Raw genomic sequence first — 44,691 nt, forward strand, 5'->3', positions numbered from 1 at the left:
CGGCGAACAGGTTACCTCCGGCCTGCTGGCGATCGCGCTGCAGGCCGTCGGCATCCAGGCGCGCTCCTGGCAAGGCTGGCAGATCCCGATCAAGACCTCGGATGCCCACGCTTCGGCCCGTATCCTGGAGATTGACGGCAGTGAGTTGATCTCCCGCTTCCAGGATCGCAAGGAGGTCGCGGTCATCGCCGGCTTCCAGGGCCTCCATGTCGACACCAACCGTATCACCACGCTGGGGCGCGGCGGATCAGACACCTCGGCGGTGGCGATCGCGGTCGCGATCAAGGCCGACCGCTGCGATATCTACACCGATGTCGATGGCGTCTACACCACCGACCCGCGCGTGGTGCCGAAGGCGCGGCGGCTCAATAAAGTGGCGTTCGAGGAAATGCTGGAACTGGCGTCGCAGGGCGCCAAGGTGCTGCAGGTCCGCTCCGTGGAAGTCGGCATGGTGCACAATATGCCGATTTTCGTGCGCTCAAGTTTCGACAAACCCGAAGACATCGACCCGCACGGCACGCCGCCGGGCACGCTGATCTGCAGCGAGGAGGAAATCATGGAAAGCCACGTCGTTACAGGCATCGCATTTTCGAGGGATGAAGCACAGATTTCGGTGCGCCAGATCGAAGACAAGCCGGGGGTCGCCGCCTCGATCTTCGTGCCGCTGGCCGAGGCCAACATCAATGTCGACATGATCGTGCAGAACGTTTCAGAGGACGGCAAGACGACCGACCTCACCTTCACGGTGCCGGCCCCCGACTATGCCCGTGCCAAGGAGACCATTACCTCGGCCAAGGCCAAAATCGGCTATGCTCGAATCGACAGCGCAACAGATGTGGCCAAGGTCTCAGTGATCGGTTCCGGCATGCGCAGCCATGCCGGCGTCGCCGCGCAGGCCTTTGCTGCTCTATCCGAGCGCCAGATCAACATCCGCGCCATCACCACCTCGGAGATCAAATTCTCGGTGCTGATCGATGCCGCCTATACGGAACTGGCGGTTCGCACCCTGCATACGCTGTACGGGCTCGACAAGGCGTAGAAAATTTCTCCTGAAACAGTCGTTATTTTGATGTGAACGACGCGTTTGGCATCTGGCAGGCGTTTTGCTTGGCAAAACAAGCTTCAATTGGCTATACGGCCTGCATGGGCAGCCGTCGCGGTTGAGGGCGCCGTTTCGGACAATCTGATTCGTTCGGGTTCCGCGCCGGTTGCGGCGTGCGGGCGAAAATTCTATTTTTTCTGGGGCTTAGTGCTGGCGCACGAAATTTGGTCGATGCCAGCCACGTTGGGAGGGGTCGGCTAATGCGGAGCGCGTCGGGTGGCCCCCGCGTCTTGCTGAGACGGCTCCGCGAAACCATGGCGGAGCAGGTCTCCGCCCAGGAGCGCCTCGACAAGATCGTGGTGCTGATCGCCGCCAATATGGTGGCAGAGGTCTGTTCGACCTATGTGCTGCGCGTCGATAACACCCTTGAACTCTATGCCACCGAAGGCCTGAACCGCGACGCGGTGCATCGCACCGTGCTGAGCGCCCATGAGGGCCTGGTCGGCCTGGTGTCGTCCGAAGCGACGCCGCTGAATCTCAACGACGCCAAGAGTCATCCGGCGTTCTCGTTCCGGCCGGAGACCGGCGAAGAAATCTACCACTCCTTCCTCGGCGTGCCGATCCTGCGCGCCGGCAATACGCTTGGCGTGCTGGTGGTGCAGAACCGCGCCAAGCGGACCTATGTCGAGGAGGAAGTCGAGGCGCTGCAGACCACCGCGATGGTGCTCGCCGAGATGATCGCCTCCGGCGAATTGTCGGCGCTGGCGCAGCCCGGCGAAGAGCCCGCGGCGCGACATTCGCTGCACAAGACTGGCGCCATCCTGTCGGACGGTATCGCGCTCGGCCATGTGGTGCTGCACGAGCCGCGCGTGGTCATTACCAATTACATCGCCGAGGATCTGCCGAAGGAGATCAAGCGGCTAGACGTGGCGCTGGCCAAACTGCGCGCCGACCTCGACCGCATGCTGGAACGCGGCGATGTCGCCGAGGGCGGCGAGCACCGCGACGTGCTGGAAGCCTACCGGATGTTCGCCAATGACCATGGCTGGTCGCACAAGCTGCATGAGGCGGTGGCCACCGGCCTGACCGCGGAGGCGGCGGTCGAACGCGTGCAGTCCGACACAAGGGCGCGGATGCTGCGCTCCACCGATCCCTATCTGCGCGACCGGCTGCACGACCTCGAGGACCTCGGTCACCGCCTGATGCGGCAGTTGCACGGCAAGGACCACGCGCCCTCGCGCGACCAGAAGCCTGAAAACGCCATCCTGATCGCGCGCGCGATGGGGCCCGCGGCCCTGCTCGACTACGACAGGAAAAGACTGCGCGGGCTGGTGCTGGAGGAAGGCACCGCCAATTCCCATGTCTCGATCGTCGCGCGTGCGCTCGGCATTCCCGCGATCGGCGAAGTGCCGAACGCGCCGGGCCTCGCCGATCCCGGCGACGCCATCATCGTCGATGGCACCTCGGGCTCAATCTATATCCGGCCTTCGGCGGAAATCGAATCGGCCTATGCCGAACGGGTCCGGTTCCGGGCGCGGCGACAGGCGCAGTATTCGGCGCTGCGTGACCGGCCCTGCGTCACCAAGGACGGCCAGCCGATCGACCTGATGATCAATGCCGGCCTGATCATCGACCTGCCGCATATCGACGATACCGGTAGCGCCGGCATCGGCCTGTTCCGTACCGAGTTGCAGTTCATGGTCGGCGAGAGCCTGCCGCGATCCAGCGACCAGCTGGCGCTGTACCGCGCAGTGCTGGATGCCGCCGGCCGCAAGCCGGTGACCTTTCGCACGCTGGATATCGGCGGTGACAAGGCGCTCCCTTACATGGAGACCATCAGCGAGGAGAACCCGGCGCTGGGCTGGCGCGCGATCCGGCTCGGCCTCGATCGTCCAGGCCTGCTGCGCGGCCAGATTCGCGCGCTGCTGCGCGCCGGCGGCGGCCGCGCGCTGCGGATCATGTTCCCGATGATTTCCGAGGTGGCCGAATTCGACCAGGCCAAGGGCATCATCGAGCGCGAATTGACCTATCTGCGCCAGCATGGCCATTCGCTGCCGGAGCGTATCGATGTCGGCACCATGGTCGAGGTGCCGGCGCTGCTCTACCAGATGGATGAGCTGCTGAAGAAGGTCGACTTCGTTTCAGTCGGCTCCAATGACCTGTTCCAGTTCCTGTTCGCGGTCGACCGCGGCAATGCCAAGGTGTCGGACCGCTTCGATACGCTGTCGGCGCCGATTTTGCGGGTGCTGCGCGAGATTGTGCAGAAGGCCAACGCCGCCGGGAAGTCCGCGTCGCTATGCGGCGAGATGGCCTCGCAGCCGCTCGGTGCGCTGGCGTTGATTGCGATGGGCTATCGCTCGCTGTCGCTGTCGGCGACCGCGCATGGCCCGGTGAAGGCGCTGATCCTCGACCTCGACGCCGGCAAGGCCGCGGCCATGATGGCGCCGCTGCTCGACGCGCCGTCCGGCAGCGTCTCGATTCGCCAGAGACTGAAGGAATTCGCCGAGGCCGAGGGGTTGTCATTGTAGCGAGGCCGTCCCGATAGCGGCTCCGCCGCGATGCGCCCTTCCCTTCCGTGATGCCGAGATCTGCCATGTCCATTCTGCCCGAAGCCAAACTCGATATTCTGCTGGCGCATCATGCCTCGCTGGAATCCCAGCTGCAGAGCCAGATGAGCGCCGAAAACTACGTCCGCTTGACGCGCGAATTCGCCGAACTCAATCCGCTGATCGACGCCGTGAAGACCTATCGCGCGGCGACCAGGGAGATCACCGAGATCGATGCGATGATCGCGGATGCCACGACTGACGCCGAGATGCGCGAGATGGCAGAGGCGGAGCGGCCGGCGCTTGAGACGCGCGCCACCGAGCTGGCGCAGGAAATCCGCGTCGCGCTGCTGCCCAAGGACGCGATGGACGAGCGCAACGTGGTGCTGGAAATCCGCGCCGGCACCGGCGGCGATGAGGCTTCCTTGTTCGCCGGCGACCTGTTCCGGATGTACGAGCGCTTTGCCGCCTTGCAGGGCTGGAAGGCCGAAGTAGTCTCCGCCTCGGAAGGCACGATGGGCGGCTACAAGGAAGTCATTGTCGAAATTCAGGGCCGTGGCGCCTTCGCCAAGCTGAAGTTCGAATCCGGCGTGCACCGCGTGCAACGCGTGCCCGACACCGAGACCCAGGGCCGCATCCATACTTCGGCCGCCACGGTGGCGGTGCTGCCGGAAGTCGAGGAAGTCGATGTCGTGATCCGCGACGACGATTTGCGCATCGACACCATGCGCGCGCAGGGCGCCGGCGGCCAGCACGTCAACAAGACGGAATCAGCGATCCGCATCACCCATCTTCCGACCGGCATCGTGGTGATGATGCAGGACAGCCGCTCGCAGCATAAGAACCGGGCATCGGCGATGAACATCCTGCGCTCGCGCATCTATGACGCCGAGCAGCAGCGCATCGATTCGGTGCGCTCCGCCGAGCGCCGCGAAAAGGTCGGTTCCGGCGACCGCTCTGAGCGCATCCGCACCTATAATTTCCCGCAGGGCCGCGTCACCGACCACCGCATCAACCTGACACTGTACAAGCTGCCGCAGGTGATCGCCGGTGAGGCGCTTGGCGAGCTGGTCGATGCGCTGACCACCGAGCATCAGGCCGCGCAGCTGGCGGCGCAGGGCAACGCGTGATCTCGTACCTCCCATCCCCCCAAGCAAAGCGTTGCAGGGCGGGAGAGGGAAAAGAAAGCAAGTTGTGACTGACACCCTCGTCGGGCAAAGCATTGAGACCGCGCGGCGTCGCGTGGCCACACAGTTGCGTACGCATGAGATCGAATCCGCGGATCTTGATGCACGCCTACTGATTGGTGCCGTGCTCGGACTGGATCTGACCGGGCTGATGGTCCAGGCCAAACGTCTCGTTACGGCCGACGAAGCCGCCCATCTCCAGGCGCTTGCCCACCGGCGCCTGAGGGGCGAACCGGTCGCGCGCATTCTTGGCGTCAAGGAATTCTGGGGCCTCTCGCTGGCGCTGTCGGCCGATACGCTGGTGCCACGGCCGGATACCGAAACGGTGGTCGAGGCGGCGCTGGAGCTGCTCGATGCGGGCGAGCTGCGCGGCCGTGCCTGGCGCATTGCCGATCTCGGCACCGGCTCCGGCGCGATCCTGCTGGCACTGCTCTCCGAACTACCCCATGCTTTTGGCATCGGCACCGACATCAATCTCGCAGCGCTTGCCACGGCGCGAAGCAACGCCAGCCGACTCGGCCTGGCACAGCGCGCCGGCTTCGTCGTTTGCGACTATGTTTCCGCGCTCGCCGGGGACTTTGACCTCATCGTCTCCAATCCGCCTTATATACAATCGGCGGAGATCGCCGGCCTGGCGGCCGAGGTGCGCGAACATGATCCGCTGCGCGCGCTGGACGGCGGTGCCGACGGCCTTGATGCCTATCGCCGAATCGCGCCCGCGGCCGCCGCGCGGCTGGCACCGGGCGGGCTGCTGGTCGTCGAGGTCGGGCACGATCAGAGCGACGACGTCGCGCGGTTGATGCTGGCGGCGGGGTTAACCCTCTCCGGACCAGCCCGGACCGATCTGGCCGGCATCCGGCGGGTAGTTTCCGGGCACAGATCGCCCCGATAAAGCCGGCCGAGCTGAAAAAACGCTTGGAATATCGCCGGCAACCGACTACGTTCGTGTCACAACATCGGTTCAGGGTTGGCGCGCCCCGTGGTTTGACGGCTGGACGCCAGGAATTCTCGCTAGAGAGCCCGTCCGAGAAATGGTTCCAACAGGCAGGTCAGATTGAGCGCGATGGCTGAAAGAGCTGCGCTGCTTGCGACCGCAAAGCGAACGAAAGCCTGATATTGCGCTTCGACAATCACACGCAAACTCCCAGCCTGATTGCGGCGGGTTGAACGATTTGGTCCGACCAGCGATTTTGGCTGGCGGTTGGGGAACGCGTCTTTTGTTGAACGCGAACGACGATGGCATCGGTGCAGCGATGATCTGCATGGCGATTGGGCGCATGGCGCGCTCCTTATCGCCCAAATCCTCTGTGACACTAAAGATACCAAGCTCTCTGCGATAATCCTGGATCGGTAGTAAAGGCGAGACATGAGAAACGGTCAGAATAACAATAACAAGCGGATGCGGAACAATAACAACCGCAGCAGCAATAACGGTGGCGGCAACAACAATAACAATAACAACAACAACCGTCGTGGCCAGAACCCGATGACCCGGGTGTTCGAGTCCAACGGTCCGGACATCAAGATTCGCGGCACCGCCTCCCACGTAGCGGAGAAATATGTGCAGCTGGCGCGCGACGCGCGCTCTTCCGGCGACCCGGTCGCCGCCGAGAACTATTATCAGCATGCCGAACACTACTTTCGCCTGATCGCCGCGGCGCAGGAACAGTTTCGCCAGAACCAGCCGCAGCCGCGGACCGAAAACGAAATGCCGTCCGAGGATGGCGATGATGACGGCGAGACGTTCTCGAACTTCGGCGCCGAGCCGGGCTTCGTGCCGGTGCAGCCGCAGCCCTTCGTGCCACGTGATCCGCAGCCGCCGCGCGAACAACCGCAGCGCGAGAGTCAGCCCTACCAGCCGCGCGAGAATCAGCCCTATCAGCCGCGCGAAAACAACGCACCGCGCGAGCATAACGGGCCGCGCGAAAACAACGGACCGCGTGAGAACAACCATCGCGAGCCGCGTCCGCAGCACCAGCCACAGCCGCAATTCCAGCCGCAGCCCCAGCCGGCGATGCCGGTTGCCGACAGCGTCGACCGGCTGCCGTCGTTCATCACCGGACCGCAGCCGCAGGTCAACGGCCCGGCCCCGTTCGATGCCGCCGCCGGCGAACGTTTCCCGCCGCGCCGCCGTCGCCGCCCGCATGCCCCGCGCCCCGATGGCGTGGCCGCGGCGCCGGTGACTCCGGGTGACGATTTCAATCCCGGCAATTCGTAAACAGCCTTAGCCACCGGTGCTGACCTTTCCTCTCCCTGTGCAAAAGGGAGAGGAGAGGTAGATGGCCGACTTTCAAAGTTCAGACGCGTGAGTTCGGCTGTATCAGAAGCGCTACGGCGTAGACGGATGCCGCCGCTTAACAGCAGACTTTATATTGCCCCCGCGGCGCGGAGCAGAAGACCGGCGATACATGCGCCGGCAAGCACCGTCAGCATCCCGACATTGAAGCGAAAGATCGCGATCGCCGCCGCCACGGCCAGGATCAGCGCGGCCGGATCAACGCTGGCCAGCACCGGCATTTCGAACGACAGGCCAAAACCGCGGATCGGCAGCACCTCCCGAAAAATCGTATGGACGGCGAACCAGATTGACAGATTGAGGATGACGCCAACCACCGCCGCCGTGATCGCCGACAGCGCCCCGGCGAGCGCCTTGTTTCCCTTCATGACTTCGATGAAAGGGGCGCCGAGGAAGATCCAGAGAAAGCAGGGGGTGAAGGTGACCCAGGTGGCGAGAAGGCCGCCGAGCGTTCCCGCCACCATCGGTGACAGCGAACCGGGATCCCGGAACGCGGCCATGAAGCCCACGAACTGCAGCACCATGACGAGGGGACCGGGCGTGGTCTCCGCCATGCCGAGACCGTCCAGCATCTCGCGCGGCTGTACCCAGTGATAATGTTCGACCGCTTGCTGGGCCACATAGGCCAGAACCGCATAGGCGCCGCCGAACGTCACCAATGCCATCTTGCTGAAGAACACGGCAATCTGGCTGAACACGTTCGCCTCGCCATACACGGCCAGCAACGTGACTACCGGGACCAGCCACAACAGCAGCCAGACGGCACTGACGCGCAGCGCGCGTCCAACGTTGGGCCGCACGTGGTCGGGCAATTCGTCGCTCATCATGCTGTCGACCGTCGCGGTCGATGCCGGCCCGCCGTGGCCGCCACCGGCGGCGAATTCCGGACGTTCCGCCCTGGCTCCCAGATAGCCGATCAATCCGGCGGCAAGGATGATCGCCGGAAACGGCACATTGAAGAAGAAGATGGCAATGAAGGCCGCCGCCGCCAGCGCCCGCATCACATTGTTGCGTAGCGCCCGCTTGCCGACCCGAACAACGGCCTGAATGACGATGGCAAGCACCGCGGCCTTGAGGCCAAAGAACAGCGCCTCGACGAATCCGACATTGCCATAGGCCGCGTAGACGTAGCTCAGCGCCATGATGCTGACGACGCCGGGCAGGATGAACAGGCAACCCGCCACGATGCCGCCGACGGTTCGATGCAGCAGCCAGCCGATATAGGTCGCGAGCTGTTGCGCCTCCGGTCCGGGCAACAGCATGCAGTAGTTCAACGCGTGCAGGAAACGGCTTTCCGAGATCCAGTTCTTTTCCTCGACGAGGATGCGGTGCATGACCGCGATCTGCCCGGCGGGACCACCGAAGCTGAGCAGCGCGATCTTCAGCCAGACACGGAACGCCTCCGCGAAACTGATGCCATGAGAAGCTTCGCCGGAATCGATCGCGCGCTCGGCGGGAACGTCGGTCATCAGGATTTTCCCTTGCTGGTCGGCCAATTATGGGTTTCGCCGGTCGCGTCGCGGCACCATCGATAGAAGGCGTCGTAGATCAGCATGCCAGCGTTCAGTTGGGCGAGATCGTCGTCGAACATGCGGGAAAGGCCCAGCGAGGCAGCCATCAGGCCAGGCGCTTCCGGCGACAGGTCAAGCCGTCCGGTATCGGCCGCCCGCACCATCGTCGCCAGCCGGTCGAGCGGCGGCGTCGACAGGCCGAACTCCTCGATCATGACGTCGAACGTGCAGAGATCGCCGCGGTGGCTCCAGAACACGTGCTCGATGTCGAATGGCACCGCGCCGAATCGCTCGCCGACGGCTTCGACCTCCGACGGCGCGACGAACAGGAATACCGCCTCGGGGTCGATGAATCGCCGAATCAGCCAGGGACATGCGATGCGGTCGATCTTGGGCCGCGAGCGGGTGACCCATACGGTACGGCCCTGCGCGTCCGGCGCCGGCAGCTTGGCGACCGGCACGGTCGGCAGCTTCGCGGCCTTCCATGCCTCAAACCCACCGTCGAGCGTTTCGGCCGCGGCGCCGGCATGGCGCAGCCAGGCAGCCGCGCCTTCGCTGAGCTTCAGGCCTTTCTGGCAGATGACGATGACGGACCGGCCCGCAAAGGATGTTGCCCAGGCTGCCGCGGTTTCGTGCGGACGGCGCAGCGCGCCAGGAATCATGCGCGGATCGGCTGCGAAATCTTCGGCAGTCCGCACATCGATGAGTATCGGCGTGGTGGCGGTACCGATCAGCCGGGATAATTTATCGACAGAAATGGAGGTGTATGACGACATGACTGCGCCCTCGTTGTGAACGGGACGCGATACTTCAGCTGTCGCCTCGTGGGGAGATCGCGGCCCCCATGCTTTAATTTCAATCCGAACCGCCCCGCCGTGTCAAGCGGCGGCGCGTCTGCATGATCAGCATCGCCAACCGCGTCGAACGATCAATTCCTTCTTTGCCGGCCCGCAGCCGCAGGTGAACGGCTCGCACCCTGTTGAACAACTAGAACGCCGCGGCCAGATCTTTGGCGCCCGGCAGGTTGCTGTTGCTGTCCATCCGCGAATTGGTGATGGCCAGCAGCTTGGCGACCGTATTGTGGCGGATCGCCACCGGATTGCGCTCGTAACCCCCGCGCTGGAAGAAGTTCGCGGTCGGCACCTGTTCGCGCATGGCCAGAGGCATGGTCACCATATCGAGGCCGGTGCCGTCGCCAGTGAGATTCATCATCTCCAGTTCGGCGGCGCTGAGCGGGCGGCTAAAACCCTTGTTGCTAGCGAAGATCACCGACGTCAGCAGCTTGTGGACCTGCAGTTGCGGGCCGACGTCGATATCCAGCACCATCGCATGCACGGCCCAGCCCTGCGGCGTCGCCGCGAGCTTCTCATGATCGCTCCAGGTGTCCGGCACGGTGCGCGAGAACGCGTACATCCGCTTGAACACCGCGATCTTCTGATCCATCGCCTTGCGCGATGCGCCGGACAATTGCGCGGCCTTGTCGGTCAGCACCTTGAGGATCTGGTGCCCCTGCTCCGCGACCAGCTCGACGCTGTTGGTGGTGAGCAGCTGGTTATAGCCGATCGCGGTCGAGATCGCGCGCGAGCCGGGGCGCGAGGCGCTGAGGCCGGACTGCATGTCATAGCCGCCATTGCCGCCGGTCTCGAACGAATACACCCGTACCGCCTGCTCGCGCGTCAGGCCCGAGCTCAGCACGGCGCGGGCATACGCCCGCTTGAACTCCATTTCATTGGCCGGACGCTGTGGCGAGAACTGGAAGTGTTGCTGCGCCGCCTGGATGAAATCGGCAACCACCGGCAGTTCCCGGCGGCTCCGCGGCGTGCCCTCTTCAGGCTCGGGATTCGAAGGGCGTTTCGGCCCGTCATAGAGCGGCGCCTGCTCCAGCACGTAATCCTCGAGCGTAATGGCCTGGCGATCGCGACGCTTGGCATTGCGGATCTTGCGCCGCTCATAGACCGCGTTCCAGTAGGGCTTGGCCTCGGCGTCGAAGGCGGCACGGGCTTCTTCATATTCCGCGAGCTTGCGGCGGTAGTCCGCGATCGCCTGGGGCGACGCGCTTTGCGCCCTTGCATTGGCGACCCCCGAGGAAAGCGCGATGACATCGCGCGCCTGCGCCGGCGACGCGCCGATCAACAGCGCGAGCGTAACCATGGCGGCCGACGAACGAAGCAAATGAATTGGCATGGATCTGTTCAATTCCTGATTGGCGCGATCCGGTCGCGCCTGACATGTCGGGAATGACGCCGCATATTGGCCGGAAAATCCGTCCAGACGAAGTCGGTCTAACGTCACAAATCTTGGCGCAGCATGGTGAAGAATGTGTTGCCAATATTGGTTGCGATCGTCGCAGGCATCGGCCCAGCGGCAATAGCCGAGCGTCCGGATTGCAATGGGTTCCCGGATTTTCGGGCGCGCATGTGTTGCCATGACGCGGTGTCCTGGGCTCTGCCCGAGCCTGAATCACTGAACCCGTCCGTCACTTCCACGCAAAAACAGGCTGTTCCAGCTCGGCGACGCGCGTCGAGCGACCGGCCAGCAACTCGCTGAACTGATAGATCAGCGCCGCGGTAGGGGCGTGGATGTAGCTGCCAGCATGCCGATAGCGGATGACGCGACGGTCGCTCTCGGGAATGGCGACAAAGTCGAACGCATCGGCGGACGCGACCGCTGACAGCGCGATGCGGTGGACCGAGGCGACCTCGTCCGGATTGGGCGCCAGCTTAGAGCTGTCCTGCGCCCACATCAGCACCGGCGTGATCAAATAGCCGGAGCGCGTCGGATAATCGTCGAGAATGCCGATCACATCGGCTGGCGCAAGCTGCAGCCCGAGTTCCTCGTGCAACTCGCGCAGCGCCGCCTCGGTTGGCGTCTCGCCGGGATCGCAGCGCCCTCCCGGCAGCGCCCATTGATTGCTGTGCGCGCGCAGTCCCGCGGCGCGCAAGGTCAACAACAGCGAGGTGTCGCAGGCGTCGGATGCCTCCACCAGCGCGACGGCCACGGCGGCGCGCTTTAGTCCGGATACAGATTCACCATCGGCCAGCCGCGCGAAGGCGGCGCCCCGCCCGGCGATCATTTGCCGTGTGACGGCATTGAACGGATACATCATCGGGAATGAGTATAGGAGCCTCGCGGCGGCCGCACTAGGCACCCCGCTTGTGCTTTTGTATGAACGAGGCTCGGCCCGCGTCGCGGCGCCTCGATTGTCTCCTCTTGCGCGAGAACGGCCATGGATTATCGCTCGCTCGGCCGCTCCGGCCTGAAGATTTCGCCGATCTGCCTTGGCTCCATGATGTTTGGCGGCGCCACCGACGAACCGACCTCCGCCCTGATCATCGACAAGGCGCGCGACGCCGGCATCAATTTCATCGATACCGCCGACGCCTATTCCGGCGGTGGATCGGAACAAGTGGTCGGCCGGGCCATTACCAGGCACCGCCAGCACTGGATTCTGGCCACCAAACTCGCCAATCCGATGGGCACTGATCCCAACCGTGCCGGACTATCGCGGCGCTGGGTGATGCAGGCCGCCGAGGAAAGCCTGAAGCGGCTCGGCACCGACTATCTCGACATCTACTATCTGCACAAGGAAGACCATTCGACGCCACTGGAAGAAACCGTGCGCGCGATCGGCGATCTCATTCGCCAGGGCAAGTTGCGCTATTTCGGGGTTTCCAACTACCGGGCATGGCGCGTCGCCGAAATCTGCAACATCTGCGACCGGCTCGGCATCGACCGGCCGATCGTCAGCCAGCCTTATTATAACGCCATGAACCGGATGCCGGAGGTCGAGCACTTTCCGGCCTGCGGTCATTACGGCATCGGCATCGTGCCCTACAGCCCGCTGGCGCGCGGCGTGCTGACCGGCAAGTACCAGCCCGACGCGGCGCCCGACAAGGACAGCCGCGCCGGGCGCAACGATGCGCGGATGATGCAGACCGAATGGCGACCGGAATCGCTTGTTCTGGCGCAGCGGATGCGCGCGCATGCCGAAGCCCGCGGCATCACCGCCGGCCAGCTCGCCGTCGCCTGGGTGCTGAACTCGTCCTTTGTCAGCGCCGTCATCGCCGGCCCGCGCACCGTGGCGCAGTGGGATGATTATCTGCTCGCGCTGAACTATCAATTCACCGTCGAAGACGAAGCGCTGGTCGATCGCCTGGTCGCCAGCGGTCACCCGTCAACGCCGGGCTTCAACGATCCCGCCTACCCGATCGAAGGCCGCCGGCCACGAACAGCCTCCTGATTCTACCACAAGGACACCCAATGACCGACGCGGCACAGGCCGGGCTCGAGGCCGCCGGCTGGAGCATCATGCAAGACGACGGCTTCATCAAGCTGGTCGGGCCGTTCTGGCATCGAAGATCGGATGAATCCTACGAGTTCGCAATCCTCGGAGAGGACAAGCACCGCAATCGACGCGGCGTGGTCCAGGGCGGCGTGCTGATGACGCTGGCAGATCGCAGCTGCGGCATGACGGCACGTGCGATTTCGGGCGCCGACGCACTTGCCACGGTGCAGATGGACACGTACTTCGTCGACGCGGCGCGGATCGGCGAGCTGATGGTATCGCGGCCAAAAGCGTTGCGCACAACCAAGAGTCTGATCTTCATGAGCACCGAAATTCGTGTCGACGATCGTATCGTTGCCACGGCGCACGGCGTGTTCAAGGTAGTAAGAGACCGCATCGACACCAGCACGCGGTAGCTGTCGGGGGCAAAAGCCCGCGCGGAATACCGATATTCCGCTTCCGCGGCGCGTCCGGAACGATCCCTGCATTGGTTGCTTAGCCTAAGTCATTTTCATGACATAGAGCCGCGCTCAGCGTCGGTTGAGTGAGCAAGGATTTATCCAAATGACCTTTGCAAGTCGAAGACTTCAATCCGCCCTCCCTGCGCACGGGAGCGCCCATCACCATACCACTGCGAGCGACATCGCCACAGGTCGCGCCGTCATCCTGATCGTAGAGGACGACACGCTGCTGCGCATGCATGCCGCCGAGATAATCGAGGAAGCCGGTTTTGAGGTGATCGAAGCAGAGAACGCCGATGTCGCGATGCGCGTGCTGGAGAGTCGCAGCGACGTTGGCATCATGTTTACCGATATCGACATGCCCGGATCCATGAATGGCCTGAAACTGGCCCGGGCTGTCGCCGATCGATGGCCGCCGATCCGCATTCTCGCAACCTCCGGCCACTTCAAGCTGCATGATGGCGATCTGCCGGTCGGTGGGCAGTTCATTGCCAAACCGTATCGCGCCCACCAGATCATCAGCACGCTGCAGGCCTTGGCAGGCCTCGCCCCGGCGCAACGCTGATCAGTGAACTTCCGCAGCCAGCACCGCCTCGCCGCGGATCTCCTCCGTCAGCCGGGCCTTCAGCACCGAGAATGCCGGGCTGGTTTTCACCGTGTAGTGCCGGGGATGCGGCAGATCGACCGTCACATCGGCCTTGACGCGGCCGGGCCGCGCCGACATCACAACCACGCGCGAGGCCAGGAAGACAGCCTCCTCGATATCATGCGTGACGAAAATCACCGTCTTGCGTTCGCGCTCCCAGATCCCGAGCAGCAGCTCCTGCATCAGGGCGCGGGTCTGGTTGTCCAGCGCGCCGAACGGCTCGTCCAGCAGCAGAATCTTCGGACTGTTGGCCAGCGCGCGGGCAATCGCGGTGCGCTGCTGCATGCCGCCCGACAATTGCTTCGGAAAATGATTGGCAAAGCTGATGAGGCCGACCTTCTCCAGCCACTCGCCGGCAATCGCGTTTCTTTCGCGCAACGAGACGCCGCGCTCGCGCAAGCCGAAGGAAATGTTCTCCGACACCGTGAGCCAGGGAAACAGCGTGTAGGACTGGAATACCATGCCGCGGTCAGCCCCGGGGCCGGTGATGGCCTTGCCGTCCAGCAGGATGCGGCCGGTGGTCGGCGTATCCAGTCCGGCCACCATGCGCAGCAACGTCGACTTGCCGCAGCCGCTCGGGCCGAGAATGGTGACGAAATCATTATCCTCGACGGCGAGGTTGGTCGGCTCCAGCGCGCGCGTCGGCGCGCCGCCGCGAACTGGCGGAAAGATCCGCGACACATTATCGATGACCAGCTTGCTCAAATCAGGCTCCACGGAAACATCGCACGGTTCGCGGCCTTGAAGGCGTAGTCGGAGATCAGGCCGATGACGCCGATCACGATGATGCCAAAAATGATCTGGCCGGTGGCCAGCAACGCCTGGCTGTCGATGATCATATGGCCGATGCCCGAGGACGAGCCGATCAGTTCGGCGACGATGACATAGGTCCAGGCCCAGCCGAGCACCAGGCGCAGGATTTCGGCGATCCCCGGTGCCGCCGACGGTATCAACACGCGCTTCAACACGCCGACGTCGCGCGCGCCGAGCGTCAACGAGGCCTCGACCAGATCGCGCCGCACGCTGCCGACCGTCACCGCGACCATCAGGATGATCTGGAATACCGAGCCGATGAAGATCACCAGCAGTTTCTGCAACTCGCCGATGCCAGCCCACAGGATCAGCAGCGGGATGAACGCCGAGGCCGGCAGATAGCGCGCGAAAGACACGAACGGCTCGAGAAAGGCTTCGACCGACTTGTAGGCCCCCATCAAGATGCCCAGCGGCACGGCGACAAGCGCGGCCAGCACGAATCCGCCAAGCACGCGCCAGATCGTCATGCCTATATCGAACAAAAATCCCTGCTTGGTCAGCAACCACCAGCCGTCGTTCAGCATGGTCCAGGGGTTGGCGAGAAAGGTCTTCGAGACGAAGCCGCCGAACGTGGCGTAGGACCACGCCGCGACGAACAGCACGAAAAAAGATATGCCGAGCACGACGCGCGCGGAGGAGGAAACGGGGGCGAGCGGTTTCATGTTATCGCTTAATATTCATGCTGCTCCACGTCATTGCGAAGAGCCTCTTGGCGACGAAGCAATCCCGTTCTTGCCGAGTTCGTGGCTTCTGGATTGCCGCGTCGCTTCGCTCCTCGCAATGACGGGGAGAGGCCGGTGACTACTGAATGAAGCGTGTATCAACGATCTTGGTGAGATCCGGAATTTCCTTGATGACACCGATTTCGAGTAGTAATTCGGCGGCTTCCTTGGAGAACGCCTGGAAATCCCCGGCAAAGAATTTCTTGTTCTGCTCCTGATCCTGCCACCGCAGATACTGCGCGGAGCTGCCGAACTTCTCGCCGGTCTGCTTCACGTCGGCGCCCATGATCTCGTAGGACTTGTCCTGCTCGGCCTTGATCATCGCCACCGCGTCGAAATAGCTCTTGGTCAACGCCTTCACCGCGCTCTCGTTTTCGGCAATGAATTTGGGCGTACATCCGAACGTGTCCATGATCATCGGATAGTCCAGCGTGGTGGCAATGATCTTGCCGGCCTCCGGCTTCTCGCGCACCGCCGAGAGATAGGGCTCGTAGGTCATCGCGGCATCATTCTGCCCGGCGATGAAGGCCTGCGCGGCCGCGCCCGGCTCCATGTTCACGACGCTGACATCTTTCATCGACATGCCGTTCTTCTTCAGAAACCAGGCTAACGTGGAATACGGCGCGGTGCCGGGAGCAGAAGCGGCAACGGTCTTGCCCTTCAGGTCCTTGATGGAAGCGATGCCTGATTTCACGACCATGCCATCGGCGCCGTAAGACTTGTCGAGCTGAAACAACTGCGTAGTCGCGACGCCATTGGCATTCCAGACGATCCAGGTCTCTACCGTGGTGGCAGCGCACTGCACGTCGCCGGACGCGATTGCCAGATGGCGGCTCGCCTGCGGGACCTTCTTGATCGTAACGTCAACGCCATTCTTCGCGAAGATACCGGCCTCCTTGGCCAGGGTCAGCGGCGCGAAGCCGGTCCAGCCGGAGATCGCGATTGTCACCTTTGTCTGCGCCGCGGCCGGTGTCGCTACCAGCGCCGCCAGCATCGCGGCCGCGGAAATTCCGATAAGTTTCATGAAACTCTCCTCAGCAGAAGTGTGAAATTATGCGGCATGGCAGCATGGCGGATTGCCAGAGTCAATTCGACGGCCGGTGGACCGCAGAACCATTCGTGCAGGGGCATCATCAGCGCCATGATCGCGTCGCCGGCGTGAAGCGCGCGGTGAGCTGGTATAGATCGCTCGGATAGCTGACGCGCACCGCGGTAATGATCTTGCGCTTGCGCCAGGTACGCCGCTCGACGACGAGGCACGCGGCCGGTGGATCCAGCGCCAGCGCCTTCGCCGTAGGCTGATCGACCAGCGAGGCGGTGATACGGTGCTCGGCTTCATTCCACGGCACGTGGCCGAGCAGCCAGGTGCCCGGCGGCACTTGCCTGAAATCAATATCGGCGGCGAGCGGCACCACGTCGAGATTGATCAACCGCTCTTCCAGCGCGAATGGACGCCCTTTGGCAATGTGCCGGCAGCGCAGCGACAGCACATCGCAGCGTGTTCCGATGCCGAGCCGGGCAATATCATCCGCGGTCGCCGGACGTCGCCGGCGAGCCAGCAATTCGTAGCCGTAACTCTCACCGCGCTTGGCTATCTCTGCCTGGATGTCGGGAATATGCAGCACCGCCGATTGCACCAGCGGCTTTGCCACAAAGCTGCCTACCCCGCGCTTGCGCTCGATCACACCGGCGTCTGCCAGGCCCGACAGCACCTTGTTGACCGTCATCCGCGAGCAATTATAGGTGTCGACCAGTTCATGCTCGAACGGAATGCGATGGCCGGGCGGCCAGCGCCCCGACATGATCTTCTCTTCAAGGTCGGCACGAATGCGCTGATACAGCGCCTGCGGCACGGCCCCGGATTTTCGCGCGCGGACCGCGACCATCACAGGTCAACCAGTCGTTTCATCGTGCGCTGATAGCGCGCGACGATGGACGCATGCCGCCGGTGCCGGCCGGCTTCGACGACCTGGCGGCCCGCGACCCAGACGGCGGATATCGCCGATCGTCCCGCCACAAACGTATAGGCGTCCAGCCAGCGATCGCCGCTGACGGCGGCCAGATCCGGATGCGCGAGGTCGAGGACCACCAAATCGGCGCGCTGGCCGACAGCGAGCGACCCAACCGCGCGGCCGACCGCCCGCGCACCGCCAGCCAGCGCATGTTCGTACAATGCACGGCCGGTCGATTGCCCTTCGTTGCGCGCCACCACGTTGCGGATGCGATAGCGCAGTCGCTGGCTGTATTCGAGCTGCTTCAATTCGCCGGGCGCGGTGATCTCGATGTTGGAATCGGTGCCCACCCCGAACCTGCCGCCGGCGTTCAGGAACGAAGGCCCCGCAAAAATGCCGTCGCCCAGACTGGCTTCCGTCAGCGGACACAGTCCGATCGTCGCGCCCGAAGCAGCAACACCGGCCGCCTCTTCGACCGTCATGTGAGTGGCGTGTATCAACACCCACCGCTGATCGACAGACTCATGATCGAGCAGCCAGGCCACGGGTGTCTGGCCGGACCAGGCGACACAATCCTCGACTTCCTTGACCTGCTCGGCAACGTGGATATGAACCGGCCCGTGCGGAAACGAGGCCAGCACTTCATGAAGCGTCGCCGGTGTGATCGCGCGCAGCGAATGCGGCGCAATGCCGATGACGGCATCATCGACGCCCGCGATCGCGGCGCGCGACTTTTCCAGCAGCGCGAGGAAGCGCGTGGGATCATTGGTGAAGCGGCGCTGGCCATGGATCGCCGCCGCGCCACCGAACGAGCTGAAATTGTAGAATGACGGCAGCAGTGTTATCCCGATGCCGGTCGCGTTCGCCGCGGCCGCGAGACGGCCGGCCATTTCGCCGAGGTCGGCATACGGCCGACCGTGCTCGTCATGGTGCAGATAATGAAATTCGGCGACCGAGGTAAAGCCAGCCTCCAGCATTTCGGCATAGGCAAAGGTGGCGATCGCCTCGACATCATCCGGCGTCAGCGCATCTAGAAAACGATACATCAATTGCCGCCACGTCCAGAAACTGTCCTGCGTGGCGCCGCGGATTTCAGTCAGACCCGCCATGCCGCGCTGGAACGCGTGACTATGCAGATTGGGCAGGCCGGGCAGCGCGACCCCGCTGATGATTTCGGCGCCAGCGCTGCTGGCATTTTCGGCAACCGACGTGACAAAGCCGTTTTCGATCGACAGCAGCACGTCGCATGCCCAGCCGCCGGGCAGCAGCGCATGTCGCAGGAACAGCTGTTTTGCAGAAGCGTCTGCGCGCATGGCATCCATTCGATGCATTCAAAAGATACTCGACAATAAGCCAGAGCGCTGATTATGTATAGACATACGATGTCCTGAAATAGCGGCAGATCGCCATGCGCTTTGATACCCTTTGGAGCAACGCCCGACTGGCGACCATGGCGCCGGAACGGCCAGGTCTTGGTACCATCGAGGATGGCTGCGTCGCCGCGCTGGATGGCCGGATCGTGTTTGTCGGCGCCGCGACAGACTTGCCTTCGACCGACGCGGTCGATCGAATTGACTGTGGCGGCCGTTGGATCACACCGGGCCTGGTTGATTGCCATACCCATCTGATCTTCGGCGGTCACCGCGCCAATGAATTCGCGATGCGACTGCAAGGCGCGACCTACGAGGAAATCTCCCGCGCTGGCGGCGGCATTGCTGCCAGTATGAAGGCGACGCGCGCGGCGAGCGAAGCCGAGCTGGTTGCCAGCGGCTTGAAACGGCTGGATCATTTAATCGCCGAGGGCGTCACCACCATCGAGATCAAATCCGGCTACGGTCTCGATCTGGAAACCGAAATCCGCAGCCTGCGCGCGGCTCGGCAACTCGGCCATGCGCGGGCCGTTTCCGTCGTGACGTCGTTTCTCGGCGCCCATGCGCTGCCGCCGGAGGCCAATGGCGACAAGGACGCGTATATCGAGCGAGTCTGCAACGAGATGCTGCCGGCAATCGCCGCCTTGAAACTCGTCGACGCCGTCGATGCGTTCTGCGAGGGCATCGCGTTCTCCCCGGAGCAGACCGCAAGAGTATTCGCGACCGCGAAATCCTTCGGCTTGCCGGTCAAGTTGCATGCCGACCAGCTCTCCAACCTGCATGGCGCGAGGCTCGCCGCCGAACATGGCGCGCTGTCGGCCGATCACCTCGAACATACCGACGAAGACGGCGTGGTGGCGCTGACCAGGGCTGGTACCGTCGCGGTGGTGCTGCCGGGGGCGTATTACGCGCTGCGCGAGACCCAGGCGCCACCGATCGCGCTGTTTCGCAAGCATGGCACGCATCTGGCGCTGGCCACCGATTCCAACCCGGGCACCTCGCCGCTGACCTCGCTACTGCTGGCCATGAACATGGCCGCGACCTTGTTTCGGCTCACCATCGATGAATGCCTGATCGGCGTCACCCGCGAGGCCGCGCGTGCCCTTGGTAAATTGGGCGAAACCGGCACGCTGGAGGTTGGCAAGTTCTGCGATCTCGCGATCTGGGACATCGAGCAGCCCGCCGAGCTGGTCTACCGGATCGGTTTCAATCCGCTTCACGCGCGCGTCTGGCATGGCCGGTCGGCCGCCATATCACCGAGCTAGGAAATTTACGATGGACCGCAGCAAGAACGCCCGGATCGTGCGCAGCCCGCGCGGGGCCGAGCTCACCGCCAAGAGCTGGCTCACCGAAGCGCCGCTGCGGATGCTGATGAACAACCTCGATCCGGAAGTCGCGGAAAACCCCAACGAACTGGTGGTATATGGCGGCATCGGCCGAGCCGCGCGCAACTGGGAGAGCTTTGACCAGATCGTCACCGCGCTGCGCAAGCTCGAGAGCGACGAGACACTGCTGGTGCAGTCCGGTAAGCCGGTCGGCGTGTTTCGTACCCATGCCGATGCGCCGCGCGTGCTGATCGCCAATTCCAATCTGGTACCGCGCTGGGCCACCTGGGAGCATTTCAACGAGCTCGATCGCAAGGGCCTGATGATGTACGGCCAGATGACGGCCGGTTCCTGGATCTATATCGGCTCGCAGGGCATCGTGCAGGGCACCTACGAAACCTTCGTCGAGATCGGCCGGCAGCACTACAATGGCGATCTCGGCGGCCGCTGGATTCTTACCGCGGGCCTTGGCGGCATGGGCGGCGCGCAGCCGCTGGCGGCGACGATGGCTGGCGCATCATGCCTCGCAGTGGAATGCCAGCCAAGCCGGATCGAGATGCGGCTGAAGAGCGGCTATCTCGACGTCCAGGCCAAGGATCTCGACGAGGCGCTGGCGATCATCGAACAGGCGAAGAATGACAAGAAGCCGATCTCGGTCGGTGTGCTCGGTAATGCCGCGGACATTTTCCCCGAGTTGGTTCGCCGCGGCGTTAAGCCGGATGTCGTCACCGACCAGACCTCCGCACACGATCCGATTAATGGCTATCTGCCCAAGGGCTGGAGCCTGTCGGAATGGGAAGACAGGCGCACCAGCAACCCGAAATCGGTCGAGCAGGCCTCGCGCCAATCGATGGGCGAACATGTCCGTGCCATGCTGGATTTCCATAAAATGGGGGTGCCGACCGTCGATTACGGCAACAACATCCGGCAGATGGCCAAGGAAGAAGGTGTCGCCAACGCGTTCGATTTTCCGGGCTTTGTACCAGCCTATATCCGGCCGCTGTTCTGCCGCGGCATCGGCCCGTTCCGCTGGGTCGCACTGTCCGGCGACCCGGAGGACATCTACAAGACCGACGCCAAGGTCAAGGAGATCCTGTCGGACAACAAGGCGCTGGTGAACTGGCTCGACATGGCGCGAGCACGTATCCAGTTTCAGGGCCTGCCGGCACGAATCTGTTGGGTCGGCCTCGGTGACCGGCATCGGCTCGGGCTTGCCTTCAACGAGATGGTGGCATCCGGAGAACTGAAGGGCCCGATCGTGATCGGCCGCGACCACCTCGATTCCGGCTCCGTCGCCAGCCCGAACCGCGAGACCGAGGCGATGCAGGACGGCTCCGACGCGGTCTCCGACTGGCCGCTGCTCAACGCGCTGCTGAATTGCGCGTCGGGTGCGACCTGGGTGTCGCTGCATCATGGTGGCGGCGTCGGCATGGGCTTCTCGCAGCACGCCGGCATGGTGATTGTCGCCGACGGCACGCCGGAAGCGGCCAGGCGGATCGAGCGGGTGCTGTGGAACGATCCCGCCAGCGGCGTGATGCGCCATGCCGATGCCGGATACGAATCCGCGATCGCCTGCGCCGGAGAATACGGGCTGAACCTGCCGAGCCTTGGCTAGCATGCGGATTTTGCGGGCGGCGAATTACCGGGATATGCCGTGGAAAAACGGCATGGGATTTACCACGGAGATCGCAATCTCCCCGGGTGCCGCGTCGCTTGATGACTTCGACTGGCGCATCAGCATGGCTCACGTCGCCGCTGATGGGCCATTCTCGCGCTTCCCTGGCATCGATCGGACGCTCTTGCTACTTGAAGGCAACGGCATGATCCTCGCCGGGCATCATCACGATCCTGTGTGTCTGGAGCGTAATTCCGATCCCTACGCGTTTCGGGGCGACGTGACAACCGACGCTATGCTGGTAAGCGGGCCCATCCTCGACCTGAATATCATGAGCCGGCGTGAGACATATCAGCACAGCGCCAGCCGCCTTGATCTGAAATGCCCTCACATCTTTCCCGCGAGCACCGCGCTGCGCGTCATTTTTGTTGAGCGTGGTGCGGCAACGATTCAGGCAGGCCCGACCACCGATCTGCTGCGGCAACATGATACGGCAATTCTCGGCACATCATGCACAGCGGTCGAAATCGAACCGCAGCCATTCGTCAAGCTTGTCGCTATTTGTTTTGCGCAACCCGCGAAGGGCATACGATTTGGCGCAGGGCAGTTGTTTTTATGAACTTATCAATTTTAGCAAACCATCATTATCGGACGCGGCATGGATAATTGACGGATTTTTGATTGCAAGCGAATGGCGGCTATACTGTTTCATGAATAATGAATGACGTATGGACTGGACTCTCGATGCAACGGCGACATTTGAATATCCCGATTGAGATCGTGCGAACCGTCATTGCCATTACCGAGTTCGGGAGTCTCACAAAGGCGGCCGAGATACTTGGCATGAGCCAGCCCGCCGTCAGTTCGCAGATCAAGCGCCTCGAGCAGCTCGTGGGTGGCTCGCTATTTACCAAAACGCCAACTGGCAGCAGCCCGACAGATCTGGGTCGATTGGTAGTTACGCAGGCGCGCAAGATGATCGAGGCGAACGACCAGGTGCTGGCGCTTGGCGGCACTGATAGTGGGCCGGACCGGCTTCGTCTCGGACTAAGCAGCCTGCTGGTACGGGATTATCTGCAGAACCGGAGCCTGCGCGATCTGGCTGATGTTCACATCCACTCCGGCAACTCCGCTGAAATTTCGGCGGCGCTGATCGAGGGCCATACCGACGTCGCATGCTTCTACCAACGTACCGATATGGATTTTGAACTGGGTCCCCTGATTGTCGACGAATTCGAGGACCAACTAATCTGGGTTCGCTCCAAATCATTCGTGCTCAGCCCCGGCGCGCCGATTCCAATCGTGACATGGACAACGGACGACTGGATGATCAGCACGCTGACACGCAAGGGCCTTTCCTATCGCATTGCCTTCAGTGGCCAGGACTCCGACGCCAAGAAAGCCGCGGTAGAAGCCGGCATCGGGCTGAGCGCGCTGCCGAGACGCCTGCTTCCGCCATCGCTGATACATGCGAGAGAGTATTATCTGCCCGAGCTTCCTTCCATCAAGACGTTGCTATGCATCCGGCCGGGCCTGAAATCACAGCGGGTGATGGAGATCAGAAGCCAACTTGCCGCCCTGTTCCTCAGCCACGGCGCGAAGGAGAGCGACAAAGTTGCCTGACGAATCGACCTATTTCAGGGACCAGGCCGCGCATTGTCTGAAGCTGGCCGCCGAGGTTGACGATCCGGCCATCCGGGAGCGTCTGACGACGCTCGCCGGGGAATATGCGCGACGCGCCGAGACGCCGCCGCCCATCGGGCCACGGCGCAAGGCCGGCCGCGCCAGCCGGCCCTAGGCTGCGTGGAGTTCAAGAGGCCGAGCGGGCACCCGCGCGGGCTATCTCGCCGGTATCCGCCAGCCCTTCCACTTTCCAGCAATAGGGAGATCAGGTTCCAGCGTCGGAATTCCGAAGACGACTCCGTGCACGGATCGCCCTCCATTCCTCGCGCATGACGTAGGCCGTGCCGGCGAGAAGCATCAACGCCAGTGCGAACCACGTGAATGCGTAGACCAGGTGGCTGTTTGGGAATTCGACAACCGTCATTCCGCCAATCGGCCCTCCCGTTTCCAAAGTCCTGTCGGCATCGAGGAAATAGGGAGCATTGCCCTGAAGATCTCGCGCATGTGCGATCGCAGCGACGTCACGGGAGAACCAGCGGCCCGCGGACGGATCGTTGGAACGCAGAAAGCCTCCCTTCAGCTCCGACATGCGCAGCAACCCGCTAACCACGGCTCGGCCCGTCACGGCACCGCGGTCAGCGCGCTCCGCGGGCACGAAACCACGGTTCACAAGTAGCGTGAAGCCGGCATCGGTTTGCATGGGGGTCAACACCCAAAAGCCACCGCCCAGCGCCGTTACCGCCTGGACAAGCGTGTCGCGCCCCTGCAGCCATTCCCCCTCGGTCCGCACATGACGGTATGCATCGCGTGCCGCATCGATCGTGGGCCAGGTCGTCGGGCCCGGCGCGTCGACAGCGGGGGCATGGATGCGCTGATCGATCCGGCTGATCAGATCGAGTTTCCAGACGCGGCGCTGCAACTGCCATACGCCGAGCGCCATCAGCGTCGCGATCAACAGCACCGCGATGCTGCCAAGTGCGAAAAGGGCCAGCGGCGACCGGCGCCGAGCCTGCCCGCCGCCAGCCAGACTCATGGCATCTGCTTCATGGCATCCAGCGACATCGGCATCATGTTGTTGTTGAGGTGAAACATCACCCACAGCGATCCGCTCAGCGCGATCGCGATAATGACGACCGTGAAGAGCAACGCCATGATGGTCCAGCCGCCCTCGGACTTCGAATTCATATGCAGAAAATACACCATGTGAACCACGATCTGCACCAAGGCGAACGCCATCACGAGGAAGGCCGTGACCTGCTTACTGCTGATGACACCCGACATCACCAGCCAGAACGGAATCGCGGTCAAAACCACCGACAGGCCGAAGCCAATCAGGTAGTCCTTCCGGGTTCCATGGGCCGGAGCGTCGTGATGGGAAGCCGCATTATGGTGATCGACGTGAGCGCTCATCGCAGCATTCCCAGCAGATAGACAATGGTAAAGACACCGATCCAGATGACGTCGAGGAAATGCCAGAACAGGCTGAGGCACATCAGACGGCGATGGTTGGCAGCGATCAGACCGTGCTTGCCGACTTGCACCATCAAAGTCACCAGCCAGATCAGACCGAATGTGACGTGCAGGCCGTGGGTGCCGACCAGCGTAAAGAACGCCGACAGGAAACCGCTGCGCTGCGGCGTGGCGCCCTGTTCGATCAGACTGTGGAACTCGTGCATCTCGATGCCGAGGAAGGCGAGACCGAACAGCCCGGTCAGGGCCAGCCAGGCCTGCGTCGAACGGGTCTTGCCCTCCGCCGCGGACAGCATCGCGAAGCCGTAGGTGATCGACGACAGCAGAAGCATGGCCGTGTTGAGAGCCACCAGCGGCAGTTCGAACAGGTCCTTTGGCGACGGCCCCGCGGCGTAATTGGTGCCGATCACGCCGTAAGTGGCAAACAGCATCGCAAAGAGGAGGCAATCGCTCATCAGATAGATCCAGAAGCCGAGCATGGTGCTGCCGCCTTCGGGGTGGTCTGCCTCGTCCGTCACATAGAAGGAAGGCGTCTCGGCATCGGCCGAGGGAAGCGTGTGGGCGGTGGACATGGATCAGGCTCCGGCTGCGAGCAGACGCGTCCGCGCCTCTTCGGTCGCGATGACTTCCTCGACGGGAATGTGAAAGTCACGGTGATAGTTGAAGGTGTGATAGATCGCGACCGCTATGATTGCCACAAAGCTCAGTGCCGCCAGCCACCAAACGTACCAGATCATCCCGGCCGCCAGCGCAATGCTGAGACCCGAGAGGACGACGCCGGTACCTGTATTCCTCGGCATGTGGATCGCCTTGAAGCCTGAGACCGGCCGGACATAGCCGCGCTTCTTCATGTCGGTGAACGTATCGCCATCATAGATCACCGGGGTGAAGGCGAAATTGTAGGAAGGCGGGGGCGATGATGTCGTCCACTCCAGCGTACGACCGTTCCACGGATCGCCTGTCGTATCACGCAGCTGCGCACGCTTCACGAACGTCATCACGAACTGCATCAGCATCGCGCCGATACCGATGGCGACCAGCACGGCGCCGAACGCTGCGATCATGAACCAGATCTGGTAAGAAGGATCGTCGAAGTGGCGCAGTCGGCGTGTCACGCCCATCAAGCCCAACACGTAGAGCGGCATGAAAGCGAAGTAGAAGCCGACCACCCAGAACCAGAACGAGATCTTGCCCCAGAATGGATCCAGCTTGAAGCCAAACGCCTTCGGGAACCAGTAATTGATACCGGCAAACATGCCGAACAATACACCGCCGATGATCACGTTATGAAAATGCGCGATCAGGAACAGGCTGTTGTGCAACACGAAGTCAGCGGGGGGCACCGCCAGCAGAACGCCGGTCATACCGCCGATCACAAAGGTAATCATGAAGGCGATGGTCCACATCATCGGAAGCTCGAAGCGGATCCGGCCGCGATACATGGTGAACAGCCAATTAAAGATCTTCGCTCCGGTTGGGATCGAAATTACCATCGTGGTAATGCCGAAGAACGAGTTCACACTGGCCCCTGACCCCATGGTGAAGAAGTGATGCAGCCAGACGACGTAAGCCAGAAGGGTAATGACCGCGGTGGCATAAACCATCGAGGTGTAGCCGAACAGGCGCTTGCCGGAGAACACCGCCGTGACCTCGGAGAAAATACCGAACGCTGGCAGAACCAGAATATAGACCTCGGGGTGCCCCCAGATCCAGATCAGGTTCACATACATCATCGGGTTGCCCCCGAGTTCGCTGGTGAAGAAGTTGGTGCCGACATAGCGATCCAGCGATAACAAAGCCAGCACGACGGTCAGGATCGGGAAGGATGCCACGATCAGAATGTTGGTGCACAGCGAGGTCCAGACGAAGATCGGCATCTTCATCCAGGACATGCTGGGCGCGCGCATCTTGACGATGGTGGCGATCAGGTTGACGCCGGATAGCGTCGTCCCGACGCCGGCAACCTGCAGCGCCCATATGTAATAGTCGACGCCGACATCCGGACTGTAGCCGATGCCCGACAGCGGCGGATAGGCCAGCCAGCCGGTACGCGCGAATTCGCCAACAAACAGCGACATCATCACGATCATGGCGCCGGCGACGGTCATCCAGAAACTGAAATTGTTCAAAAACGGAAACGACACGTCGCGCGCACCGATCTGCAGCGGCACCACGAAGTTCATCAGTCCGGTGACGAAGGGCATCGCCACGAAGAAGATCATGATCACGCCATGGGCGGTGAACACCTGGTCGTAATGGTGCGCCGGCAGGAAGCCGTCATTGGCACCGAATGCCATCGCCTGTTGGGCGCGCATCAAAAGCGCGTCGGAAAAGCCGCGCAACAGCATCACAAGGCCGAGCACGCAGTACATGATGCCGATTTTCTTGTGATCGACGCTGGTGAACCACTCCTTCCAGAGATAGCCCCACAGTTTGAAATAGGTCAGCGCACCGACCAGAACGACGCCCCCCGCCATCACCCCGAGAAAGGTGACGAGCAGAATGGGATCATGCAGCATCGGGAAGGATTCGAGCGTAAGGCGACCGAATAGCGGGCTAATGGCAAGTTCTGGCGTCGACATCTTGAATACCGTTCGGAGGTGTTATTGGCTGGACTAGTTGAGACCAGCTATGCTGAATGTACGCAGACGAGGCACCCCGGGTTTCGGCAGGCCCGCACCGGCGAGGCCGCCCTGGTCGCGGGGAAGCATCGGCGACGGCGGTGTGTTGGAATGCATAACACCCATCGGCTCCGTGACCGTGCAGATCTCAGCGACGAAGGTCGGGGCCCCCGTCAGCGGCGAATTGCGGCGAGCATACTTGTCCTGGGCCGTGGGCAACACGTTGTTGATGCTGACCATCCCGCCACCGCCCTTGGCGTCGATACGCATCATCTCGTCCATACACATCTTGCCAGGCTGCGCGCACATGTTGAGCGCGGCATGGTAAAGACCAGCATCGACCGAGCTGAAATAGCGCACCTGCTCGTTTTCACTGGCCTTTTCGAGTGACAGATAACCATCGCGGTCGAGTGCGCCACCGTCGCTCTTCACCTTCGCGACCCACGCGTCGAACTGGCTTGCACTCTGCCCGTGGAAACGGAACTTCATACCCGAAAAACCGGCGCCGCTGTAATTGGCCGAGAACCCATCATAATTACCGGCGGCGTTGATGACAGCGTTCAATCGGGTCTGCATGCCCGGCATGGCATAGATCTGCCCGGCCAATGCTGGCACGTAAAATGAATTCATCACGGTGGCAGACGTGATAGCGAAGCTGATCGGCCGGTCCACCGGCGCCGCCAACTCGTTGACAGTGGCGATGCCGAGTTGCGGATAGATGAACAACCACTTCCAGTCGAGCGCTACGACCTGAACCTGCAGCGGCTCGGTACCGGCCTTCACGGGCTGGCCCGAAGCGATGCGGTCGAGGGAGCGATAGGGGTCGAGCAGATGCGTGCCGGTCCAGGTGATCGCGCCGAGGCAGATGATGATCAGCAGCGGTGCGCCCCAGATGGCCAGTTCAAGCTGGGTCGAGTGATGCCAGTCCGGCTCGTAGCGCGCTTCGGTGTTCGCAGCGCGATAGCGCCAGGCAAAAAGCACCACGAGCGCGAGCACCGGAATGATGATAAGAAGCATCAGTCCTGTCGAGATCAGCAGCAGATCGCGCTGCTGCACGGCGACATCGCCGGAGGGACCGAGTACCACTGCATTGCAACCGGACAATAGCGCCAGAAGCGGGATCACGATTGCGGCGCGGCGGATGGATGAGCGGCTCATCAAGCCATGAAGATAATTTCGCATGCAGTGGCGATACACTCGGCCTTCGCAGGCGCACATTGGACATTTTGTCCAATCACTGTCCACGAGTAGATGCTTTAGACAAACGTCGGTAAGCGCTATGGTTTCTGTAAATAATTGCTTAAGGATTGACTGACGTCATGACTTCGATGCCCGCCACCCAGACAACGACAATGGAACGTGATGCGCAACGCATCAACACCAGTCACGGCCACCAGGTTGCACCGGGCGAGATCGCAATCGGAGTCATCATCGGTCGAACTTCGGAGTTCTTCGACTTCTTCGTTTATGCGATTGCGTCGGTGCTGGTGTTCCCGAAACTGGTATTCCCCAATACCGACCCGCTGACTGGCACGCTGTATTCGTTCGGCATCTTCGCGCTCGCCTTCGTCGCCCGTCCGATCGGGTCCCTCATCTTCATGTCGGTCGACCGTCAATACGGCCGCGGCCTCAAGCTGACCATCGCTATCTTTTTGCTCGGCGGATCGACGGCGGCTGTTGCGTTCCTGCCCGGCCATGCCCAGATCGGCGCTTGGTCCGGCATCCTGCTGGCGCTGTTCCGGCTTGGTCAGGGCGTCGCGCTAGGCGGCGCATGGGACGGCCTTGCCTCGCTGCTGGCGCTGAATGCGCCCGAGAAGGAGCGCGGCTGGTATGCCATGATTCCGCAGCTCGGCGCGCCGATCGGTCTGATCATCGCCAGCGCGCTGTTTGCGTTTTTCATTTCCACGCTGTCGGCCGCCGACTTCCTCGAATGGGGCTGGCGCTACCCGTTCTTCGTGGCCTTCGCCATCAACGTCGTCGCGCTGTTCGCGCGGCTGCGCATCGTTTCGACGCCTGAATATGCGTCACTGTTCGAAACTCGCGAGTTGCAGCCCTCCCCCGTCATCGAGACTGTGCGCCGGCAGGGGCGCGACATCGCCATTGGCGCTTTTGCACCGCTCGCCAGCTTCGCGCTGTTCCACATGGTGACGGTATTCCCGCTGTCCTGGGTGTTCCTGTTCACCAAGGAGGATCCAACCCGCTTCCTTCTCATCGAGATCGTCGGCGCGGTGGTCGGGATCATCGCGACCATCGCGTCGGGACTAATCGCCGATCGATACGGTCGCCGCGCTTTGCTGGGCGTCTCCGCGGTCGCCATCGCGGTGTTCAGTGGTTTCGCTCCGCAATTGCTCGACGGCGGCGCGGTCGGAGAAGTGATTTTCATGGTGACCGGCTTTGCGCTTCTCGGCCTGTCGTTCGGTCAGTCGTCTGGCGTGGTCGCCTCCAACTTCAGTAGCCTTTACCGGTACACGGGTGCGGCATTGACGTCGGATCTCGCCTGGCTGGTCGGTGCCGGCTTTGCGCCCTTTGTCGCGCTATTCCTGTCGTATCATTTCGGATTGCTGGCAGCCGGCGCCTATCTGCTGTCCGGCGCGGTCGCCACCCTGGTTGCCCTGGGCATCAACACCGAACTGGCGCGCAAGATCTCCTGATCTTTCGCCGCCGGTGGCCGTAATGCGGCACAGCGCGCTCGTGACGCGCGCTGTGCCGTGCTAGACTTGCTGGGCTAACCCGGCCGAGGTCGGCGCGCGGCATACAGGCTTATCCGCAATCGAAAGACCGACGTGAATTCGCCACAGGCTTCGATCCAGGAGATCACCAACAGCAAAAATCTGCTGCTGCTCGTCACGCTTCGCTGGCTGGCGGTCATCGGCCAGATTGTTGCGATCACGATCTCCACCGCTTGGCTCGATATCCCGCTGCCCGTCTGGCATATGGTTTCGGTGCTCGGATTTCTGATCGCGCTTAACGTCATCACCCTTTACCGCTATTCCAGCGGGGCCATCATCACCAATGCCGAACTGTTTCTCGATCTGCTGCTCGACGTCGCAACGCTGACGGTGCAGCTCCATTTGAGCGGCGGCGCGACAAATCCCTTTGTCACATTGTTTTTGCTACAGGCTGTACTTGCCGCCGTTCTGCTGCAGACTTGGTCAACATGGACCATTGTCGCCATTACCGGCGGTTGTTTCATCTGGCTGACCACCTCCTACAACGAGATCGGCTTTTCGACGCCGGAGGGGGCGAGCGCACATTCCAGGCTATTTGACCTGCACATCTATGGCATGTTCGTCTGCTTTCTGCTCGCGGCTGTGTTGCTGGTACTTTTTGTTACCCGCATCAACCGCAATTTACGTGACCAGGACCTGCGCCTCGCCGAATTACGTCAGCAATCGGCAGAGGAAGGGCATATTGTACGGATGGGTTTGCTGGCCTCGGGCGCGGCGCATGAACTGGGCACACCGCTTGCCACCCTGTCAGTGATCCTGAATGATTGGGAGCACATGCCAACGCTGTGCGCCGACGAAGAATTAACCATGGAAATCGCCGAGATGCAGACCCAGCTCAATCGCTGCAAGACCATCGTCTCCGGCATCCTTCGCTCGTCCGGAGAAGAGCGCAGTGAACATTCCGAGCGAACCAGCATCGTCTCGTTTATCGACAGCGTGGTCGATGACTGGGAGGATAGCCGGAATCCGGTCCGTTTCGAATACACCAACCGGCTCCATGTCGACTTCACGATTGCCTCCGACGTGCTGCTTCAGCAGGTCCTGTTCAACGTGCTCGACAACGCCCTTGAAGCATCGCCGGCGTGGGTCGGCATCGATATTTCGCGCAACGTCGAGATGCTGAGCATCGCTGTTCGCGACGCCGGCCCGGGCTTTGCGCCGGACATGCTCGCCGAGTTCGGCAAGCCATATCGTTCGACCAAGCAGAAGCCGGGGAGCGGGCTCGGCCTTTTTCTGGTCGTCAATGTGCTGCGCAAGCTGGGCGGTCAGGCAACCGCGGCAAACGTTCCTAACGGCGGGGCCATCGTCGAACTGCGCCTGCCCATCGCCGCACTGGCCGTCGAGACACACCATGCAGGGTGAACTGTCGCTGGTTATCGTCGAGGACGATGTTTCGTTCTCCAGAGCGTTGCGGCGTTCCTTCGAAAGAAGGGGTTACGAGGTCGCGGTGTGCGCGAAGGCCGAAGAGCTCATGACCCTCCTCAAGCAAGGCACGCCGCGCTACGCTGTCGTGGATCTGAAGCTGAACGGTCCATCCGGGCTGCAATGCGTGGAAATGCTTCACCGCAGTGATCCGGACATCAGGATTGTCGTGCTGACCGGCTTTGCCAGCATCGCCACAGCCGTGGAGGCGATCAAGCTGGGCGCCTGCCACTACCTTGCAAAGCCTTCCAATGCCGATGACATCGTGGCCGCGTTCGGAAAGGCCGATGGCGACACGACGGTCGCCTTGACCGCTCGCCCCACCTCCATCAAGTCACTCGAATGGGAGCGTATCCACGAAACGCTCGTCGAAACCGAATTCAATGTTTCCGAAACCGCGCGCCGATTGGGAATGCACCGACGCACCCTGGCGCGAAAATTGGGAAAGCGGCCACTGGGCTGACGGACGCGCCCGTGTCTGCTCGTATCCAGCGAAAATTCTCGCGCGAGCGATACATTTTATCGCGATTGCCGGTTCCAATGTTGCAATAGGGACCGACAGCAACACGCCTCTGGAGCTAAACGCGGTGAATGTGTGAAAAATGTACCGAGCTCGACAAGGCGATCAGGCGTTATCGCAGAGTCATCATGACGATTATTGATCCAGCGACGGTGGATCAGGCAGCCGCGTTGCTCCAGCAGGCCAACAGCCAAAAGGCCGAGTTGCACTCGAACTGGAACCCCGCCCCGGTGATGCGCCCGACCTCCTGAGCCGGGAGGGGCAGACGATTTTGGCCCACCGACATCCAAGAGTTGCGCGATCGCGGTTATCAGCTAAGGGGGGGCCGCGCACGGCTTCCTTAAAATACCGTGGGGGCCACACTGCGCATGGCCGTTGAATTCGTTCGCGATGCTTGAGTTACCGTTTCAAGGTGAGGGTTTTCCCCCAAGCAATGGGCTGTCAGCGCCGCTTCCGCAGCCAGCGCATCCCTCCCGATATCAACGGCCGGACATGCAGGAATGCGGAATATCCCATTTCTAGCACGCCCAGCACACGGCGGCGTTTTGCAATTCGGGCGGCCCAGCGCCAGCCCGGCAATTCTTCCCAGATGCGGACAAAGGCCGCGGCTCCCGACACCAGAGCACCGTCGTGATTACGGACATGCAACCGTTTCATCGCCTGTGGTCGGGTGAGATCAGGTCCCGTCGATGCCCCTGCCTGCGACACATCCCGAAAGCAGATTACCCTGGACGGGTCTTGGCCCCGGTAATATGCGATTTCGGCAGCACAAAGTGGGCATGAACCGTCGAAGTAGACGGTAAGTGACGCCGGGTCCGCGTCACCAGTCACCTGTATATTCTGTGTCATAATATAATTACGAATTGGAAGCCTTTCTGGATCACATTCTTCACTTCACAGCTCTGTGAACCGCATCGGATTCGCAAAAAGCTAGCGCGAACCATTGATCGCGCAGCCCTGGCCAGAGAATCTTCCCGCAACGTTCTCGCCCCGAAGATTTTCCGGTGCGGTGTGATCCAATCCCAAACTCTCATCGTACAAATACTTGTTTTGTAGGATCAGCAGTGCCGCTTTTACGGAGCGGGGCAAACACCGCCTGGTGGGGAATGGTATTTTTGAAAAAGGGGATGTTACCTTGACGACACATAGCACTCGCTTTGAGGCCGAGACCGAGCTTCCGCCGTCGCGTCAGGAAGCCGAGGCGGCGTTCCGCACCATCATCAGGTGGGCGGGCGACGATCCGAACCGCGCCGGTCTGCTGGAAACACCGGCACGGGCCGCGAAGGCGTTCAGGGAATACTTTGCCGGCTACGGCCAGAATCCCCTCGAGATCCTGAACAAGACGTTTGACGAGACCGGCGGCTATGAGGAAATGGTCATTCTTCGGGGCATCGCATTCGAGAGTCATTGCGAGCACCATCTGGCGCCGATTGTCGGTAAAGCATGGGTCGCCTATGTGCCGAACGGCCGTGTCGTGGGGCTCTCAAAGCTTGCCCGCGTGGTTGATGCCTATGCGAAACGGTTACAGATCCAGGAAAGAATGACCTCAGAGATCGCCTCGGCCTGCCAGGAAGTTCTGAAACCTCAGGGCGTGGGCGTGGTCATCAAGGCGACGCATCACTGCATGGCGAGCCGCGGTATTCACAAGGTCGGCGCGGAAATGATCACCAGCTGCATGTTGGGATGTTTCCGTGACAATCCAGCCACCCGGCAGGAATTCCTCGCGATCGCCAACGGTTCGTGATGCTGCAGACCGCTTGCAGCGACTGGTTCGTCAGGCCTAACGAATGGTTTGCTTCGTCGGGCGAGCCTCTCAGGCACACTGTTTTTTCGACGTTTGTATGTCACAGTCTTCGCGGCTACAACTTCCGGGCACACCTTGAACAAGGCCGTAACGAGCGAAGACAACCCGAGACTCGAATGATCGCAAAGTCAGCTTCGGCGAGCGATGCAAAAACACAGCAAGACCTCCTCGCACAGTCGATATCCAGGGTCGCCCTGCAGCGGGACCGCGCGGCCTTCGAACTGCTGTTTCGACATTTCGCGCCGCGAGTCAAAACCTACTGCATGAGGCTCGGTGCCGACGCTTCGATCGCCGAGGAAATTACGCAGGAAACGATGGTCTCCGTCTGGTCGAATGCGACTCAATTCGACCGACGCAAGGCGAATGTTTCCACCTGGATATTCACTATCGCCAGAAACCTCAGCATTGATCGGTTCCGCAAAAGCCGCCGTCCACAGTTCGATCCCTGCGACCCCGCCTTCGTTCCGGACGATGCGGAGCGACCGGACGCGATCCTCGAGCAGGGTGAGAACGAGGAACGTCTTCGGGACATCTTGCAGACTTTGTCTACCGCCGAACGGGACGTGTTGATGCTTTCATTTTACCGACACTTTTCTCACGGGGAGATCGCAAAGCAGCTCGACGTCCCGCTCGGAACAGTGAAATCACGCACCAGGCTCGCCTTCGCCAAAATTCGTTCGGCGATCGGAACGCGAGACCAGGCAAATAGCAAATGATCCAGTCCCACATCAGTGATGACATCCTGACAAGTTACGCGGCAGGCAGCCTCGACGAGGCGTCCAGCCTTCTGGTGGCATGCCATCTTTCACTGTGTCCGCATTGTCGGGCACGGGCCGCGAAAGCTGAACAACTAGGTGGTTTTCTTTTGGATGCGCTCGAGGAGACCGCCGTGTCGTCCGATATGATGGCCAACGTCCTTGCGCATCTTCCCGCGCCTGCCGCGAAAGTATCCTTGCCGGAGCTAACCGAGCCGCGCTTGCATGCCGTACTGCCAGCCCCGTTGCGCGATTATGTCGGCGGCGATATCAGCGAGCTGCGCTGGAAGCGCGTCGCACCCAAGGTGCATCAGATCGCGATTCCCATGAAGGACAAGCGGGCCCAGGCTCGTCTGCTTCGCTTCCGCAGCGGGATGATGGTCCCGTGTCACGGCCATAATGGTCGGGAACTGACGTTGGTACTGACCGGTAGCCTCTGTGACCACACCAGCACTTTATTTCGTGGTGATGTTGCCGAGACCGACGAGCGAACCGAGCACCAGCCATTCGCAGGCAGCGGCGAGGACTGCATCTGTCTGGCCGTGACCGACGCGCCTCTTCGTTTCAAGAGCGTTTTTGCACGGATTCTACAACCGTTGCTTGGAATCTGAGAAGTGGTCGCGTGCGAGAGATCGCAAACACAAGGACGCCACATGTTGAAGTATTGCGCGGCATATGTTTCGACGGCCGTGGTTTTTCTCGTCGCGGACCTGGTCTGGTTGAGCAGGACGTTCGGACTTTATCGCCGGGCGATCGGCGAAATGATGCTTGATACGCCCGACTGGAAGGCCGCTACCGCGTTCTACCTCGTCTATATGGCAGGCATCATGTTCTTCGTCGTAGCTCCGGCCCACGACGCCGGGTCATGGACATCCGCCGTGTTGTCCGGCGCGCTATTCGGACTCGTTGCCTTCGCAACCTATGACATGACCAATCTGGCGACGCTGAAGCGCTGGTCGCTGTCCATGAGTCTGATCGATATGGCCTGGGGCATGTTCGTTACCTCCATATCGGGACTTTCTGGCTTCCTTGCATTGCAATTGACAGGGTATTGAGCATGTCTCAGCGGCACACGACCCAACCCACCGGGCGCAGTTTCGCCCGCAGCCACGCAATGCCAGACATCAGCGAAGTGTCGCTCGGCTTTGCCATCAACGAAACCGCTGCCGCCATCTCCTCCGTCCATCTCGCACGCCTTCTTGGCGGCGTCTCGGACCGGGATCAGCCCGCTTTCGCGGAACTCTATCGCCTGACAAGTGCGACGCTGTTCAAGACCGCCATACTGATTATCAAGCGCTGCGACGGCGCCGAGGACGTACTTCAGCAATCCTATGTGGATATCTGGCAGAAGGCCGCGACCTTCGACGCCTCGCTGCATTTACCCATCAACTGGATGAACGCGATTGTTCGTAAACGTGCCATCGGACAAATCCGCCGGGGCATCGAGCCTCGTCACCATGACTTCGGTCCAGCCCTGCCTATCGATAGTCGAACGTCGCCGCGATTGAACGATCCACTATCCGACATCGCTGCTGCGGCATGCCTGGTCGGCGGGGCCGCGGCGGACCGACGCAAGGTAATATCGATGGCCTACCTTCATGGCGAAAGCCGTGAACAATTGTCGGTTCGTCTTGGCGTACCGGTCGGCGCCGTGAAGGCCCTGCTTCGTCAGGCCCTGCTGGAACTTGACGCGGTTCCGGAATAGCAAGGATTGAACGCGCCCAGCGCAGGTTTGTCGATTTCCGTTTCGACCATATTATTGCGACTGGCAGTGATCCAACGCGGCGAGCGCTGCGTATTAATTAATGCGAACAAAAAAGGTCGACTACCCGGCGACAAACGCTATCGTTAGTGGAAACAAGATGATTGCTGACAGCATTAAATCCGTTGGTTCTGGTCCCGATGCAACCGGGCATTTCGGTTCATTCGGCGGACGTTTTGTTCCCGAAACCTTGATGCCGCTCATTCTCGATCTCGAAATTGCCTATGATTCCGCTCGTAAGGATCCACTTTTCAGATCCGAGATGGACGGCTACATGAAGGACTATGTGGGCCGCCCCAGCCCGCTGTATTTCGCTGAGCGAATGACGGAGCATCTTGGCGGCGCCAAAATCTACTTTAAGCGCGACGAGCTGAATCACACTGGCGCCCACAAGATCAACAATGTGCTCGGACAACTTCTGATCGCTATCCGGATGGGGAAAAAGCGTATCATCGCCGAGACCGGTGCCGGCATGCATGGTGTCGCAACGGCGACCCTTTGCGCGCGCTTCGGGCTTGATTGTGTCGTCTACATGGGATGCGTTGATGTCGAGCGGCAGAGCGCGAACGTTCTTCGTATGGGTATTCTGGGAGCGGAAGTCCGGCCGGTCCAATCCGGATCGGGCACCTTGAAGGATGCGATGAACGAAGCCTTGCGCGACTGGGTCACAAACGTCGATGATACCTTTTATTGCATCGGCACGGTTGCCGGTCCGCACCCCTATCCCGTAATGGTCCGCGACTTCCAATGTATCATTGGCCGTGAAACCCGTTCCCAGATGCTGCTCGCGGAGGGCCGCCTGCCTGACTCACTGGTTGCCTGCGTTGGCGGCGGTTCCAACTCGATTGGCCTGTTCCATCCTTTCCTCGACGACACCGACGTGGACATGTACGCCGTCGAGGCTGCGGGACGTGGCCTGGATACCGGCCATCATGCTGCCTCGATCACCAAAGGCCGGCCCGGAATTCTGCATGGCAATCGAACCTATCTTCTCACCGACGATGATGGCCAGATTGTCGAGGGCCATTCGATCTCAGCCGGTCTGGATTATCCCGGGGTAGGTCCGGAACATGCTTGGCTCAATTCGGTGGGCCGGGTGAACTATTGCAGCGCGACGGATGAGGAGGCCTTGTTCGGCCTGCGCCTGTGTTCCAGGCTTGAGGGCATTATTCCGGCGCTTGAGCCGGCGCACGCCATCGCAAAGGTGATTGCGCTTGCGCCGACCAAGCCAAGGGACCACTTGATGGTGGTCAATCTGTGCGGACGGGGGGACAAGGATTTGTCGACGATTGCAGAGCTTATGAAAGCCCCAGCTTTTGGACATTGATACCATCCGGTTTGGTCGCTCGGGCGAACCTGACAAGCCAACCACTTTGTTTTGATTTACTCATGGACAATGAAGATCATCGAAAAATCCCCCTGCCTGCCGTCTGGCTCGGAGGACTCGGTTTGCTTCCGTTTTTGCTGTGTTCCGGGGGGGCGATTTTCACAAATGGCGCACTCAAGGCTTTAAGTCAGAGCGCCTTGATCGGCTACGGGGCTGTTATTTTAAGCTTCCTGGGCGGGATCCACTGGGGACTTGCCATCCACGAGGATCAACACGCCCGTGACAAGACGCTTCGACAACTGATCATGAGCGTGCTTCCGGCTCTGGTGGCCTGGCCATGCTTGTTGTTGCCGCCGATCGCCGGTTGCGCGGTGCTCGCAGGCGCATTTATCGCGATGCTCATAATTGATCTCGAGGCATCAAAAAGCGGAGCGGCGCCATCGTGGTATCCGCGTTTGCGTTGGCCGCTCTCCGTCGTGGCCGCGGTCCTGCTTGTCGCTGGCGGCTATTTCTAGCATGAAACAAATCTGCAAGGGTCGTTCACCCGGCGGAGCCAGCGGCTCAGCACAACCCACAGCGAACGGAGGTTGGTCTTGGTGAGTAGTTGGCAGCCGATCGCGACGGCCCCCAAAAACGATGAGCGCATTCTCGTTGACGGCGGGACCTGGGTCCGGGGCAACAAGATGACGCTGCCCCAGCCATTCCCCTGCCTGGTGATGTGGGACGAGACCGAGTGGCTGATTTGCGACAATGAAGGCCCGCGATCCTTGATCCGGGGGCCAAAGGTCTGGATGCCCATCCCCCTGCAATGGATCGAAGGCACCATCTAACGAGGGCCGCGCCCGTTCGATGGGCCGTAAGCGCGGTTAAGGCGCCTCTGCTGTCCAGACAATGATATCCTTGGCGATGCGCCCAAAGGCAGCGTTGAAGGCAGTGACCGCCTCCCTGGGCTCCAGCGGATCAAACTTCTGCTCTGCCTCGAACCGCCGCGCGGCGATGACCTTGTCTTCCTTGTCGAGAAGACGCGCCGAAAAGCTGATCTGCGCGGCCGGCCCGCCCTCCGTCGTGATCTGAAAACGTCGAATATCAATCACCAGCTGCCGTTCCGCTGGCGCGCCACCGGCCGCCCGCAGTGGCGCGTGGACGATGTCGTAATTCTCGAAACTTTCGATCAGACGGGCTTGTAGCAACGCCGGAATACTGTCCGCCCACATCGCGTTCTCGAAGGCCGGGACGGATGCGGCTGATGAAAACAGAAAACGCTGCGTCTGCAGCATTGCAATGCCGGTAAGCTCTGGCAGGCTGATTTGCATCTGGAGGGCTTTGCCCGGCGCCGCCACGTCCTGCGCGGCGCGCAAATCGTAAGTTGTCTTTGGCGCGGCGGCGGGGCCGCCGCCCGTCATCTTTTCAAGGCCCGCGACGATGCCATCGAGCTTGCCGGTGTTCCGCGCCAGGCCGTCGGAAAAGACCTGGAGATTGGCAATCGTGCTCTTCAGCGATTCGGAATTGTCAGCCAACACGCCATCGACCCGACGCAGCGCATCGCGCGCCGCCTGGCTCATACTTTGCCCGGCTCCCGGCTCGGCAACCAACGTCGGCACCGGCCCACTATTGGTTAGTAGCTTTCCCCCCTCCAGCTCAATGACCGGCACGCCGGTCAGGCCCTGGAATTCCAGTCCAACCTTGGTGTCGCTCCGCACCGGCGTCGTTATGGCGACCGAAATGGTCGCATTGACCTGACGCGGATTGTCGACAGCCAGTGCGAGATCGGTGACCTCGCCGACGCGAATGCCGTTGAACAGAACGCCGGCGCCAACCAGCAGGCCGGGCACCGGTCCGTTGAACTGGATATGATAATCGGCACGCGGTCCAAGGCTGCCGGTGTTGTGCAGCCAGTAGACGAAGCCGAAGACGGCGCCGATGGCGGCGATCACCAGGGCGCCGACGATGATGAAGGGGGCGCGGGTTTCCATGGACTAGCTCGCTTTCGGTTGCAGCATCAGGGATCGCTTGCCGTGGAAGTAGGCCCGCACCCAGGGATGCTCGGATTGCAGCAGATCGGACATGCTCCCGATCGCAACGATCTTGCCGTCGGCCAGCGCCGCCACGCGATCGCAGATCGTATTGAGGCTGGCGAGATCGTGAGTGACCATGAACACCGTGAGCCCGAGGGTTTTCTGCAGCGTCTTGATCAGGGTGTCGAATTCGCCGGCGGCGATCGGGTCGAGCCCGGATGTCGGTTCATCGAGAAACACGATAGCCGGGTCGAGCGCGAGTGCGCGGGCCAGCGCCGCGCGCTTGGTCATGCCGCCTGAAAGTTCGGACGGAAATTTGTCGCCGTCGCGCGACGACAGGCCGACCATCTCCAGCTTGGCGTTGGCGATCTCGTCAAGCAGCTCGTCCGACAACGTCAGATTTTCACGCAGCGGGAACTGGACGTTCTGCCGCACCGTCAGCGACGAGAACAGCGCGCCCTGCTGGAACAGAATGCCCCATCGGCCGGCGGCGGACTTCGTCCGTCGATCCCCGGCGGCACCGATCTGTTCTCCCATCACCTCGATCGCCCCGCTTTGGCGCGGGATCAATCCAATGATGGTGCGCATCAGCACCGATTTGCCGCCGCCGGAGGCCCCGACAAGGCCGAGAATTTCGCCGCGGCGGACGTCGAGCGACAGATGATCAATCACCACCTGCTTGCCGAAGCCGACAATAAGATCGCTGACGCGGATGGCAAAGGGATTAGCTGTATCCGGCATCTCTACATCCCGACCGATGCGAAAAAAATCGCAAAAACACCGTCGAGGACGATCACCAGGAAGATCGACTTCACCACCGAAGTGGTGGTGCGCCGGCCCAGCGACTCCGCGCTGCCCTTGACGCGCAGCCCCTCGCTGCACGCGACAATGCCTATCACCAGCGCCATGAACGGCGCCTTGATCATGCCGACCGCGAAGCTGTTCACGGATACCGCCTCATGCAACCGTGCGATGAAGATCGCAGGAGCCATGCCGCCATAGGACCAGGCCACCAGGCCGCCGCCATACAGCGCCGCCGTCGAACCAATAAAGGTCAGGATCGGCAATGCACAGATCAAGGCGATCACCCGCGGCAGGATCAGGATATCGACGGGATCAAGACCCATGGTCGACAGCGCATCGACCTCTTCACGCATCTTCATCGAGCCGAGTTCGGCGGTGTAGGCGCTGCCGGAACGTCCGGCGACCATGATCGCCACGATCAGAACGCCAAGTTCACGCAGCACGAGAATGCCCACCATGTCGACCACATAGGAATCGGCGCCGAACTTCCGAAAATGAAAAATTCCCTGCTGCGCGATGATGGCGCCAATCAGGAAGGTGATCAGCACGACGATCGGGATGGCCTGCCAGCAGACCCGATGAAACTGGTAGACCAGCGAAGTCAGCCGCAGCGTGCGCGGGTGCCGGACCACGTGAAGAAGGGCGAGGCACAGCGCGCCCAGCATTTGCAAAAACGCGGCAACGTCCTCGGTGGCGCCAAGGGCGCCGCGGCCGACATCATCCAGCCGCGCCGTAACAGCGTTGGCCCGCGGCGGTTGTTTCGGTTCATGTCGGTTAACCTGCCGGACTTCCTCGATCAGCCCCGCATACTGCTCGGCGACACCGACGATATCCGCCGGATGACTGACGCGCGTGGCGCGCCGGGTCATTTTCTCCAGCAGCCAGGCCCCCAGCGTATCGAGTTCACCCACGCCGGTCAGGTCGATCCTGAGGGCCGTCGCCTGCTCCAGCCGAGTGGCGATCGCTTCGAACAGGCTTTCCATGACGACGACATGGGCCGCCGTCCAGGATCCGCTTGGAGCGAGTTCGAGGGCGCCACCTGTTGATCGCGCGGCCAAAAGCGGTGCCAGGGCCAAGACGGTCATTCTCCTCGGTTGCAGTAATTAGGGTCTAGGCCGGCACGTTCCCCGCCTGTTGAGCTGCATCAATCCGCAGACTGGAGATATGGCGATCGCGTCGGACCGCGCCGGGGTGCCGAAAGCAAGCGACCAAGTGTTCACACCGGCCCAGGCCCGTCCTTGGCCTGTTCCTCGGCCAACAGTCTCAGAAGAAGACGATGTCGCTCGGGATCGCGCGCCACCTCGGGGTCGGCCAACAATTTCTTGTACATCATAATATTTTCGCGGTGGATGTAATGCTCCATGCGGACCTCCAACCACTGCGCTCGCTGGAAGCGCCTGCATCTCTCGATAGAACGCTTCCCAACATAGCACCAGCCTGAAGTCGAGGCGTTTTCAGGCGCGGCGTGGGCCTGATCGGCGATGGCGTTTCATGGCCTTGATCTCCGAAACCGCAGCCCTTGCCCTGCCCATCTCGCCGTCATGATCGCCGTCCTGCGGGCGCAAGTGCGACTACACGGGGGTCATCCATCTGGAGTCTTGCATTGCCGCCCTGAAATCCCTACTTAGAATTATTCTAAATAGGACCTCATTAATGATATCGCTGGATCAATTGTCGGAAAGTGAAGTTCTCGCCCTTGCCGTGAGCAACGAGGAAGAAGACGGCCGAATCTACGCCGACTTTGCGGAAGGTCTCCGGCAAGATTATCCCGACACCGCCATGATTTTCTCGGATATGGCCGACGAGGAGAATGAACACCGGCGCATGCTGATCGAGCTTTATATATCGAAGTTCGGCAATCATATCCCGCTCATCCGGCGTCAGGATGTGCGTGGCTTCGTGCCGCGCAAGAAACTCTGGCGGGTGCGTCTGCAGGGCATCGAGGCGGTTCGCCAGCAGGCGCGGCAGATGGAGCAGGACGCGGCGCGGTTCTATCAGCGCGCGGCCCTGCAAACGACCGATGCCGCCATTCGGAAATTACTCGGTGATCTGGCGGCGGCGGAGATGCAGCACGAGCGTACGGCGGACCACATTGGTGCACGCAGGCTTTCCGACGAAGCCAGGGACAATGAGGACATCAGCGCCAATCGCAGTTTCGTGCTGCGAATTGTGCAGCCCGGACTGATCGGCCTGATGGATGGCTCGGTCTCGACACTGGCACCGGTATTCGCCGCCGCCTTTGCGACGCATAATTCTTGGAATGCCTTTCAGGTCGGCATGGCCGCTTCGCTCGGCGCCGGGATTTCAATGGGCTTCGCCGAGGCGCTGGCCGATGACGGCAAGCTCTCGGGTCGCGGAAAACCGTATTTGCGGGGCTTGGTCTGCGGACTCATGACTATCGCCGGCGGCGTCGGTCATACGCTGCCCTACCTGATCTCGAATTTCTATACGGCGACGGCGCTCGCGGCGCTGGTGGTCGTGCTTGAACTGTTGGCGATCGCTTTCATCCAATGGCGCTACATGGAAACACCGCCGGTATCCGCGGCTTTGAAGGTGATGCTGGGCGGAGGGCTTGTGCTGGCGACGGGCGTCCTGATCGGGACCAGTTAGCCAGTCGCGGAAGCGGGATCGCGCGCTCGGTGTGGGTTCAACGGCAGCAAGATACCCCCCAGACATCTCGCTCCGGCACCGGTCGGCTCCCATGCCTTGCGCATACGCGAGATCGCACCACATCCGAAGCTCCGAGAGTAAAAACCACCGAGAAAGATGATCTTGAAAAAATACGTCACGGCTGGATGCGCGGTCGGCCTTTTGTGGCTATCAACGCCAGTGGTTTTCGCCGCCGATCTTGAACATGGCCGTCGCGTTTTTCAGGCTTGCGCGTCATGTCACATGATTGATTCTGATCGCAGCGCGTTCGGCCCCAGCCTGAAAGGCATTGTGGGGCGGCCTGCCGCCGCCGCAGCTGACTATAATTACTCCACTGCCATGAAAGCCGCGGGCGCCTCCGGTGTTGTCTGGGACGAGCAATCTCTGGCCGAGTTCCTCGCAAGCCCTCAGACAAAAGTGCCGGGCACAAAAATGCGCTTCTGGGGCCTGTGGAAGTGGGAGACCGGCGATTTGATCGCCTACCTCAAGACCACAACGCGCGATGAGACCTCTCAGCCGGTTACACCATAGCTTCTGCCATCACATCCCCATCAGCGCACACCAACGCTGGCTGTACAGCCCGACGAAACGAACCCGCCAGCATCTTTTTACGATGGGTGACACCTCGATCAGATCATCTGGTGCACCGGAGTTCGATCTTCATTCGCGGAAAAGCCTGCTTTCAGTCTTACCCTATCGGTTCATCAGACTCATCCAACTCCGGGGTTTCGAAATGCTGAAGCGGATCTTTTCACCATCCACCGGCATGTTCAAAACGCGGTCGGCCGACCGCGATAGCGCGACCGACCAGGGCGCAGTCCTGGCCATTGCGAAGGCGATCGATCTAGCCGTCGAAACAGCCGCGGCGGAACGTTCCGGGTTGAAACGGCGAATGGACGACGTTATTTCGCGAGCGGCCATCGTCGGCGGCAACGAGATCGAAGAATATCGGCCACACCCGGACGCGCGCTCTGACGTCCTGCATAAGGCCGACCTCGATATTCGGGCCGGAGAGGCACGGCTTCTGATCCTCGACAGCAATATTTCCAGTTTCTTGCTTCTCAGGACCGAACTGCAGAGCCGCTTTCCGGCCATCGCTCTGGATCTGCCTATGGCATCGGGCACCAAGCCGGACCGCTAATAGCTGAGCGCATTTGGTCGGCCGACACCGCAATACAAAAATCCGCTGCGCGTGACCTCCTCGGGCGAATAGATGTTCCGAAGATCCACGATCACCGAGCACGCCATGATCGACGCCAATTCCTTGAGGTCAAGCGCCCGGAATTGCTCCCACTCGGTGACAATGACCAGCGCGTGGCAGCCTTTGGCACACTCATAGGCATTTTCACAAAAGGTCACATTGTCGAACACCTTTCTGGCTTCATCCATGCCGACCGGGTCGTAGACGCGGACGCCCGC

Annotated in this window: 48 protein-coding genes; 28 read left to right on the top strand and 20 right to left on the bottom strand. The window is 61.5% G+C overall.

Going from position 1 to position 44,691, the window contains the following annotated elements; genetic code table 11:
- The 5 genes from Q0S16_RS15200 to Q0S16_RS15220 form a co-directional block, all read left to right on the top strand.
- Window positions 1-1,039, top strand: a 1,039-nt coding sequence (locus Q0S16_RS15200) for an aspartate kinase (RefSeq protein WP_295849682.1), incomplete at its 5' end; no start/stop codon positions are given.
- A 263-nt stretch (window positions 1,040-1,302) separates the two neighbouring features.
- Window positions 1,303-3,570, top strand: a complete 2,268-nt coding sequence (ptsP, locus tag Q0S16_RS15205; RefSeq protein WP_295849684.1) for a phosphoenolpyruvate--protein phosphotransferase — start codon at window positions 1,303-1,305, stop codon at window positions 3,568-3,570.
- 65 nt (window positions 3,571-3,635) lie between these two features.
- Window positions 3,636-4,718 carry a peptide chain release factor 1 gene (gene prfA, locus Q0S16_RS15210; RefSeq protein ID WP_295849686.1) on the top strand — a complete coding sequence of 361 codons (1,083 nt, stop codon included), beginning with the start codon at window positions 3,636-3,638 and terminating at the stop codon, window positions 4,716-4,718.
- Between the two features lie 64 nt (window positions 4,719-4,782).
- On the top strand, window positions 4,783-5,667 hold the full coding sequence (gene prmC, locus Q0S16_RS15215; RefSeq protein WP_295849688.1) for a peptide chain release factor N(5)-glutamine methyltransferase: 885 nt from the start codon (window positions 4,783-4,785) through the stop codon (window positions 5,665-5,667).
- A 474-nt stretch (window positions 5,668-6,141) separates the two neighbouring features.
- The gene (locus Q0S16_RS15220) at window positions 6,142-6,993 is read left to right on the top strand and encodes a DUF4167 domain-containing protein (protein WP_295849689.1); all 852 of its coding nucleotides are present in this window, start codon (window positions 6,142-6,144) and stop codon (window positions 6,991-6,993) included.
- A gap of 149 nt (window positions 6,994-7,142) precedes the next feature.
- Here the strand turns inward: Q0S16_RS15220 and chrA are convergent, their stop codons facing one another.
- From chrA to Q0S16_RS15240, 4 genes are all read right to left on the bottom strand, one after another.
- The gene (chrA, locus tag Q0S16_RS15225) at window positions 7,143-8,540 is read right to left on the bottom strand and encodes a chromate efflux transporter (protein ID WP_295849691.1); all 1,398 of its coding nucleotides are present in this window, start codon (window positions 8,538-8,540) and stop codon (window positions 7,143-7,145) included.
- On the bottom strand, window positions 8,540-9,358 hold the full coding sequence (locus tag Q0S16_RS15230) for a chromate resistance protein ChrB domain-containing protein (RefSeq protein WP_295849693.1): 819 nt from the start codon (window positions 9,356-9,358) through the stop codon (window positions 8,540-8,542). The genes chrA and Q0S16_RS15230 overlap by 1 nt, the downstream gene beginning before the upstream one ends.
- Before the next feature lie 211 nt (window positions 9,359-9,569).
- A complete protein-coding gene (locus Q0S16_RS15235) occupies window positions 9,570-10,733 on the bottom strand; it encodes a hypothetical protein (RefSeq protein ID WP_295849768.1) in 1,164 nt (387 codons plus the stop codon).
- A 325-nt stretch (window positions 10,734-11,058) separates the two neighbouring features.
- Window positions 11,059-11,688 carry a CoA pyrophosphatase gene (locus tag Q0S16_RS15240; protein ID WP_295849695.1) on the bottom strand — a complete coding sequence of 210 codons (630 nt, stop codon included), beginning with the start codon at window positions 11,686-11,688 and terminating at the stop codon, window positions 11,059-11,061.
- A 120-nt stretch (window positions 11,689-11,808) separates the two neighbouring features.
- Here Q0S16_RS15240 and Q0S16_RS15245 point away from each other — a divergent pair, with 120 nt between their 5' ends.
- The 3 genes from Q0S16_RS15245 to Q0S16_RS15255 all read left to right on the top strand — a co-directional run bounded on the left by Q0S16_RS15245 (window position 11,809) and on the right by Q0S16_RS15255 (window position 13,893).
- Window positions 11,809-12,822, top strand: coding sequence for an aldo/keto reductase (locus Q0S16_RS15245; protein ID WP_295849697.1), 1,014 nt, complete (start codon window positions 11,809-11,811; stop codon window positions 12,820-12,822).
- A gap of 20 nt (window positions 12,823-12,842) precedes the next feature.
- Entirely contained in the window at window positions 12,843-13,283 is a 441-nt protein-coding gene (locus Q0S16_RS15250; RefSeq protein ID WP_295849699.1) for a PaaI family thioesterase, read from the top strand.
- 148 nt (window positions 13,284-13,431) lie between these two features.
- The gene (locus Q0S16_RS15255; RefSeq protein ID WP_366517833.1) at window positions 13,432-13,893 is read left to right on the top strand and encodes a response regulator; all 462 of its coding nucleotides are present in this window, start codon (window positions 13,432-13,434) and stop codon (window positions 13,891-13,893) included.
- On the opposite strand, the gene Q0S16_RS15260 is transcribed toward Q0S16_RS15255, so the two are convergent.
- The 5 genes from Q0S16_RS15260 to Q0S16_RS15280 all read right to left on the bottom strand — a co-directional run bounded on the left by Q0S16_RS15260 (window position 13,894) and on the right by Q0S16_RS15280 (window position 18,774).
- Entirely contained in the window at window positions 13,894-14,679 is a 786-nt protein-coding gene (locus Q0S16_RS15260) for an ABC transporter ATP-binding protein (RefSeq protein WP_295849701.1), read from the bottom strand. It abuts the gene before it with no gap.
- Window positions 14,676-15,449: an ABC transporter permease gene (locus tag Q0S16_RS15265; RefSeq protein ID WP_295849703.1), complete on the bottom strand. Its 774-nt coding sequence runs from the start codon at window positions 15,447-15,449 to the stop codon at window positions 14,676-14,678. Before Q0S16_RS15265 ends, Q0S16_RS15260 begins: the two co-directional genes overlap by 4 nt.
- Window positions 15,450-15,588: 139 nt before the next feature.
- Window positions 15,589-16,533, bottom strand: coding sequence for an ABC transporter substrate-binding protein (locus Q0S16_RS15270; protein ID WP_295849705.1), 945 nt, complete (start codon window positions 16,531-16,533; stop codon window positions 15,589-15,591).
- 109 nt (window positions 16,534-16,642) lie between these two features.
- Window positions 16,643-17,395, bottom strand: coding sequence for a histidine utilization repressor (gene hutC, locus Q0S16_RS15275; protein WP_295849707.1), 753 nt, complete (start codon window positions 17,393-17,395; stop codon window positions 16,643-16,645).
- Window positions 17,395-18,774, bottom strand: coding sequence for a formimidoylglutamate deiminase (locus Q0S16_RS15280; RefSeq protein ID WP_295849709.1), 1,380 nt, complete (start codon window positions 18,772-18,774; stop codon window positions 17,395-17,397). The genes hutC and Q0S16_RS15280 overlap by 1 nt, the downstream gene beginning before the upstream one ends.
- An 89-nt stretch (window positions 18,775-18,863) precedes the next feature.
- Here Q0S16_RS15280 and hutI point away from each other — a divergent pair, with 89 nt between their 5' ends.
- The 5 genes from hutI (at window position 18,864) to Q0S16_RS15305 (ending at window position 23,569) form a co-directional block, all read left to right on the top strand.
- Window positions 18,864-20,096, top strand: coding sequence for an imidazolonepropionase (gene hutI, locus Q0S16_RS15285; RefSeq protein ID WP_295849773.1), 1,233 nt, complete (start codon window positions 18,864-18,866; stop codon window positions 20,094-20,096).
- Between the two features lie 10 nt (window positions 20,097-20,106).
- A complete protein-coding gene (gene hutU / locus Q0S16_RS15290; protein ID WP_295849711.1) occupies window positions 20,107-21,771 on the top strand; it encodes a urocanate hydratase in 1,665 nt (554 codons plus the stop codon).
- A 1-nt stretch (window position 21,772) separates the two neighbouring features.
- Complete coding sequence (locus tag Q0S16_RS15295) at window positions 21,773-22,390, top strand: HutD family protein (RefSeq protein WP_295849714.1); 618 nt, start codon at window positions 21,773-21,775, stop codon at window positions 22,388-22,390.
- A gap of 125 nt (window positions 22,391-22,515) precedes the next feature.
- The gene (locus Q0S16_RS15300) at window positions 22,516-23,394 is read left to right on the top strand and encodes a LysR family transcriptional regulator (protein ID WP_295849716.1); all 879 of its coding nucleotides are present in this window, start codon (window positions 22,516-22,518) and stop codon (window positions 23,392-23,394) included.
- Window positions 23,387-23,569 carry a hypothetical protein gene (locus tag Q0S16_RS15305; protein WP_295849718.1) on the top strand — a complete coding sequence of 61 codons (183 nt, stop codon included), beginning with the start codon at window positions 23,387-23,389 and terminating at the stop codon, window positions 23,567-23,569. The genes Q0S16_RS15300 and Q0S16_RS15305 overlap by 8 nt, the downstream gene beginning before the upstream one ends.
- Before the next feature lie 90 nt (window positions 23,570-23,659).
- Here the strand turns inward: Q0S16_RS15305 and Q0S16_RS15310 are convergent, their stop codons facing one another.
- Genes Q0S16_RS15310 through cyoA form a run of 5 tightly spaced genes read right to left on the bottom strand, consistent with a single transcriptional unit; the run spans window position 23,660 to window position 28,667 of the window.
- Window positions 23,660-24,427: an SURF1 family protein gene (locus Q0S16_RS15310; RefSeq protein ID WP_295849720.1), complete on the bottom strand. Its 768-nt coding sequence runs from the start codon at window positions 24,425-24,427 to the stop codon at window positions 23,660-23,662.
- Window positions 24,424-24,804, bottom strand: coding sequence for a cytochrome o ubiquinol oxidase subunit IV (gene cyoD, locus Q0S16_RS15315; protein ID WP_295849722.1), 381 nt, complete (start codon window positions 24,802-24,804; stop codon window positions 24,424-24,426). Before cyoD ends, Q0S16_RS15310 begins: the two co-directional genes overlap by 4 nt.
- The gene (cyoC, locus tag Q0S16_RS15320) at window positions 24,801-25,436 is read right to left on the bottom strand and encodes a cytochrome o ubiquinol oxidase subunit III (protein ID WP_295849724.1); all 636 of its coding nucleotides are present in this window, start codon (window positions 25,434-25,436) and stop codon (window positions 24,801-24,803) included. The genes cyoD and cyoC overlap by 4 nt, the downstream gene beginning before the upstream one ends.
- A 3-nt stretch (window positions 25,437-25,439) precedes the next feature.
- Complete coding sequence (cyoB, locus tag Q0S16_RS15325) at window positions 25,440-27,446, bottom strand: cytochrome o ubiquinol oxidase subunit I (RefSeq protein WP_295849726.1); 2,007 nt, start codon at window positions 27,444-27,446, stop codon at window positions 25,440-25,442.
- Window positions 27,447-27,479: 33 nt separating this feature from the next.
- Window positions 27,480-28,667, bottom strand: coding sequence for a ubiquinol oxidase subunit II (gene cyoA / locus Q0S16_RS15330; RefSeq protein ID WP_295849728.1), 1,188 nt, complete (start codon window positions 28,665-28,667; stop codon window positions 27,480-27,482).
- Between the two features lie 170 nt (window positions 28,668-28,837).
- Between cyoA and Q0S16_RS15335 the strand changes: the two genes are divergently transcribed.
- The 4 genes from Q0S16_RS15335 to Q0S16_RS15350 all read left to right on the top strand — a co-directional run bounded on the left by Q0S16_RS15335 (window position 28,838) and on the right by Q0S16_RS15350 (window position 32,407).
- Window positions 28,838-30,136 carry an MFS transporter gene (locus tag Q0S16_RS15335; RefSeq protein WP_295849775.1) on the top strand — a complete coding sequence of 433 codons (1,299 nt, stop codon included), beginning with the start codon at window positions 28,838-28,840 and terminating at the stop codon, window positions 30,134-30,136.
- 132 nt (window positions 30,137-30,268) lie between these two features.
- Entirely contained in the window at window positions 30,269-31,576 is a 1,308-nt protein-coding gene (locus tag Q0S16_RS15340) for an ATP-binding protein (protein ID WP_295849730.1), read from the top strand.
- Complete coding sequence (locus Q0S16_RS15345; RefSeq protein WP_295849732.1) at window positions 31,566-32,099, top strand: response regulator transcription factor; 534 nt, start codon at window positions 31,566-31,568, stop codon at window positions 32,097-32,099. Before Q0S16_RS15340 ends, Q0S16_RS15345 begins: the two co-directional genes overlap by 11 nt.
- Window positions 32,100-32,284: 185 nt before the next feature.
- The gene (locus Q0S16_RS15350; RefSeq protein WP_295849734.1) at window positions 32,285-32,407 is read left to right on the top strand and encodes a hypothetical protein; all 123 of its coding nucleotides are present in this window, start codon (window positions 32,285-32,287) and stop codon (window positions 32,405-32,407) included.
- Between the two features lie 190 nt (window positions 32,408-32,597).
- Here Q0S16_RS15350 and Q0S16_RS15355 read toward each other — a convergent pair whose 3' ends face one another.
- Window positions 32,598-33,005 carry a DUF393 domain-containing protein gene (locus Q0S16_RS15355; RefSeq protein WP_295849736.1) on the bottom strand — a complete coding sequence of 136 codons (408 nt, stop codon included), beginning with the start codon at window positions 33,003-33,005 and terminating at the stop codon, window positions 32,598-32,600.
- A 286-nt stretch (window positions 33,006-33,291) separates the two neighbouring features.
- Here Q0S16_RS15355 and folE point away from each other — a divergent pair, with 286 nt between their 5' ends.
- The 8 genes from folE to Q0S16_RS15395 all read left to right on the top strand — a co-directional run bounded on the left by folE (window position 33,292) and on the right by Q0S16_RS15395 (window position 38,634).
- Window positions 33,292-33,900: a GTP cyclohydrolase I FolE gene (gene folE / locus Q0S16_RS15360; protein WP_295849777.1), complete on the top strand. Its 609-nt coding sequence runs from the start codon at window positions 33,292-33,294 to the stop codon at window positions 33,898-33,900.
- A gap of 176 nt (window positions 33,901-34,076) precedes the next feature.
- On the top strand, window positions 34,077-34,676 hold the full coding sequence (locus tag Q0S16_RS15365) for a sigma-70 family RNA polymerase sigma factor (protein WP_295849739.1): 600 nt from the start codon (window positions 34,077-34,079) through the stop codon (window positions 34,674-34,676).
- Entirely contained in the window at window positions 34,673-35,326 is a 654-nt protein-coding gene (locus Q0S16_RS15370; protein ID WP_295849740.1) for a ChrR family anti-sigma-E factor, read from the top strand. Before Q0S16_RS15365 ends, Q0S16_RS15370 begins: the two co-directional genes overlap by 4 nt.
- 42 nt (window positions 35,327-35,368) lie before the next feature.
- Window positions 35,369-35,770 (top strand): DUF2177 family protein, encoded by a 402-nt coding sequence (locus Q0S16_RS15375; protein ID WP_295849742.1) that lies wholly within the window; start codon window positions 35,369-35,371, stop codon window positions 35,768-35,770.
- 2 nt (window positions 35,771-35,772) lie between these two features.
- Entirely contained in the window at window positions 35,773-36,420 is a 648-nt protein-coding gene (locus Q0S16_RS15380; protein WP_295849744.1) for a sigma factor-like helix-turn-helix DNA-binding protein, read from the top strand.
- Between the two features lie 157 nt (window positions 36,421-36,577).
- A complete protein-coding gene (trpB, locus tag Q0S16_RS15385; RefSeq protein ID WP_295849746.1) occupies window positions 36,578-37,804 on the top strand; it encodes a tryptophan synthase subunit beta in 1,227 nt (408 codons plus the stop codon).
- Window positions 37,805-37,866: 62 nt separating this feature from the next.
- Entirely contained in the window at window positions 37,867-38,319 is a 453-nt protein-coding gene (locus Q0S16_RS15390; protein WP_295849748.1) for a DUF3429 domain-containing protein, read from the top strand.
- Between the two features lie 168 nt (window positions 38,320-38,487).
- Window positions 38,488-38,634 carry a hypothetical protein gene (locus tag Q0S16_RS15395; protein ID WP_295849750.1) on the top strand — a complete coding sequence of 49 codons (147 nt, stop codon included), beginning with the start codon at window positions 38,488-38,490 and terminating at the stop codon, window positions 38,632-38,634.
- 36 nt (window positions 38,635-38,670) lie between these two features.
- Here Q0S16_RS15395 and Q0S16_RS15400 read toward each other — a convergent pair whose 3' ends face one another.
- From Q0S16_RS15400 to Q0S16_RS15415, 4 genes are all read right to left on the bottom strand, one after another.
- Complete coding sequence (locus Q0S16_RS15400) at window positions 38,671-39,777, bottom strand: ABC-type transport auxiliary lipoprotein family protein (RefSeq protein WP_295849752.1); 1,107 nt, start codon at window positions 39,775-39,777, stop codon at window positions 38,671-38,673.
- A 3-nt stretch (window positions 39,778-39,780) separates the two neighbouring features.
- Complete coding sequence (locus Q0S16_RS15405) at window positions 39,781-40,560, bottom strand: ATP-binding cassette domain-containing protein (protein WP_295849754.1); 780 nt, start codon at window positions 40,558-40,560, stop codon at window positions 39,781-39,783.
- A gap of 2 nt (window positions 40,561-40,562) precedes the next feature.
- On the bottom strand, window positions 40,563-41,708 hold the full coding sequence (locus Q0S16_RS15410; protein WP_295849756.1) for an MlaE family lipid ABC transporter permease subunit: 1,146 nt from the start codon (window positions 41,706-41,708) through the stop codon (window positions 40,563-40,565).
- 131 nt (window positions 41,709-41,839) lie between these two features.
- A complete protein-coding gene (locus Q0S16_RS15415; protein ID WP_295849758.1) occupies window positions 41,840-41,986 on the bottom strand; it encodes a hypothetical protein in 147 nt (48 codons plus the stop codon).
- A gap of 290 nt (window positions 41,987-42,276) precedes the next feature.
- Between Q0S16_RS15415 and mbfA the strand changes: the two genes are divergently transcribed.
- The 3 genes from mbfA to Q0S16_RS15430 all read left to right on the top strand — a co-directional run bounded on the left by mbfA (window position 42,277) and on the right by Q0S16_RS15430 (window position 44,413).
- Complete coding sequence (gene mbfA, locus Q0S16_RS15420) at window positions 42,277-43,233, top strand: iron exporter MbfA (protein WP_295849760.1); 957 nt, start codon at window positions 42,277-42,279, stop codon at window positions 43,231-43,233.
- Between the two features lie 156 nt (window positions 43,234-43,389).
- The gene (locus Q0S16_RS15425; protein ID WP_295849762.1) at window positions 43,390-43,803 is read left to right on the top strand and encodes a cytochrome c family protein; all 414 of its coding nucleotides are present in this window, start codon (window positions 43,390-43,392) and stop codon (window positions 43,801-43,803) included.
- 202 nt (window positions 43,804-44,005) lie between these two features.
- A complete protein-coding gene (locus Q0S16_RS15430; protein WP_295849764.1) occupies window positions 44,006-44,413 on the top strand; it encodes a hypothetical protein in 408 nt (135 codons plus the stop codon).
- On the opposite strand, the gene Q0S16_RS15435 is transcribed toward Q0S16_RS15430, so the two are convergent.
- Window positions 44,410-44,691 (bottom strand): UDP-glucose/GDP-mannose dehydrogenase family protein (locus Q0S16_RS15435; protein WP_295849766.1); only part of this gene is annotated, 282 nt, incomplete at its 5' end. The genes Q0S16_RS15430 and Q0S16_RS15435 overlap by 4 nt on opposite strands.

Origin of the sequence: Tardiphaga sp. (genome assembly GCF_025356345.1) — a bacterium.
In the GTDB taxonomy this organism is placed as follows: Bacteria; Pseudomonadota; Alphaproteobacteria; order Rhizobiales; family Xanthobacteraceae; genus Tardiphaga.

Bases quoted from the DNA above. Each gene is read 5' to 3' on its own strand.
- ptsP (WP_295849684.1), top strand. From the start codon at position 1,303: ATGCGGAGCGCGTCGGGTGGCCCCCGCGTCTTGCTGAGACGGCTCCGC.
- prfA (WP_295849686.1), top strand. From the start codon at position 3,636: ATGTCCATTCTGCCCGAAGCCAAACTCGATATTCTGCTGGCGCATCAT.
- Q0S16_RS15220 (WP_295849689.1), top strand. From the start codon at position 6,142: ATGAGAAACGGTCAGAATAACAATAACAAGCGGATGCGGAACAATAAC.
- chrA (WP_295849691.1), bottom strand. From the start codon at position 8,540: ATGACCGACGTTCCCGCCGAGCGCGCGATCGATTCCGGCGAAGCTTCT.
- Q0S16_RS15230 (WP_295849693.1), bottom strand. From the start codon at position 9,358: ATGTCGTCATACACCTCCATTTCTGTCGATAAATTATCCCGGCTGATC.
- Q0S16_RS15235 (WP_295849768.1), bottom strand. From the start codon at position 10,733: ATGGTTACGCTCGCGCTGTTGATCGGCGCGTCGCCGGCGCAGGCGCGC.
- Q0S16_RS15240 (WP_295849695.1), bottom strand. From the start codon at position 11,688: ATGATGTATCCGTTCAATGCCGTCACACGGCAAATGATCGCCGGGCGG.
- Q0S16_RS15245 (WP_295849697.1), top strand. From the start codon at position 11,809: ATGGATTATCGCTCGCTCGGCCGCTCCGGCCTGAAGATTTCGCCGATC.
- Q0S16_RS15250 (WP_295849699.1), top strand. From the start codon at position 12,843: ATGACCGACGCGGCACAGGCCGGGCTCGAGGCCGCCGGCTGGAGCATC.
- Q0S16_RS15255 (WP_366517833.1), top strand. From the start codon at position 13,432: ATGACCTTTGCAAGTCGAAGACTTCAATCCGCCCTCCCTGCGCACGGG.
- Q0S16_RS15265 (WP_295849703.1), bottom strand. From the start codon at position 15,449: ATGAAACCGCTCGCCCCCGTTTCCTCCTCCGCGCGCGTCGTGCTCGGC.
- Q0S16_RS15270 (WP_295849705.1), bottom strand. From the start codon at position 16,533: ATGAAACTTATCGGAATTTCCGCGGCCGCGATGCTGGCGGCGCTGGTA.
- hutC (WP_295849707.1), bottom strand. From the start codon at position 17,395: ATGGTCGCGGTCCGCGCGCGAAAATCCGGGGCCGTGCCGCAGGCGCTG.
- Q0S16_RS15280 (WP_295849709.1), bottom strand. From the start codon at position 18,774: ATGCGCGCAGACGCTTCTGCAAAACAGCTGTTCCTGCGACATGCGCTG.
- hutU (WP_295849711.1), top strand. From the start codon at position 20,107: ATGGACCGCAGCAAGAACGCCCGGATCGTGCGCAGCCCGCGCGGGGCC.
- Q0S16_RS15295 (WP_295849714.1), top strand. From the start codon at position 21,773: ATGCGGATTTTGCGGGCGGCGAATTACCGGGATATGCCGTGGAAAAAC.
- Q0S16_RS15300 (WP_295849716.1), top strand. From the start codon at position 22,516: ATGCAACGGCGACATTTGAATATCCCGATTGAGATCGTGCGAACCGTC.
- Q0S16_RS15310 (WP_295849720.1), bottom strand. From the start codon at position 24,427: ATGAGTCTGGCTGGCGGCGGGCAGGCTCGGCGCCGGTCGCCGCTGGCC.
- cyoD (WP_295849722.1), bottom strand. From the start codon at position 24,804: ATGAGCGCTCACGTCGATCACCATAATGCGGCTTCCCATCACGACGCT.
- cyoC (WP_295849724.1), bottom strand. From the start codon at position 25,436: ATGTCCACCGCCCACACGCTTCCCTCGGCCGATGCCGAGACGCCTTCC.
- cyoB (WP_295849726.1), bottom strand. From the start codon at position 27,446: ATGTCGACGCCAGAACTTGCCATTAGCCCGCTATTCGGTCGCCTTACG.
- cyoA (WP_295849728.1), bottom strand. From the start codon at position 28,667: ATGCGAAATTATCTTCATGGCTTGATGAGCCGCTCATCCATCCGCCGC.
- Q0S16_RS15335 (WP_295849775.1), top strand. From the start codon at position 28,838: ATGGAACGTGATGCGCAACGCATCAACACCAGTCACGGCCACCAGGTT.
- Q0S16_RS15345 (WP_295849732.1), top strand. From the start codon at position 31,566: ATGCAGGGTGAACTGTCGCTGGTTATCGTCGAGGACGATGTTTCGTTC.
- Q0S16_RS15350 (WP_295849734.1), top strand. From the start codon at position 32,285: ATGACGATTATTGATCCAGCGACGGTGGATCAGGCAGCCGCGTTGCTC.
- Q0S16_RS15355 (WP_295849736.1), bottom strand. From the start codon at position 33,005: ATGACACAGAATATACAGGTGACTGGTGACGCGGACCCGGCGTCACTT.
- Q0S16_RS15365 (WP_295849739.1), top strand. From the start codon at position 34,077: ATGATCGCAAAGTCAGCTTCGGCGAGCGATGCAAAAACACAGCAAGAC.
- Q0S16_RS15370 (WP_295849740.1), top strand. From the start codon at position 34,673: ATGATCCAGTCCCACATCAGTGATGACATCCTGACAAGTTACGCGGCA.
- Q0S16_RS15375 (WP_295849742.1), top strand. From the start codon at position 35,369: ATGTTGAAGTATTGCGCGGCATATGTTTCGACGGCCGTGGTTTTTCTC.
- Q0S16_RS15380 (WP_295849744.1), top strand. From the start codon at position 35,773: ATGTCTCAGCGGCACACGACCCAACCCACCGGGCGCAGTTTCGCCCGC.
- trpB (WP_295849746.1), top strand. From the start codon at position 36,578: ATGATTGCTGACAGCATTAAATCCGTTGGTTCTGGTCCCGATGCAACC.
- Q0S16_RS15390 (WP_295849748.1), top strand. From the start codon at position 37,867: ATGGACAATGAAGATCATCGAAAAATCCCCCTGCCTGCCGTCTGGCTC.
- Q0S16_RS15395 (WP_295849750.1), top strand. From the start codon at position 38,488: ATGACGCTGCCCCAGCCATTCCCCTGCCTGGTGATGTGGGACGAGACC.
- Q0S16_RS15400 (WP_295849752.1), bottom strand. From the start codon at position 39,777: ATGGAAACCCGCGCCCCCTTCATCATCGTCGGCGCCCTGGTGATCGCC.
- Q0S16_RS15405 (WP_295849754.1), bottom strand. From the start codon at position 40,560: ATGCCGGATACAGCTAATCCCTTTGCCATCCGCGTCAGCGATCTTATT.
- Q0S16_RS15410 (WP_295849756.1), bottom strand. From the start codon at position 41,708: ATGACCGTCTTGGCCCTGGCACCGCTTTTGGCCGCGCGATCAACAGGT.
- Q0S16_RS15415 (WP_295849758.1), bottom strand. From the start codon at position 41,986: ATGGAGCATTACATCCACCGCGAAAATATTATGATGTACAAGAAATTG.
- mbfA (WP_295849760.1), top strand. From the start codon at position 42,277: ATGATATCGCTGGATCAATTGTCGGAAAGTGAAGTTCTCGCCCTTGCC.
- Q0S16_RS15425 (WP_295849762.1), top strand. From the start codon at position 43,390: ATGATCTTGAAAAAATACGTCACGGCTGGATGCGCGGTCGGCCTTTTG.
- Q0S16_RS15430 (WP_295849764.1), top strand. From the start codon at position 44,006: ATGCTGAAGCGGATCTTTTCACCATCCACCGGCATGTTCAAAACGCGG.